The organism is Micromonospora sp. RTGN7 (assembly GCF_033804645.1).
Taxonomy (GTDB): domain Bacteria; phylum Actinomycetota; class Actinomycetes; order Mycobacteriales; family Micromonosporaceae; genus Micromonospora.
On sequence record NZ_JAPZLF010000024.1, the window covers coordinates 1 to 57671 of the forward strand.

51 protein-coding genes and 1 pseudogene (1 of these 52 running past the window's edge) are annotated in these 57671 nt (G+C 72.7%); 32 read left to right on the forward strand and 20 right to left on the reverse strand.

Features of this window, described 5'->3' with window-relative positions; genetic code table 11:
* Positions 1-418, reverse strand: a 418-nt coding sequence (locus SNR22_RS25645; RefSeq protein ID WP_320069227.1) for a helix-turn-helix transcriptional regulator, incomplete at its 3' end; no start/stop codon positions are given.
* Positions 419-481: 63 nt separating this feature from the next.
* Here SNR22_RS25645 and SNR22_RS25650 point away from each other — a divergent pair.
* From SNR22_RS25650 to SNR22_RS25680, 7 genes and pseudogenes are all read left to right on the forward strand, one after another.
* Positions 482-1069 carry a DinB family protein gene (locus SNR22_RS25650; protein ID WP_320069228.1) on the forward strand — a complete coding sequence of 196 codons (588 nt, stop codon included), beginning with the start codon at positions 482-484 and terminating at the stop codon, positions 1067-1069.
* Entirely contained in the window at positions 1066-1527 is a 462-nt protein-coding gene (locus SNR22_RS25655) for a VOC family protein (protein WP_320069229.1), read from the forward strand. The genes SNR22_RS25650 and SNR22_RS25655 overlap by 4 nt, the downstream gene beginning before the upstream one ends.
* A 298-nt stretch (positions 1528-1825) precedes the next feature.
* Positions 1826-1888, forward strand: a pseudogene (locus SNR22_RS29495) (colicin E3/pyocin S6 family cytotoxin); the annotation flags it as partial.
* 447 nt (positions 1889-2335) lie between these two features.
* Positions 2336-2545 (forward strand): helix-turn-helix domain-containing protein, encoded by a 210-nt coding sequence (locus tag SNR22_RS25665; protein WP_145773774.1) that lies wholly within the window; start codon positions 2336-2338, stop codon positions 2543-2545.
* 223 nt (positions 2546-2768) lie between these two features.
* Positions 2769-2870 (forward strand): 30S ribosomal protein bS22, encoded by a 102-nt coding sequence (locus tag SNR22_RS25670; protein WP_007465623.1) that lies wholly within the window; start codon positions 2769-2771, stop codon positions 2868-2870.
* 119 nt (positions 2871-2989) lie between these two features.
* The gene (locus SNR22_RS25675) at positions 2990-4063 is read left to right on the forward strand and encodes an NAD-dependent epimerase/dehydratase family protein (protein WP_320069230.1); all 1074 of its coding nucleotides are present in this window, start codon (positions 2990-2992) and stop codon (positions 4061-4063) included.
* Between the two features lie 152 nt (positions 4064-4215).
* Positions 4216-5076: a lysophospholipid acyltransferase family protein gene (locus SNR22_RS25680; RefSeq protein WP_320069287.1), complete on the forward strand. Its 861-nt coding sequence runs from the start codon at positions 4216-4218 to the stop codon at positions 5074-5076.
* Positions 5077-5106: 30 nt separating this feature from the next.
* Here the strand turns inward: SNR22_RS25680 and SNR22_RS25685 are convergent, their stop codons facing one another.
* The 3 genes from SNR22_RS25685 to SNR22_RS25695 form a co-directional block, all read right to left on the reverse strand.
* Positions 5107-5958: an HAD-IB family hydrolase gene (locus SNR22_RS25685; protein WP_320069288.1), complete on the reverse strand. Its 852-nt coding sequence runs from the start codon at positions 5956-5958 to the stop codon at positions 5107-5109.
* A 208-nt stretch (positions 5959-6166) separates the two neighbouring features.
* Positions 6167-7060: a DUF5667 domain-containing protein gene (locus tag SNR22_RS25690; RefSeq protein ID WP_320069231.1), complete on the reverse strand. Its 894-nt coding sequence runs from the start codon at positions 7058-7060 to the stop codon at positions 6167-6169.
* 320 nt (positions 7061-7380) lie between these two features.
* The gene (locus tag SNR22_RS25695) at positions 7381-8334 is read right to left on the reverse strand and encodes an ECF subfamily RNA polymerase sigma factor, BldN family (RefSeq protein WP_320069232.1); all 954 of its coding nucleotides are present in this window, start codon (positions 8332-8334) and stop codon (positions 7381-7383) included.
* Between the two features lie 890 nt (positions 8335-9224).
* Between SNR22_RS25695 and SNR22_RS25700 the strand changes: the two genes are divergently transcribed.
* The 9 genes from SNR22_RS25700 (at position 9225) to SNR22_RS25740 (ending at position 17868) form a co-directional block, all read left to right on the forward strand.
* Complete coding sequence (locus SNR22_RS25700) at positions 9225-9500, forward strand: AMP-binding enzyme (RefSeq protein WP_320069233.1); 276 nt, start codon at positions 9225-9227, stop codon at positions 9498-9500.
* The gene (locus SNR22_RS25705; protein ID WP_320069234.1) at positions 9490-9744 is read left to right on the forward strand and encodes a glutaredoxin family protein; all 255 of its coding nucleotides are present in this window, start codon (positions 9490-9492) and stop codon (positions 9742-9744) included. The genes SNR22_RS25700 and SNR22_RS25705 overlap by 11 nt, the downstream gene beginning before the upstream one ends.
* 52 nt (positions 9745-9796) lie before the next feature.
* On the forward strand, positions 9797-10444 hold the full coding sequence (locus SNR22_RS25710; RefSeq protein WP_320069235.1) for an HAD family hydrolase: 648 nt from the start codon (positions 9797-9799) through the stop codon (positions 10442-10444).
* A 476-nt stretch (positions 10445-10920) separates the two neighbouring features.
* A complete protein-coding gene (locus tag SNR22_RS25715; protein WP_320069236.1) occupies positions 10921-11661 on the forward strand; it encodes a redox-sensing transcriptional repressor Rex in 741 nt (246 codons plus the stop codon).
* Complete coding sequence (locus SNR22_RS25720) at positions 11658-13001, forward strand: glutamyl-tRNA reductase (protein WP_320069237.1); 1344 nt, start codon at positions 11658-11660, stop codon at positions 12999-13001. Before SNR22_RS25715 ends, SNR22_RS25720 begins: the two co-directional genes overlap by 4 nt.
* A complete protein-coding gene (gene hemC, locus SNR22_RS25725; protein WP_320069238.1) occupies positions 12998-13966 on the forward strand; it encodes a hydroxymethylbilane synthase in 969 nt (322 codons plus the stop codon). Before SNR22_RS25720 ends, hemC begins: the two co-directional genes overlap by 4 nt.
* On the forward strand, positions 13963-15543 hold the full coding sequence (locus SNR22_RS25730) for a uroporphyrinogen-III synthase (protein ID WP_320069239.1): 1581 nt from the start codon (positions 13963-13965) through the stop codon (positions 15541-15543). Before hemC ends, SNR22_RS25730 begins: the two co-directional genes overlap by 4 nt.
* A gap of 17 nt (positions 15544-15560) precedes the next feature.
* Entirely contained in the window at positions 15561-16544 is a 984-nt protein-coding gene (gene hemB / locus SNR22_RS25735) for a porphobilinogen synthase (protein WP_320069240.1), read from the forward strand.
* An 823-nt stretch (positions 16545-17367) separates the two neighbouring features.
* A complete protein-coding gene (locus SNR22_RS25740) occupies positions 17368-17868 on the forward strand; it encodes a helix-turn-helix transcriptional regulator (RefSeq protein ID WP_320069241.1) in 501 nt (166 codons plus the stop codon).
* 88 nt (positions 17869-17956) lie between these two features.
* On the opposite strand, the gene SNR22_RS25745 is transcribed toward SNR22_RS25740, so the two are convergent.
* The 3 genes from SNR22_RS25745 to SNR22_RS25755 form a co-directional block, all read right to left on the reverse strand.
* Positions 17957-21232, reverse strand: coding sequence for a lamin tail domain-containing protein (locus tag SNR22_RS25745; RefSeq protein ID WP_320069242.1), 3276 nt, complete (start codon positions 21230-21232; stop codon positions 17957-17959).
* Between the two features lie 120 nt (positions 21233-21352).
* Positions 21353-22369: a GNAT family N-acetyltransferase gene (locus SNR22_RS25750; protein ID WP_320069289.1), complete on the reverse strand. Its 1017-nt coding sequence runs from the start codon at positions 22367-22369 to the stop codon at positions 21353-21355.
* A 74-nt stretch (positions 22370-22443) separates the two neighbouring features.
* A complete protein-coding gene (locus SNR22_RS25755; protein WP_413775706.1) occupies positions 22444-23880 on the reverse strand; it encodes a lytic murein transglycosylase in 1437 nt (478 codons plus the stop codon).
* A gap of 38 nt (positions 23881-23918) precedes the next feature.
* Between SNR22_RS25755 and SNR22_RS25760 the strand changes: the two genes are divergently transcribed.
* Both SNR22_RS25760 and SNR22_RS25765 read left to right on the forward strand, forming a co-directional pair.
* Complete coding sequence (locus SNR22_RS25760) at positions 23919-24134, forward strand: zinc ribbon domain-containing protein (protein WP_320069243.1); 216 nt, start codon at positions 23919-23921, stop codon at positions 24132-24134.
* Positions 24135-24317: 183 nt separating this feature from the next.
* Positions 24318-27158: an adenylate/guanylate cyclase domain-containing protein gene (locus SNR22_RS25765; RefSeq protein WP_320069244.1), complete on the forward strand. Its 2841-nt coding sequence runs from the start codon at positions 24318-24320 to the stop codon at positions 27156-27158.
* A gap of 142 nt (positions 27159-27300) precedes the next feature.
* Here SNR22_RS25765 and SNR22_RS25770 read toward each other — a convergent pair whose 3' ends face one another.
* The 5 genes from SNR22_RS25770 to SNR22_RS25790 form a co-directional block, all read right to left on the reverse strand.
* On the reverse strand, positions 27301-28968 hold the full coding sequence (locus SNR22_RS25770) for a glycoside hydrolase family 10 protein (RefSeq protein WP_320069245.1): 1668 nt from the start codon (positions 28966-28968) through the stop codon (positions 27301-27303).
* Between the two features lie 330 nt (positions 28969-29298).
* Positions 29299-30123 carry a carbohydrate ABC transporter permease gene (locus SNR22_RS25775; protein WP_320069246.1) on the reverse strand — a complete coding sequence of 275 codons (825 nt, stop codon included), beginning with the start codon at positions 30121-30123 and terminating at the stop codon, positions 29299-29301.
* A gap of 10 nt (positions 30124-30133) precedes the next feature.
* Positions 30134-31096 carry a sugar ABC transporter permease gene (locus SNR22_RS25780; protein WP_320069247.1) on the reverse strand — a complete coding sequence of 321 codons (963 nt, stop codon included), beginning with the start codon at positions 31094-31096 and terminating at the stop codon, positions 30134-30136.
* 6 nt (positions 31097-31102) lie between these two features.
* Complete coding sequence (locus SNR22_RS25785) at positions 31103-32434, reverse strand: ABC transporter substrate-binding protein (protein WP_320069248.1); 1332 nt, start codon at positions 32432-32434, stop codon at positions 31103-31105.
* A gap of 101 nt (positions 32435-32535) precedes the next feature.
* Positions 32536-34050 carry an alpha-N-arabinofuranosidase gene (locus SNR22_RS25790; RefSeq protein ID WP_320069249.1) on the reverse strand — a complete coding sequence of 505 codons (1515 nt, stop codon included), beginning with the start codon at positions 34048-34050 and terminating at the stop codon, positions 32536-32538.
* 201 nt (positions 34051-34251) lie between these two features.
* Between SNR22_RS25790 and SNR22_RS25795 the strand changes: the two genes are divergently transcribed.
* Entirely contained in the window at positions 34252-35271 is a 1020-nt protein-coding gene (locus SNR22_RS25795) for a LacI family DNA-binding transcriptional regulator (RefSeq protein ID WP_320069250.1), read from the forward strand.
* A 138-nt stretch (positions 35272-35409) separates the two neighbouring features.
* Here the strand turns inward: SNR22_RS25795 and SNR22_RS25800 are convergent, their stop codons facing one another.
* The 3 genes from SNR22_RS25800 to SNR22_RS25810 all read right to left on the reverse strand — a co-directional run bounded on the left by SNR22_RS25800 (position 35410) and on the right by SNR22_RS25810 (position 38286).
* Positions 35410-36138: a methyltransferase domain-containing protein gene (locus tag SNR22_RS25800; RefSeq protein ID WP_320069251.1), complete on the reverse strand. Its 729-nt coding sequence runs from the start codon at positions 36136-36138 to the stop codon at positions 35410-35412.
* Positions 36139-36294: 156 nt separating this feature from the next.
* Positions 36295-36609: a hypothetical protein gene (locus tag SNR22_RS25805; protein ID WP_320069252.1), complete on the reverse strand. Its 315-nt coding sequence runs from the start codon at positions 36607-36609 to the stop codon at positions 36295-36297.
* Positions 36610-36648: 39 nt separating this feature from the next.
* A complete protein-coding gene (locus SNR22_RS25810; protein WP_320069253.1) occupies positions 36649-38286 on the reverse strand; it encodes an ABC-F family ATP-binding cassette domain-containing protein in 1638 nt (545 codons plus the stop codon).
* A gap of 107 nt (positions 38287-38393) precedes the next feature.
* Between SNR22_RS25810 and SNR22_RS25815 the strand changes: the two genes are divergently transcribed.
* The 4 genes from SNR22_RS25815 (at position 38394) to SNR22_RS25830 (ending at position 40581) form a co-directional block, all read left to right on the forward strand.
* Positions 38394-39140: an ROK family protein gene (locus SNR22_RS25815; RefSeq protein ID WP_320069254.1), complete on the forward strand. Its 747-nt coding sequence runs from the start codon at positions 38394-38396 to the stop codon at positions 39138-39140.
* A gap of 100 nt (positions 39141-39240) precedes the next feature.
* A complete protein-coding gene (locus SNR22_RS25820) occupies positions 39241-39609 on the forward strand; it encodes a tetratricopeptide repeat protein (protein WP_320069255.1) in 369 nt (122 codons plus the stop codon).
* Positions 39610-40052: 443 nt separating this feature from the next.
* Positions 40053-40247: a DNA-binding protein gene (locus SNR22_RS25825; protein ID WP_320069256.1), complete on the forward strand. Its 195-nt coding sequence runs from the start codon at positions 40053-40055 to the stop codon at positions 40245-40247.
* 79 nt (positions 40248-40326) lie between these two features.
* Complete coding sequence (locus SNR22_RS25830) at positions 40327-40581, forward strand: Smr/MutS family protein (RefSeq protein WP_320069257.1); 255 nt, start codon at positions 40327-40329, stop codon at positions 40579-40581.
* 44 nt (positions 40582-40625) lie between these two features.
* Here SNR22_RS25830 and SNR22_RS25835 read toward each other — a convergent pair whose 3' ends face one another.
* From SNR22_RS25835 to SNR22_RS25845, 3 genes are all read right to left on the reverse strand, one after another.
* Positions 40626-41075 (reverse strand): hypothetical protein, encoded by a 450-nt coding sequence (locus SNR22_RS25835; RefSeq protein WP_320069258.1) that lies wholly within the window; start codon positions 41073-41075, stop codon positions 40626-40628.
* Between the two features lie 46 nt (positions 41076-41121).
* Positions 41122-41232 carry a DUF418 domain-containing protein gene (locus SNR22_RS25840; RefSeq protein ID WP_320069259.1) on the reverse strand — a complete coding sequence of 37 codons (111 nt, stop codon included), beginning with the start codon at positions 41230-41232 and terminating at the stop codon, positions 41122-41124.
* Between the two features lie 150 nt (positions 41233-41382).
* The gene (locus SNR22_RS25845) at positions 41383-43779 is read right to left on the reverse strand and encodes a M28 family peptidase (protein WP_320069260.1); all 2397 of its coding nucleotides are present in this window, start codon (positions 43777-43779) and stop codon (positions 41383-41385) included.
* 276 nt (positions 43780-44055) lie between these two features.
* Between SNR22_RS25845 and SNR22_RS25850 the strand changes: the two genes are divergently transcribed.
* The 7 genes from SNR22_RS25850 (at position 44056) to SNR22_RS25880 (ending at position 52866) form a co-directional block, all read left to right on the forward strand.
* Complete coding sequence (locus tag SNR22_RS25850) at positions 44056-45255, forward strand: fused response regulator/phosphatase (protein WP_320069261.1); 1200 nt, start codon at positions 44056-44058, stop codon at positions 45253-45255.
* Positions 45252-47009 (forward strand): sensor histidine kinase, encoded by a 1758-nt coding sequence (locus SNR22_RS25855; RefSeq protein ID WP_320069262.1) that lies wholly within the window; start codon positions 45252-45254, stop codon positions 47007-47009. The genes SNR22_RS25850 and SNR22_RS25855 overlap by 4 nt, the downstream gene beginning before the upstream one ends.
* Positions 47006-47458, forward strand: a complete 453-nt coding sequence (locus tag SNR22_RS25860; RefSeq protein ID WP_320069263.1) for a response regulator — start codon at positions 47006-47008, stop codon at positions 47456-47458. Before SNR22_RS25855 ends, SNR22_RS25860 begins: the two co-directional genes overlap by 4 nt.
* Positions 47451-48260, forward strand: a complete 810-nt coding sequence (locus SNR22_RS25865) for an inositol monophosphatase (RefSeq protein WP_320069264.1) — start codon at positions 47451-47453, stop codon at positions 48258-48260. Before SNR22_RS25860 ends, SNR22_RS25865 begins: the two co-directional genes overlap by 8 nt.
* Before the next feature lie 231 nt (positions 48261-48491).
* Complete coding sequence (locus SNR22_RS25870) at positions 48492-49505, forward strand: hypothetical protein (protein WP_320069291.1); 1014 nt, start codon at positions 48492-48494, stop codon at positions 49503-49505.
* A 36-nt stretch (positions 49506-49541) separates the two neighbouring features.
* Positions 49542-51095, forward strand: a complete 1554-nt coding sequence (locus SNR22_RS25875) for a fused MFS/spermidine synthase (protein WP_320069265.1) — start codon at positions 49542-49544, stop codon at positions 51093-51095.
* Between the two features lie 70 nt (positions 51096-51165).
* Positions 51166-52866 carry a serine/threonine-protein kinase gene (locus tag SNR22_RS25880; RefSeq protein WP_320069266.1) on the forward strand — a complete coding sequence of 567 codons (1701 nt, stop codon included), beginning with the start codon at positions 51166-51168 and terminating at the stop codon, positions 52864-52866.
* Between the two features lie 4 nt (positions 52867-52870).
* On the opposite strand, the gene SNR22_RS25885 is transcribed toward SNR22_RS25880, so the two are convergent.
* Both SNR22_RS25885 and SNR22_RS25890 read right to left on the reverse strand, forming a co-directional pair.
* Complete coding sequence (locus tag SNR22_RS25885) at positions 52871-53503, reverse strand: TrkA family potassium uptake protein (RefSeq protein ID WP_320069292.1); 633 nt, start codon at positions 53501-53503, stop codon at positions 52871-52873.
* A 25-nt stretch (positions 53504-53528) separates the two neighbouring features.
* Complete coding sequence (locus tag SNR22_RS25890; protein WP_320069267.1) at positions 53529-54863, reverse strand: TrkH family potassium uptake protein; 1335 nt, start codon at positions 54861-54863, stop codon at positions 53529-53531.
* 315 nt (positions 54864-55178) lie between these two features.
* Between SNR22_RS25890 and SNR22_RS25895 the strand changes: the two genes are divergently transcribed.
* Entirely contained in the window at positions 55179-55505 is a 327-nt protein-coding gene (locus SNR22_RS25895) for a hypothetical protein (RefSeq protein ID WP_320069268.1), read from the forward strand.
* 266 nt (positions 55506-55771) lie between these two features.
* On the forward strand, positions 55772-57671 hold the 5' portion of the coding sequence (locus SNR22_RS25900) for a RecQ family ATP-dependent DNA helicase (protein WP_320069269.1). It continues 338 nt past the right edge of the window; only the first 1900 of its 2238 coding nucleotides appear in the window; it begins with the start codon at positions 55772-55774; its stop codon lies beyond the right edge, outside the window.

Below are 57671 nucleotides of genomic sequence, written 5' to 3' on the forward strand. Positions count from 1 at the left end.
GCGCGCCCCCGCCCCCGCGCGTTGTGGCGCGCCCCCGGCCGCGGGGCCGCGGGGGGCGGGCCCCCCGGCGGGGTGGGTGGCCGGGCGGCGGGGGGGGGGGGGCCCCGCCCCCCCCCCCCCCGCCACCCGCGCCGGCGAGCAGCGAGACCGCGGTGGCGATCGCCTCCTCGTCGTCGAGGAGCAGCGGCGGCAGGTCCTGTCCCGAGCCGAGCTGGTAGCCGCCGCCGACACCCTGGCTGGCATGCACCGGATAGCCGAGCGTCCGCAGCCGCTCGACATCACGCCGTACCGTCCGGGCGGTGACCCTGAGCCGGTCGGCGAGCTCGGGGCCGGTCCAGACTCGGCGCTGCTGCAGGAGCCCGAGCAGGGTGAGCACCCGCTCCGTCGTACCCCGTTCGTCACCGCGCGCCACGCCCATGTTGCCCACCCTGCCAGGGAAAGCGGACCGATCCTGTCCGCCTTGGGTGTCAGGGTGGGCAACATGGACACAGACGCACTCGACTGGAACCACACGCTGCGCGAGCAGTGGGAGTTCCACTGGAACCATCAGCTCCGAGCCCGGCTCGACGGCCTCACCGACGACGAGTACTTCTGGTCCCCGGTGCCGGACGCCTGGAGCGTGCGACCGCGCGGCAGCTCGACGGCGCCCGTGCAGGTCGGTGCCGGGGACTTCACGATGGACTACGCCTTCCCCGAGCCGGTCCCCGCGGCCTTCACCACGATCGCCTGGCGGCTCGGCCACGTCATCGTCGGTGTGCTCGCCGCGCGCAACGCCGCGCACTTCGGCGCGCCTGCGGCGTCGTACCAGACCTGGGAGTACGCCGGCAGCGCGGCCACCGCGCTCGACCAGCTCGAGACCCAGCTCGGAGTCTGGCTGGCCGGGGTGCGCGACCTCGGCGAGAGTGGGCTGCGGGTGCCGGTCGGCGCGAAGGAGCCCTTCCCCGAGGCGCCCATGGCCGATCTGGTGCTGCACATCCACCGCGAGCTGATCCACCACCTGTCCGAGGTCTGCCTGCTGCGCGACCTCTATCCGCAGGCGGACCCCGTCACGAGTGGATCAACCCGATGAGCCGCCAATTCCAGGTCACCTTCGACGCCCACGACCCGCGGGCGCTGTCGTTCTTCTGGCGTGAGGCACTGGGCTACGTCTATCCCGGCCCGCCCGGAATCGACCTGCCCGAGGGCGCCGACCCGCTGGCCGCGTGGGACGACTTCCTCGCGCGGATCGGCGTGCCGCAGGAGCAGCGCAACACGAGTTCGGCGATCGAGGATCCGGACGGGCCCGGCCCACGGTTGTTCTTCCAGCAGATGCCGGCGGACAAGGTGGCCAAGAACCGTGTCCACCTCGACGTCCGGGTGGCTCCCGACCTGCGCGGAGAGGAACGGATGGCGGCGCTGGAGGGCGAGTGCGACCGGCTCGTCGCGCGGGGAGCGACGCGGGTACGTCGCTACGAGCCCGATCCCCCGATGGTCGCCGGTTTCATCGTGATGACCGACCCCGAGGGAAACGAGTTCTGCCTGGACTGACTGCGAGCATGGCGGGATCGGGGGAGCTTCGGCCGGTCCCTCGGCCGAGGGACCGGCCGGCGGTGCCGAGGCGCTCCAGCCCTCATGATCGACCGCTGTCGGGGCTGCCGGGTGGGCCTGAGACACTAGGCGCGCTCCCAGCGCGGAGCCCTGGTCCGCGTCCGGAAGCGGGCCAGGGCACCCGTCCGGTGGCCCCGGTGGCGCCGCCGGGGCCACCGGACGCCTTCCGCGCCTCCTGTCCTGGTGGGCCCTGGGTTCCCCAATCCGAAGCGTGTAAAGCGCCGAGCCCCGGTTCAGGGGTGGTGGTGGAATGCGCCCACGTTGGGAAGATAAGAGGCTCGTCTACGAATGGGATTCGTAGCATGAGGGTGGGGCCAAGGGGCCCTATGCATAGGCGGACTTGCCGCCTATGAGTTGGGTGGTTCTTGCACTTGAGAAATTTGGAAACGCCATTGTGTCGGAAGCTCGGCTCCCGGATCTGACGAAGATGTGATCAAGGGGAGCTTGTCGGCGACTATCCGAACTTGAGAGGAAATTCTTTCCGGTGCGACGGCGTGGCTCGCCCGTGGGGAGGGGAGGCTCGGTGGGCGTCGGCAGCGCCAATCGATCATGCACGGTGCGGGCTCAGTCGCGCGGGAAGCCGCAGGCCGTGCCCGAGGAAACACCCCTCCGAACATGATCAGTTGTGGGAAGGGATCGCGCCGGTCACAGCCGTCCCGCTACCGTACTGGTAACACGCGCGTAGCCCGTCCTGGCGGAGCCTCCCGTCCGGCGGCACGCGCCGGGCATGGGAATGGGTCGGTGAGCCATGGCCGGGTCGCAGTCCGACGGTCGGCTGTCGGAGGTCAAGTTCCTCACCGTCGCCGAGGTGGCGGCGGTCATGCGGGTGTCCAAGATGACGGTCTATCGGCTCGTGCACAGCGGTGAGTTGACCGCCGTGCGGGTCGGCCGGTCGTTCCGGGTGCCCGAGCACGCGGTGCACGAGTACCTCCGGGGAGCGTTTCAGGAGACCGCCTGATCCGCCCCCGCCTCAGCCCGCCGAGTGCGACGTAACGGGCATCGACGGGGGCGCGTTGGTCCTGCTGAGGCTCTCCGGCTACCCTGGACCGGACCGTGATCCGACGCCGGTGCGCCCCGCCGCCCGCCAGCTGGTCCGGTCCGTTGTCCGCAAGCGGTCGACGACACCAGCGCGTGGTGTCGACTCGTCCGCCCCGAACGTTGCATCGAAAGGCTGTCGTCGTATGGGCTCGGTGGTCAAGAAGCGCCGCAAGCGCATGGCTAAGAAGAAGCACCGCAAGCTGCTGCGCAAGACCCGCGTCCAGCGTCGCCGTCTCGGCAAGTGACCGGTGCCGGGCCTCGGCCCGGCATCCCCGTCGCTTGCCAACTGTCGATCTCCGGAGGCTCAGGTGATCAGGCCGCGGTTATCCCGGCTCGATCCCACCTGCCGGGGTAGGTGCACGACATGACCCCCGGTGGCACCCCAGGTGCCCCGGGGGTGGTTGTCGTCACCGGCGCCGGTCGCTACCTCGGGGCCAACGTCGCGGCCCGCCTCGCCGCCGACCCGCGGATCGAGCGGGTGATCGCCGTCGACCCGGCCGCCCCCAACCCCGAGCTCGCTGGCCTGCTCGACGGGGTCGAGCGGATCCGGATCGACCTCGACTCGCTCGGCGGTCTCCTCGCCGACCTCGACGTCGACGCCGTCGTGCATCTCGCCCTCGCCACCGCCGCCGATCCCCAGCAGGGCGGGCGGTCGGGGATGAAGGAACAGAACGTCATTGGCACCATGCAGCTCCTCGCCGCCTGCCAGCGGGCCCCCCGGCTGCGCAAGCTCGTCGTCCGCTCGTCGACCGCCGCCTACGGGGCGTCGTTCCGTGACCCGGCCGTCTTCACCGAGGAGACCGAGCCACGCGAGGTGCCGCGCGGTGGTTTCGGCCGCGACATCCTCGACATCGAGGGGTACGTCCGCGGCTTCCGCCGCCGCCGTCCCGACGTCACCGCCACGGTGCTGCGCTTCGCGCCGTTCATCGGCTCCACCGCCGACACCACGCTCACCCGGTACTTCTCCCAGCCCTTCGTGCCCACCGTGTTCGGGCGCGACCCCCGGTTGCAGTTCGTGCACTTCGACGACGCGCTGGAGGTGCTGCACCGGTCCGTCGCAGAGGAACACCCGGGGACGTACAACGTGGCCGGGCCGGGCGTGCTCGCCCTGTCCCAGGCGATCCGTCGCGCCGGCCGGGTGGGCGTCCCGGTGCTCGAACCGAGCCTGTCCGGGGCCGCCGCGCTGGCGCGCAGCCTCGGCTTCGGCCGGTACGGCCTGGACCAGGTGGACCTCTTCGTGCACGGGCGGGTGGTCGACACCTCCGCCCTGGAGCGGGAGTACGCCTTCACTCCCCGCTCCACCGTCGCCGCCTTCGACGACTTCATCCGCGCCCACCAGGGTGGGGTGGTGGTCACCCGGGAGCACCTCGCCGCCGCCGAGCGGGCCGTCCTCGACGGCATCCGGCAGGTGCGTGCGGCCGTACGGGAGCAGTCGTGACGCGGCCGGAGGAGGAGCACGAGCGCGCCGGGGCCGACGGCCCGTACGGCGTACCGCTGGTGGTGGCCGGCCCGGACGCGGAGCCGGCGCGGCGCAACGGCCAGCACCCCCCCGCGGAGGCCGCGGCGGCTGGGCCGGCCGGGCACGGGCCGGTGGCCCCGAACGGGCTCGACGACGTGTGGGACCGCAGAGTCGCGTCGGGGCTGGCGTTCCTGCGCCGCCGGTTCTCCGGCGACTACCGGGTGGACGAGTTCGGCTTCGACCCGGAGTTGACCGATTCCGTCTTCCACCCGCTGCTGCGGCTGCTCTACCGCGACTGGTTCCGCACCGAGGTCACCGGCCTGGAGCACGTGCCGGCGGACGGGGCCGGCCTGGTCGTCGGCAACCACTCCGGCACCGTGGCCCTCGACGCGTTGATCCTCTCCGCAGCCCTGCACGACGAGCACCCGGCCCGCCGCTACCTGCGGCTGCTCGGCGCGGACCTGGTGTTCCGGATGCCGGTGGTCTCCGAGATCGCCCGCAAGACCGGGGGCACCGTCGCCTGCAACCCGGACGCCGAGCGGCTGCTCGGCAACGGTGAGCTGGTCGGCGTCTTCCCCGAGGGGTTCAAGGGCGTCGGCAAGCTCTACGCCGACCGGTACAAGCTGCAACGGTTCGGCCGGGGCGGCTTCGTCTCGGCGGCGCTGCGCACCGGCACCCCGATCGTGCCGGTGGCCATCGTGGGCGGCGAGGAGATCTATCCGATGCTCGCCGACATCAAGCCCCTGGCGAGACTGCTCAAGCTGCCGTACTTCCCGGTCACGCCGACCTTCCCGTGGCTCGGCCCGCTGGGGATGGTGCCGCTGCCGAGCAAGTGGCTGATCGAGTTCTGCCCGCCGATCCCGACCGCGCATCTCACCGACTCGGCCGACGACCCGATGGTGGTGTTCAACCTCGCCGACCAGGTGCGGGAAACCATCCAGCACACCCTGCACGGCCTGCTGGAACGTCGTCCCGACCCGTTCGGCCCTTGATCCGCCGAGCCCAGCTCAGCCTTTACGTCGTCAGCTGGCGCGGCGGCGCCGGTGCAGCGCCAGCCCGGCGCTGACCGCTCCGGCCAGCAGCCCGGCCGCCGCCGTCGACGGCACGGCGATCCTGGCCGCCCGCCGGCCGGTGCGGAAGTCCCGCACCTCCCAGCCCCGCTGCCGGGCCTGCCGCAGCAGCGCGCCGTCCGGATTGATCGCCACCGCCCGTCCGACGGTGGAGAGCATCGGCAGGTCGTTGGCGGAGTCGCTGTAGGCGGAGCAGCGGGACAGCTCCAGGCCCTCGACGACGGCGAGCTGGGCCACCGCATCGGCCTTGGCGGGCCCGTGCATCAGGTCACCGACCAACCGGCCGGTGTACGCCCCGTCGACCACCTCAGCCACCGTGCCGATCGCCCCGGTGAGACCCAGCCGGGCCGCGATGACCCGGCCGATCTCCACCGGCGCGGCGCTGACCAGCCAGACCCGCTCACCGGCGTCGAGGTGGCGCTGCGCGAGGCGGCGGGTACCGGCCCAGATCCGGGGGGCCATCAGCTCGTCGAAGATCTCCTCGGCGAGCCGTTCGACGTCGTCCACCCGCCAACCCTCGACGAAGGCCAGCGCGGCTTTCTTGGCCTGCGACATGTCCCCGGCGTGTTCGGTGGCGAGCACCCGGAAGCGCAGCTGCTGCCAGCCGAACCGGGCCAGGTCGCCCGTGGTGAAGTAGTTGCGGGCGGCGAGCCCGCGGGCGAACCAGTAGATCGACGCGCCCTGCATCATCGTGTTGTCCACGTCGAAGAAGGCTGCGGCGGCCGGGTCGGGGACGACCGGGGTGGTGGAGCCGGTCTCCGCCCAGCCGGCCGTGTGACCGTGGCGGTCGGTGCTGACCGTCATCCTGCGAGTGCGGGCCACGTGACCTCCCTCGCTCGACGACCCCGACGCGTGCCTTCCCCGCGAGAGTAGCCGCGCGGGACCGCCGCCTGTCAGGCAAAACGGGGAAGTGTGGCGCGCTGCTCGTCCCTTGGTGAACCGGCCTTTCCGCGCCGTGCCGGGCGTCGTACACGGCGTGGAACGCCGAGCGGGGCTCGGGACGCCGGGGGCCTCAGCGGGCGCCGGGGCAGGCCGTCGGGATCGGGCCGAGCGCATCACTACGGGCGGGGGCGGACTGCCCGCAGCCGACGGCCGTGCGCAGCGCATCGGAGCGTTTGCGGATCGCGTCGAGCAGGGCGATCGAGCGACGGATCCGGTCCCGCTCCGCCCGGCTGGCCCCGTCGAGCAGCTCGCTGACCGCCCTGCGCTGCCCGGCGACGAAGGTGTTCACCGCGTCCAGGCCGGCCGGGTCGGTGTGCTGCGCGGAGGTGGTGGTCAGCAGACGCACCCCCTGGTGGGTGTCGGAGTCCATGTCGTCGAAGACGGCCTCGAAGCCGAGTCGGTCCCCGCGCAGCGTGCCGGCCTCGCCGAGCCGGGTGCGGGCGAAGTCGAGGAAGAGCTGGCCTCGGCTGAGATCCGAGCTGGCCAGGACGAGCTGGGCCCGTTCCGTGGAGCGCTTCATGCCGTACAGGGCGTCACCGGGCACCGCGTTCTCGCTGGCGGCGGAGATGCCGGAGACGGCGATGGCGCCGGCGGCCACCCCGACCAGGATGGCGCCCCGGGCACGGGCCCGTCGGGCGGTCACGGCCGGCAGGAACGGGCCACGTTGGCCGGCGCCGGCGGGGCTGCGGTGGCCGATCGGTGCGGGTTCGGCCGACCCGGTGGCAGTCGCGCCGACACCCTCCCGCTCGGCCGTGGCGACGAGCATCGCCCGCAGCCCCGTGCGGAAGCCGGTGTCGATCTCGACGGGCGGGGGATCGGCGCTGAGCTTCCGACTGACCGCGACGAGCGCGGTGAGCTGGTTGTCGGCCCGGGACCGGACGTGGTGACGTCGGCCGCCGTTGGCTTCGTCGAGAAGCTGCGCGAAGCGCTTGGCGCGCCGGCGGGAGAAGGGGTCGCTGTCCACCGCTGGCACCTCCTCTCGCTGGTCACGGCCGGTCGGCCGCTGTCGTCACCAGCGACCGGTGGCAACACGCGTCGACACACGAGTCCGTCGTGGCCGGCGGTGCTGTCCGGACCGTGGGGCCCGGGGTATGCCGGGGCAACCACCGGTCGCACCCGGAGAAACGCTCCGCGCCGGGCACGGGTTACGGGGCCGGCGGGAGCGAAACTGCGAAGGGTGACGACTGTCATGCGTGGTGAGCGTCGATCACCACCGGCGGCGGGAAGGAAATCCTCCTCCACCGGGGGCATCGTGAGGGGTGGCTTCCCGCCGAGACGGCGGGATCAGGGCTGGAAGCCGTCCGGCAGCAGGCGGGCCAGCGCCCGGACCGCCCGGTACTGCAACGCCTTGATCGCGCCCTCGTTCTTGCCCATCGTGCGGGCCGTCTCCGCGACCGAGAACCCCTGGAGGAACCGCAGCACGATGCACTCCTGCTGCTCGGGGTTGAGCTGTTTCACGGCGGTGAGCAGGGCGACGTTGGTGATGTGCTCGACGACGGCGGCCTCCGGGCTGCCCTCCGGCCCGCGGTCCTCCCGGTCGGCGTCCAGGACGTCTCCGGTGGTGACCTCCAGCCGGTAGCGGCCGGATTTGAAGTGGTCGGCGACCAGGTTCCGGGCGATAGTGACCAGCCAGGCGCCGAGGTCGCGGCCCTGCCAGGTGAAGCTGCCGATCCGCTTGAGGGCGCGCAGGAACGTGTCGGAGGTGAGGTCCTCGGCGAGCTGCCGGTTGCCGACCCGGAAGTAGACGAAGCGGAAGACGGTGTCCACGTACCGGTCGTAGATCAGCCCGAACGCCGCAGACTCGCCGGCCTGGGCGCGCTCGATCAACGCCCAGACCTCGGTGGCCGGGTCGGACGGGTCGGGCCGGCTCGGAAAGCCGGTCGAGGTGCCACCGTTCGGCCCGACCGGCGGGGGCGCGGACACCGCCGGCAGCACCGCCGTCTCGGACGTCGACGGATCGGCCGCCGGTGGCGTGTCGCCGCTGCGCCGGCCCTGAGCCGGCATCGTCGGCCGGGCCGGTGAGACCAACCGGCCACCATTGCCCCCGGGCACGGACGGGCGGGGCGGCGCCTCGTTGTGGTGCGAGCGGTTGTGCAGGCGTCTGGACGCCCCGTCGGTACGCGCGGGGAGGTCCCACAGTCCGGCGGCCGAACCCTGGGCGGCGCTCAGTCGTTCGTTGAGGGCGGCGTGGGCGGCCGCCAGCCCGCCCGGTCGCTCCGCGTAGCCAAAACTGGTCACCGTACCTCCCCGGTCCGGTCCCACACCGGCTGCCGGGACGCCGCCGCGCGGACGGGGTCCCATGGTGGGGGCAGAGCTCTTCTGGGACCTGCCGACGGGCGGCAGATCCCCTTGAGGTGCTGGTCCAATGCGCTCACAGGCACGGGGGCCTCCTCGGGCTGAGGGGTGTCGACTCACGGAAAATGGGGTGAGTCGACCCGAGTGATGATAGGGCCAACGTCACCCGCGCGTGGCAAGTCCGTTACACAGAGCAGGAGTATTCCGGGCCCGCCGAACCGATGGCGGACCGGTTGTCCGTCGTGTGCGGTTGACTTTCGACCGGAGGGCTGTTCCCCAATGGAAGGCCAGGCCACGGGGCCTGAGCCGGCCGTCCGGCAGGTCGTCCGGCGCGGTGCCGGCGCGGGCCGTCCGGTCGGTGGCCGCCGCTGCGTCGCCGGGGGCCGGACGCGGCGACGGCGCGGCTCGGGCATGGCCGACGATCGGGGGACTGCGCCAGGCTCCGCCACCGTCCAGGAAGCAGCCGAGAACTCCGTGCCGAACCTCGCCGACCGGCTCCGCCGGGCCGTGATCGACCACGGCGACCGCCCCGCGTTGCACCGGCGGGACACTACTCTCGACTGGTCCGAACTGGACGCCTCGGTGACCGGGGTGGCGCATGCGTTGTCCGCCGCCGCGCCCGCTCCCCGGTCACCCTCCGTGTTGCGCCGACCCGCGCCGAGCGGGCGCGGGATCTGGGCGCCGGTGGCTCAACTGAGGGCGGGGCGCCGTCGTCCACCATGGCGCGACCGGGGTGCCGGTCGACGACGTCGCCTCGACCGGCGAGCTCACCGAGCTCGCCCGGCACCGGGTGAGCGGGCTCGTCGGCATACCGTCGATGTTCGCATCCACAGGTGGCGGAGTCCGCGGTACCGGGTGTGCCGCACCCGCGGACCGGGGAGACTGTCCGGGCGTACGTGGTGCCGGCGGCGGGTCGTCCGGTGACCGGGGAGGAGCTGCTCGCCCACTGCGCCCGTAACCTGGCCCGGTTGAACTGGCCGACCACCGTCGAGTTCGTCGGCGCGCTGCCGCACTCGGCGATCGGCAAGGTACGCAAGACCCAGCTCAGGTCGACGCCGTCCCCGGCGGTGCCGGCCGACACCCGCACGGAGGTGCCCGATGTCCAGTGACGCCCGGCTCGCCCTGATCACCCGCTCCGGCTGTCATCTCTGCGAGGACGCCAAGGCGGCGCTCGACCGGGTGGTGGCGGTCACCGGGGACCGGTGGATCGAGAAGGACGTGACCGGCGACGTGGAGCTGGAGCGCGAGTACGGCGACCGGCTGCCGGTGGTGCTGCTCGACGGCAAGGAGCACGGCTACTGGCGGGTGGAGGAGGAGCGGCTGCTGCGGGACCTGACCACCCCGCAACTCTGAGCGTGCCCGCCCGTACCTCCCGCCGGCCGGCGGTGGGCCTTATCGTGCTGGGATGACGCCTACGCGCCCCCATCTGGTGTGGGACTGGAACGGCACCCTGCTCAACGACCTCGACCTGGTGGTGGCGGCCACCAACGCCGTCTTCACCAGCCTCGGCGGGCCGACGGTCAGCGCGGACGAGCATCGGGTGCGGTTCCGCCGCCCGATCGCCGACTACTACGCGGAGGTGCTCGGCCGGGCCGTCGACGACGAGGCGTTCGGCGAGCTGGACCGGATCTTCCACGACGCGTACCGCAGCGGGTTGACCACCTGCGCGCTGGCCGACGACGCGGCGGCCGCGATGGCGGCGTGGCCGGGCAGTCAGTCGTTGCTGTCGATGTGGTTCCACGACGAGCTGGTGCCCGCCGTGCACACCTACGGGCTGGCCGGCCGGTTCGCCCGGGTGGACGGGCTGCGCGCCACGGTCGGCGGGGACCGCAAGGCGGAGTCGCTGGTCAAGCACCTGGCCGAGCTGGGGGTGGACGGCCGAGAGGTGGTGCTGATCGGTGACTCGATCGACGACGCGGACGCCGCCGGGTCGGTCGGCGGCCGGGCCGTGCTCTATACGGGCGGGTTCACCGACTCGGCCCGGCTGCGCGCGTCCGGCCACCCGGTGGCGCACACGCTCGCCGAGGCGGTCACCCTCGCGGCCACCCTCTGACGAGGGGGCCGGTCAGGCGCGCGGTCAGGTCAGGCAGCCGGGATTCGGCCGACGCCGGGCGGTGCCGGCCGGCGGGCCGAGGATCGCGCCGGCAGGTCGGGTGGCCGTCGTCATGGTGACCCTGGCCACCGCCGGCTTGCGGATTCAGTGGCCGAATCGAGCCAGGGACGGGTGTCCTGGCCCGTGGGCGGGTCCCGGCGAAGACGGCCGGCCGGCGCGCGATTGGTGAGGGAAGTCGGGATTGCGTAATAATCAGGGTGGCAGCGCGGAGGCGTCGGATCGATCTTGGCGGACGGGAGGGGCAGGTGGGGACGGGTCGCGTGCCTTCAAGATCGCGATTTGTGCGTGTCTTCACAAGCGCCTACTCTGTAGTTCCGACGCGTCCTGCTAGCACAGCCGGCAATCTCGGTCGTCGGCGGGAGTCCCGATGCGGCCGGACCCTGGAGCTGGCCGAGGATCGCACCGCACGGAGTCTCATGAGTCAGCAGCACCGTCACCCTGGCGCGTCCGGCCGCCCCGGTGCCGTACCGGCGCTTCCGGACCTGCCCGAGGCAACCGTCGCGCGGCTCCCCGAGTACCTTCGCGCCCTGCATGATCTCGCCGAAACCGGCTACGAGACTGTCTCCAGCGAGGGCCTTGCCACGGTCGCCGGGGTCAACTCCGCCAAGCTCCGCAAGGACCTGTCCCACCTCGGTTCGTACGGCACCCGGGGTGTCGGCTACGACGTCGCGCTGCTGGTCGAACAGATCGAGTTCGTGCTCGGGCTCACCCAGCGGCGGGCCGTCGCCCTGGTCGGGGTGGGTAATCTCGGTCACGCCCTGGCCGGCTATGCCGGCTTCGCCAGCCGCGGCTTCCGGATCGCCGCGCTGCTCGACGCGGACCCGTCCCGGGTCGGCGAGGAGATCAACGGCCTGGTTGTGCGCCACGTCGACGAGCTGCCCCGGATCGCCGACGAGGAGCCCATTGCGATCGGCGTGATCGCCACCCCGGCCGCCGCCGCCCAGGCGGTCGCCGACCAGCTCGTCTCCGTCGGCGTGACGAGCATCCTCAACTTCGCGCCGTGCGTACTCTCGGTTCCGGAGGGGGTCGACGTGCGCAAGGTCGACCTCGCCATCGAGCTCCAGATCCTGTCCTTCCACGAACACCGCAAGGCGTCCCTGACCGCGCTGCCCAGCGGGCGCGCGGCCACCGACCCCCAGGAGGCGATCGGCACGTGAAACTGCTCGTCGTAGGCGCGTCCTACCGCGCCGCTCCCGTTGCCACCCTGGAGCGGTTGGCGGTCGCTCCCGCCGACCTCACCCGCATCCTGGACCGCCTGCTCGCCCAGCCGTACGTGAGCGAGGCGGTGCTGGTCTCCACCTGTAACCGGGTGGAGGTCTACGCCGCCGTGTCCGGCTTCCACGGCGGGCTCGGCGACATCTGCGCCGTCCTCGCCGAGCAGGCCGACGCCCCGCCCGCAGGCCTGGCCAACCACCTGTACGTCCACTACGACACCGCCGCCGTCGAACACGTCTTCAAGGTCGCCGCCGGGCTGGACTCGATGGTGGTCGGCGAGGCCCAGATTCTCGGCCAGCTCCGTGACGCGTACCACTGGGCCAGCGGAGCCGATTCGGCCGGCCAGCTGCTGCACGAGCTGATGCAGCAGGCACTGCGGGTCGGGAAGCGGGCACACGCCGAGACCGGGATCGACCGGGCCGGCCAGAGCGTGGTCACCGCTGCGCTCAGCCTGGCCGCCGCGCAGCTCGACGGCGACCTCGCGGGCCGCCCGGCCCTGGTGGTCGGTGCCGGCGCAATGGGAGCGCTGGGCGTGGCAACCCTCTCCCGGCTCGGCGCCGGGCCGCTCACCGTGACCAACCGGGGGGCCGACCGGGCCGCCCGGCTGGCCGAGTCGTACGGGGCCGGCGCGGTGCCCATGGCCGAGCTGACCGACGTGCTTTCCACAGTGGACATCGTAGTGGCCGCCACGGCGGCGACCGAACCGGTCCTCACCCGCGAGGTGGTCACCCGGGCGCTCGCCGACCGCGACCCCGGCCGGGGGCCGCTCGTGCTGCTCGACCTCGCCGTCCCCCGGGACGTCGAGACCGGCGTGGCGGGGCTGCCCGGCGTCGAGGTGATCGACATCGACCGGATGGCGACGATCCTGGCAGGCGGTCCCGCCGCCGTTGACGTGGCGGCCGTCGAGCGGATCGTGGCGGACGAGGTCGAGTCCTTCATCACCTGGCTACGCGGCAACGACGTGGCCCCGACCGTGGCCGCGCTGCGCGGCCGGGCCGAGGCCGTGGTCACTGCCGAGCTGCGCCGGCTGGCCCAGCGCCGCTCCGACCTCAGCGACGAGCAGCGCGCCGAGGTGGCCCGGACGGTGCACCGGGTGGTGCAGCGGCTGCTGCACCAGCCCACCGTGCGGGTCCGCCAGCTCGCCGCCGAGCCCGGCGGCGACCAGTACGCCGCGCTGCTGCGCGAGCTGTTCGACCTGCAGGTCCCGCAGACCTCCCCGGTCGACACCGTCCCCGACGTGGTCGACACCGACACCACCCCGTACACCGGAGGCGAGAGATGACCGCCCCCCTGCGCCTCGGCACCCGGGGCAGCGCGCTGGCGATGGCCCAATCCGGCCAGGTCGCGGCGGCGCTCACCGCTGCGACCGGACGCGAGGTCGAACTCGTCGAGGTGGTCACCGCCGGCGACCGCTCGGCTGCCCCCGTGCACCGGCTCGGCGTCGGCGTGTTCGTCTCCGCGCTGCGCGACGCCCTGGTCGCCCGGACCATCGACGTCGCGGTGCACTCTTACAAGGACCTGCCCACCGCGGCGGCCCCAGGGCTGTTTGTCGCGGCGGTGCCGGCCCGGCAGGACCCGCGCGACGCATTGGTCGCCACCGGTGGGCGCACCCTCGCCGAGCTGCCGCCCGGAGCCACGATCGGCACCGGCGCGCTGCGTCGTATCGCCCAGTTACACGCGCTCGGCCTGCAGCTGGAGGTCGTCCCGATCCGCGGCAACGTGGACACCCGCCTGGCGCGGGTGCTCGGCCCGGACGCCGACCTCGACGCGGTCGTCCTGGCCCGGGCGGGGCTGGCCCGGCTCGACCGGGCCGACGTGATCACCGAGACGCTCGACCCGATGCTCATGCTGCCCGCGCCCGCCCAGGGCGCGCTGGCTGTGGAGTGCCGGGTCGATGCCCCCGACCTGGTCGAGTTGCTCGCGGTGCTCGACCACGCACCGTCCCGGGCCGCGGTCATCGCGGAACGGGCGTTTCTGGCCACCCTGGAGGCCGGGTGCAGCGCACCCGTGGCCGCCTATGCGGAACTCGCCGAAGGTGACGCCGGCGATGAGATCTACCTGCGCGGGGCGGTGACCAGCCCGGACGGTTCCCGAGACCTCCGGCTGTCCCGCACCGGAACGCCCGCCGACGCGGCGGAGATCGGCAAGGCACTCGCCGCCGAACTCCTCGACCTCGGCGCCCACTCGATCCTCGGCCGAAACGGACACGCCGGCCCGGGGACCCAGGAATTTGGGAGCACAGAATGACCCGCACCCGTAAGCCCGTAGGCCGCATCGCGTTCGTCGGGGCCGGCCCCGGCGACCCGGGCCTGCTGACCCGCCGGGCGCACGACGCCCTGGTCGACGCCGACCAGGTGGTGTACGACCGGGGAGTCCCCGAGTCGCTGCTCGACGCCGTCCGCGCCCAGGCCAGGCCCGATGCCCAGTTCACTCCGGCGGAGGGCGTGCCGGGGGACGTGGCGAAGGTGCTGATCTCGGCCGCGAGGTCTGGCCAGAACGCGGTGCACCTGGTCGCTGGTGACCCGTTCGGTCACGACTCGGTGGTCAAGGAGGTGCAGGCGGTCGCCCGGACCGCGGCGCACTTCGAGGTGGTCCCGGGTGTCGGCCAGGCCGAGGGCGTCGCCACGTACGCGGGCGTGCCGTTGCCGGGCGTCCGCACTGCCGCTGACGTCGAGGATGTCACCACGCTGGACTTCGACGCGCTGGCCGCCGCCGTCGGTCGGGGCTCGCTCGCGCTCGCCGTGGACGCCGGGGACCTGGCCGCGATCCGCGACGGACTGCTCGCCGCCGGGGTGGACGGCACCACCGGCGTCGGAGTGACCGGCGACGGCACGGGGGAGACCCAGTACACGACCACGTCGACCGTGGACTCGTTCGTCGCGGCGGCGCTCGGCTTCACCGGCCGAGTGGTGCTGACCGTCGGCGAGGGCGTCGGCCAGCGGGACAAGCTGAGCTGGTGGGAGAACCGGCCGCTGTACGGCTGGAAGGTGCTCGTTCCCCGCACCAAGGAGCAGGCCGGCGCGATGAGCGCCCGGTTGCGCGCGTACGGGGCGATCCCGTGCGAGGTGCCGACCATCGCGGTCGAGCCGCCGCGCACCCCCGCCCAGATGGAGCGGGCGGTCAAGGGCCTGGTCGACGGCCGGTACGCCTGGGTGATCTTCACCTCGGTCAACGCCGTCCGCGCGGTCTGGGAGAAGTTCGCCGAGCACGGCCTGGACGCCCGGCACTTTGGCGGCGTCAAGATCGCCTGTATCGGTGAGGCCACCGCGCAGGCGGTCCGGGCGTTCGGTATCCAGCCGGAGCTGATCCCGGCGGAGGAGCAGTCCTCCGAGGGGCTGCTGGCCGAGTTCTCGCCGCACGACGAGATCCTCGACCCGGTGGGCCGGGTGCTGCTGCCGCGCGCCGACATCGCCACCGAGACCCTCGCTGCCGGGCTCACCGAGCGCGGCTGGGAGGTCGACGACGTGACCGCGTACCGGACGGTCCGGGCTGCCCCGCCGCCCGCCGAGATCCGCGACGCGATCAAGTCGGGCGGGTTCGACGCGGTGCTCTTCACCTCGTCCTCCACCGTCCGGAACCTGGTGGGCATCGCCGGGAAGCCGCACGCGCGCACCGTTGTCGCGGTCATCGGGCCCAAGACGGCGGAGACCGCGACGGAGTTCGGCCTGCGGGTCGACGTGCAGCCTCAGCACGCCTCGGTGCCCGATCTGGTGGAGGCGCTGGCCGCCTATGCCGTCGAACTTCGAGAGAAGCTCGCAGCCATGCCGGCGAAGCAGCGCCGGGGTTCGAAGGTGCAGGGGCCGACCGCCCTGAGGTTCCGCTAGTCGCTGGGAGGTCCCTCATGTCGTACCCCGAGATCCGGCCCCGCCGGCTGCGCCGTAACGCGGCCGTGCGGCGGCTGGTCTCCGAGACCCACGTCGACCCGGCCGATCTGGTCGTGCCGATGTTCGTCAAGGAGGGGCTGACCGAGCCGAGGCGGATCGCGTCACTGCCGGGGGTGCTCCAGCATTCCCGGAACTCGCTGCGCAAGGCGGCGGCCGAGGCGGTCCAGGCCGGGGTCGGCGGGATCATGTTGTTCGGGGTGCCGGCGTCGCGCGACGAGCGAGGCTCCGGTGGGATCGACCCGAACGGCATCCTCAACGTCGCCATCCGGGACGTGGTGGCCGAGGTCGGCGACGCGACCGTGGTGATGAGCGACCTGTGCCTGGACGAGTTCACCTCGCACGGACACTGCGGGCTACTCAACTCGGACGGTGGCGTGGACAACGACGCCACCCTGGAGGCGTACGCCGAGATGGCGGTGGCCCAGGCCGCCGCCGGCGTCGGCATGGTCGGGCCGTCCGGGATGATGGACGGCCAGGTGGGCGTGGTCCGCCGGGCCCTGGACGCCGCCGGCCACACCGATGTCGCTGTGCTCGCGTACGCGGCGAAGTACGCCTCCGCGTTCTACGGCCCGTTCCGCGACGCGGTGGAGTCGGCCCTGGAGGGGGACCGGCGCACCTATCAGCAGGACCCGGCGAACCTGCGGGAGTCCCTGCGCGAGGTCGCGCTGGACGTCGCCGAGGGCGCCGACCTGGTGATGGTGAAGCCGGCCCTGCCCTACCTCGACGTGGTGGCGGCGGTTCGGGCCGCCGTGGACGTCCCGGTCGCCGCCTACCAGGTCTCCGGCGAGTACGCGATGGTCGAGGCCGCCGCCGCGAACGGTTGGATCGACCGGGAGCGGGTGATGCTGGAGACGCTCACCTCGATCCGCCGGGCCGGCGCACAGATCATCCTCACCTACTGGGCGGTCGAGGCCGCCAACCTGCTCCGCTCGCGCTACTGAGCCGCGCCGCCGACCGCCCTCCCACCGCAGCCACAGCGTCCCCGTGACGGCGCCGCCAACCCGTGGCCGCCGACGGGCAGCCGCCGACCGGGCAGCGGTCAACGGGCAGCCGCCGCCGGGCAGCGACCGACCGGCGAGGACAGCGCGGCGGCGGCCACAGGTTGGCGGCATGGCGGTGTGGTGTGTTCCGGTGAGCACAGCGATCATCTGCGGGTTGGCGGTTGGCGGCGCCGGCCCAGCGGCGCGGCGAGTCGGTCCGGGTGCTGGAGTCGGGCAGAGGATGACGCGCCCCGACCGACGGGTGCTCGAACATGATGAGCGCGGCGTGTCGCAGATGTCGGTGGCGCGCGGTTGCGCGGCCCTCGCCTGATCGCCACCGCGGACGCCAAGCGAGCCCTAATTCCCCAATCCGCCACTCAGCGTTACCTAACTCATCTCCACCCCCACCCTCTCCTCGCTTCCTTTGCTCTGCTGCAGCGCAGGCAACAGTCACTAAGCGTCCGTGCTCACACATCGAGACCCTCGCGGCAGATTCTGCATCGATCCTGCTCTCTCCTGGTGTTGCCTGGGGAGCAGCAGAGCAAAGCGGGCGTGGGAGGTGTTGGAGGATGGGGCTGCTGTAGCGCGGAGTAATTTCGTGATTTGGCTGACCTTCGTTACCCAGCGTGCTGGTAGTTGGCTTCGGCGACGTGGAGGTCGCGTGGAGGTCGCGTGGAGGTCGCGTGGAGGTGGCGCGTCAGATGTGGGCAAGTTGTCCATGGGTTGTCCACAGGGTTTTCCACAGGTCTTGTCGACCACCCACCATGGTCGGCAGGCTCCCGGTATGGCTTCCGCACTTGATCCACCACCGACCGGTCCGACGGTCGGGCCGTTCCCCATTGCCGGGCTGGTGCGCAAGGCCCGGCGCATCGCCGGCCTGGGACAGCGCCAGATGGCGCGTGTCGCGAAGGTGGCACCGTCGACCGTGGGCCGGGTGGAGACCGGTGCCATGACGCCCAGCCTCGCGGTGCTGGAACGACTCTTCGGCGCGGCCGGCCTCTACCTCGCCGTCGTCGACCAGGACGGCCGGGTGATCCAGCCGATGGCGGACTGGGACGACACTCGCGACGGCGCGGGACGACGCTACCCGTCCCACCTGGACACCATTCTCGACCCCGAGCCGGGCGACTGGTGGGCCGACATCTATGGCCTGGCCCGACCGCCAGAGACGTTCCACCGCTGTCCGGTGGACCGCGAGGCGCGTCGACGGCGCAGCCAGTGGGAGGTGCGGGCGGCGCAGTACCGCAACGTGCCGCCGCCGAAGGACATGCGGGATCGGTACTGAGACGGCCCCCCGCCCGGGCGGCAGGACCGAGACGGCCCCCCGCCCGGGCGGACCCTCGGGCGGGGGGCCGTCGTCGGCCGGAGCAGGGTCAGTCGTCGTTGACGATGGTGCCCACTGCGAGCGGGTCGGCCAGGAGTAGCCCGGGCACCCCGGCCACCAACAGTTTCACCTTCTCGTCGGCCTCCCGCTTGCGGTCACCGCGCACGGTCACCGCGAAGGTCAGTGAGGTCTGTCCTGCCGCGAGTGTCCTACAGCCGACGTACGGGTCGTAGTCCGATCCGGCCTGCGCGGTGGAGCCGTAGGTGACGGCGCAGATCAGGACGGGCTGGGACAACGGCCGGGACACGCTGACGGTGAAGGTCAGCGGGCGGGTGCCCTGATTGCCCTCGACCACCGTCGCATCGCCGACGGTCAGCGACGCCCGGGAGCGGAACCGGGCCACCTGCGGGTCGTGGTCGCTGGAGCCGCGCGACCCGTCCCCGTTGAACTCTGCCGGCCAGTCGGCGTTGATGTGCGCCGTCCGCACCTGCACCAGGTCGTCGCGGAGCGCGTCGTTGACGAACAGGTGGTCCAGCGTTTGCGCCTGCCCCTCGAAGCTGTACGAGTACGCGGACGACGGCACGTCGGCGACCAGGTCGTCCCAGAGGCTGTGCAGGCCCGCGTCGTACAGCGAGGCGAGCTGGTCCGACGGGGTCGGGTCCGCCCCGGTGGCGATCGGGTCGTCCGGGCGGGGGAAGACGTTCAGGTCGCCGCCGTAGACCACCCGGGAGTTCCGGTCCGAATTGTGGATCGCGGTGACCAACGCCGCACCGTACGCGGCCTGCTCGGCGCGCTGCCCGACCCGGCTGTCCGGCCCGGACGAGAAGTGGTTGCTCAGCGCCCACAGCACGTACGACTCGGACGAGCCCGGCGCCGCCTTGACCAGGAACTTGCCGAGCTGCGGGGCCCGGGTGTAGACGTTGTTGCCGTCCTTGCCGGTCGAGGTGTCGGTGTCGGCCGGCAGCACCGCGTTGAGCGCCTTCGGGTTCTGCACGTCCGCGTTGGACGGCAGACCCGCCGACCGGTACGGCACCATCGGCGCGGAGCCGAGCAGCGGGTCTGCGGCGGTCGCCGCCGCCAGCGACAACCGGTCGGTGCGGTACAGGAAGCCGGCGGTGATGCCCCGGGCGTCCGCGCCGGTCCGGTCGTAGGCGGCGGCGTACGCCGGGCCGCCGGTAGCGGCGATGGTCAGCGCCAGGTCCTGGAGGGTGTCCGGGGCACCGTCGGCATTGTCGGTGTCCCCGCAGACCAACTCCGTACCGGAGACGGAACAGATGTCCTGGTCCTCGGCCTCCTGCACCAGGATCAGGTCCGGCGCGTGCAGGTCGGTGCGGATCTGGTCGGCGAGCGAGGCCAGGTGCTCCCGGTAGTCGGCCTCGCTGGCCGGCACGTAGTCGAACGGCGGGCGGACCCCGGTGCAGCCGGGGTTCCCGGTGAAGTCGCAGCCGTCGAACGGGTCGTCCCGGTGGTCGTACAGGTTCTCCACGTTGTACGTCGCGATCGCGATCTCCTGCGACCGGTCGGCCGGCTGCGGCGGGTTGTTCTTCGACGGGTCGGCCCCGGCGGCGAAGACGGCCTTCTCGACCTGGACGCCGTACTTTTCGAACGAGTAGTAGATCGCGCCGTACGCGTCCTCGCCGAGGGTGTCGAAGGTCCTCGACGGCGGCAGGATCGCGGTGCTGTCCCCGGCGGCGCCCTTGACGCCCATGCTGCCCAGCATGATCCGCTGGCCGTTGCCGTCGTCGAAGCGCCGGGTCGGGTCGTTGTCCAGCGGGTGCGCGTCCCGGAACACCCGGCGGGCGTACTGGTCGGCGCGGTCCAGCAGCGGGTCGTCCCGGTCGACCACCCAGGTCTCGGCGTCGGCCGTGGACGGGAAGACGCCCCGCCCGCTCACCGCGCCGCTGCCGGCGCGGACCCGCAGCCGGGCACCCTCGTGCCGCTCAAAGAACCGCTGCGCGGCGGCCAGGTCGGCCGGGGGCACCGCGTTGTCGACCGTGACGACGGCGTTCACGTCCAGCCCCGAGGCGACCCTGCGGACCAGGGAGGCGCCGGAGAGCTGGGTGGAGTTGAAGTACTCCGACACCCGGGCCCGGAGCACGACCTCGTCGCCGACGGTCGGCACGTAGCCGCCGGGCAGCGAGGTGAACGAGCCCATGAAGACGAAGATTCCGTCCGAGGACGTCGGGTCGGCGTCGGTGGCGTCGGCACGGCTCTGCAGGAAGAAGCCGCGCTGCTCGGCGCCGGCGGAGGTGCGGGCCAGGGTGAGCTGGGTGATCACGCCCTGGACGTCGTACAGGCTGCTGCTGGTGCCGTTGCCGGAGGCCGGCGCGAGCGGCGACCGGTCGGCCGGGCCGGCCTCGGCGTCGGTGGTCGGGCCCTGCACCTCGCCGACGGTCAGCTCCCGGGTCACCGTCACGGCCAGCTCGCAGGTGGCGGTGCCGCCGTCGGCGTCGGTGGCGGTCAGGGTCACCGTGTACGCCCCGGCGGCCAGGTCGGTGCTGGTGGCGACGGTGGCGCGGGCGGTGCCGCCGACGGCGTCAGCCGGGGTGAACCCGGTCCGGGTGATCGAGCCGGTGGCCGGGGCCGGGCTGACCGAGGTGACCGCCAGGTCGACGATCCTGTCGTCGGGGTCGGTGGCGGTGACCTCGCGACTGGCGGTGGTGCCGGCCGCTGTGGTCAGCGCGCCGCCGCAGGTGACGGTGGCGGGCTGGTCGACGGGGCCGCCCCCGTCGACGGTGTGCGAGCCGAGACCGTCGAAGGTGTCGGTGGCGAAGCCGGCCCACTGGGTGGCCGGGGCGAACGCGTCCGACGGGTCGGTGTCGCCGGAGGTCACCGTGGGCAGCCGGCGCAGCGTGTTGTCGGCGGTGCTGGTGAGGCCGCTGCCCCACTCGGTGCCCGGGTCGACGCCCACCTGGCCGATCGAGTCGACCACGGTGTTGCCCCTGCGCAGCACGATCGCGTCGTCGCCGTTGAACAGGCTCGCGGCGGTGGTCTGGTCGGCCTGGGCGAGGATCGCCGGGGCGGCGGAGGCGGCGGCGAACACGAACGTGTCGCCCGGGGCCACGGTGCCGGTCAGCGCCAGGGTGGTCGCCGTGGTGCTGCCGTTGAAGTGGAGCTGGAGCTGGTAGCCGCCGGCGGCGAGGTCGACGGGGGCGCCGGTGCCGTTGTACAGCTCGATCGCCTTGTTGTTCGACGAGCCTTCGACGTACTCGGAGATGAACAGGTCGGTGGGCGCGGCGCTGGCCGCGGGGGGTGCGATGCCGATGACCGGAATGGTGACGGCAGCGACGGTCGCGAGCGCGACGTATCTGCGGCGCGGGCGCATAAGGCCTCCACAATGGGTGGACGGGAACAAACGCACGTTAAGGCGCGGTGCTGTCCGCCGTCCATCCCCCGCAGGGCGCTTTGGTGAATCCGGCCGCGCCGGTGTACCGGTGTGGCCAAGTCACCGGGGCGCGTCGAGCTGGTGCACCAGCTCGGCCACGTCCACGCTGTACTCGCACCATTCCCGGTCCGGGCGGTAACCCAGCTCGGCGTTGACCTTGAGCATCGACTCGTTGGCCTGCGCGTTCCAGGTCTGCACCTCGGTCAGCTCCGGCTCGGCCGAGCGCAGCTCCAGCAGCATCCGCGCCTTGATCGCCCGGTCGATGCCGTGGCCCCGATGCTGCTGCGCCACGATCGTGTCGTACTGGTCGGCGCGGGTCGGGTGTTGCGCCGGCACCACCACCTCGGTCAGCCCGGCCACCTCGCCGGTGTCGTCGTGGATGGCGAGCACGATGTACGGCTTCATGCCCCGCCGGTGCAGGGTGTCCAGGCTGTCCCGCAGCCGCTGCGGGTCGTACGAGCTGGGGCGCAGCTCGCCGTCGTCCACGTCACGCACCGCGGCCTTGGCCCGCGCGTACGCGTCGATCAGGTCGTCGGGAGGGCCGCCGGGGCAGAACTCCACCCGGTACCCCGCGTCGACGCCGGTGGCCATCTCCGTCAGCGCTGCCCAGTCCACCGCGGACAGGTCCAGCACGCTGCGCGTCTCCACGTACTCCCGGGAGAAACCCAGCGCTTCGTAGAACTCCACGGCCGGGGTGTCGCCGACCACCTCGACCCCGATCGACCGGAAACCCTCCTGGTAGACCCGCCGGGCGGCCAGCCGGACCAGATCCCGACCCAGGCCGGTGCGGCGGGCCGTCGGGTGCACCAACACCTCCAGCACGCCGATGTCGCCGAGCAGCAGCACGTGGACGTGGCCGAGCATCACGCCGAGTTCACCCTCGGCGGGCGACCCGGCCTGAGCCGCCCAGGAGAGCCGCCGTTCGCCGGGCATCACCTCGGAGAGGTATTCCCGCAGGGAGTCCTCTCTCCAGGGCGGGTCCTGCGGAAGGTCGGCCGCCAGAACCGCGTTGAGCGTGTCCAGCAGCGACGCGATCTCGGCGGACGACGCGGTCCTGGAATCCCACTCGCGCACCATCACCCGTCTAGCTTGCCGCTAACAGCAGCGTGACGGAAGTGTCCAGTTCGTCAAAATGTACGCGGACGATCACTTCACGTGCGACTGGCCAACCCGTACTCGTTGGCCTTGTCGAAGACGTTCTGAGCGTACCGGCGAACGTCGTTGTACGACAGGATCGCGCCCCACCAGTCGCCGGGGACAGTCAGGTTCCGGCCGCCCTTGCACAGGTAGTTGCCGGCGGCCAGGGCGGCGTCGTCGAGGTCGTGCGGGTCCCGCCGGCCGTCGCTGTCCGCGTCCGCGCCGATCTCCTGCCAGGTGGTGGGGATGAACTGCATGGGCCCGATCGCCCGGTCGTAGACGGTGTCCCGGTCGTAGAGCCCCCGGTCGGTGTCCATGATCTTCGACCGGCCGCCGTTGCCGTCGAGCGGATCGCCGATGATCTCCGGGAGCGCCCGGCCGTCCGGGCCGAGGGTGGCGCCGTTGGCCTGGCCGTGCCCCGACTCGACGTGCCCGATGGCGGCGAGCGTGGTCCAGCTCAGCCGGCAGCCGGGCATGGTCTGCGAGAGCACCAGCTCGGCGTAGCCGTACGCCTGCATGGCCACCGGCGCGATGTGGGCCTTCACGCCGGTCTGCTGCGCCCAGGCGGCGAGCGCGTCGGCGGGCCGGCCGGCCATCACCGGGCCGCCCGGCACCGTCGTCGCTCCGGGCGGCACCGTCGCTCCGGGCGGCAGCGGGGTGCCGGGGACGCCGGGGATCATCCCGCCCTGCGTCGCTCCCGTGCTGTCCTGCGGTGTGGCGGCGGTGGCGTCGACCGCGGTGGGGCGGGATTTCTGCGCGGTCGCCGGCACCAGCAGCGCGCCGGCGGCGGCGGTCGCCCCGACCAGGCCGAGCAGGAGCAGCCCGGGCAGGGTGAGCCGGCCGCTCGGGCGGCGGGACCAGGCCCGGGTGGCCCGGGCGACGGCAACCGCCGCCTGTCGCGGCGGAGGCATGCGTACGGCGTGGGCGAACGGCACCCGCCGTCGCCGGGTGGCTCCCGCCCGCCCGATTCCGCCAGCGACCACGCCGTCGGCCTTCTCGGCACTGTCGGCCGGCGCCGCCGCGTCAATCTTCTCGACCGCGTCGCTCTTCTCGGCCGTCCCGGCGGTGGCGACCTTTTCGATCGTGTCGGTCAGGTCGGCCTTTTCGACCGGGGCGGTTTCGATCGGGGCGGTTTCGACCGGGGCGGTGGAGTCGGTCCTTACCGCTGTGCTGTCGGCCGCCGCTGTCGGCCCGTGCGTGGGCCCGTTCGTCGGGCCGACGTCGGCCCGCGCGCTGGTTGACGGCCCGTCGACATCGGCGGGGACGTCGGAGGCGTCGGCGGGCCGGGCGGGAGTGTCGGCGGGCTTCGTCGATCGCAGCCAGGGCCGGCGGGGGCGGGGCAGCCCGGCGCGCGCAGGGAGGCCGCCGGGGTCCTCGGGCGGCGTGGCCGGTCGTAGGGGCCGCACCGTCGATGTGTCCTCGCCGTCCACCACCCGTCGAGTATCACCCATGTCGCGCGTCCCGTCAGGACCGGTCGTACCCTTGTGCCATGCCCAGGTACGAGTTCCGCTGCCGCGCCTGCGGCGACACCTTCGAGGTCAACCGTCCGATGGCGCAGGCCGGCGAGCCCGCGTCCTGCCCGCAGGGGCACGCCGACACCGTCAAACTGCTGTCCACGGTGGCCGTGACCGGCCGGGGCGGTGCCGGCCCGGCCGTGCAGGCCCCGTCCGGCGGTGGCTGCTGCGGTGGGGGTTGTGGCTGCTGAACCGGTTCCCCGCCGGCCGGCTCGCCTGCTCCCCGCCGGCCGCTCGGGACGTACCGACCCGAACTGCCGATTGCGGCCCTCGACGGCACCTTGGGTCTGATTCCGCCCGACCGTTCTCACGATGTGTGACCGCACGGACATGGGGCAGCATGAACCCGTCGTGACGGGGCGGAGGTTCGACGTATGTCGCCAGAGATCCACCTCCCGAGCGGATTGGTGACCTTCGTGTTCACCGACATCGAGGGTTCGACGCGACTGGCCCAACTACTCGGTCCCGGGTACCGCCCGGTGCTGCGGGAACACCGCCGTCTGCTGCGTCGCACCCTGGCCGCCACCGACGGCGCGGAGCTGTTGACCGAGGGGGACTCGTTCTTCATCGCGTTCCCGGACGCCGGAGCTGCGCTCACCGCCTGCCTCACCGCGCAGCGCGCGCTGACCTGCCACGACTGGCCGGCCCCCGAGGCCGCCCCCCGGGTCCGGATGGGCCTGCACACGGGCTGGGCGGAGCCCCGCGACGGCGAGTACGCCAGCACTGAGGTACACCGGGCGGCCCGGGTGTCCGCCGCCGCCCACGGCGGGCAGGTGCTCTGCTCGGGGTCCACCGCTCGGCACGCCGACCCGCTGCCGGCCGGCGCGTCCCTGCTCGACCTCGGCCTGCACCGGCTGCGCGGCTTCGACGACCGGGAACGGTTGTTCCAGCTCGTGGCGCCCGGCCTGGAGCGGCAGTTTCCGCGGCCACGCACCGCCGACGCGGTGGCGCACAACCTGCCGACCCAGGCCACCTCGTTCGTGGGCCGGGAAACCGAGCGGGCCGAGCTGCGCCGGCTGGTCGAGGGGCACCGGCTGGTCACGGTGCTCGGTGCGGGCGGGGCCGGCAAGACCCGGCTCGCCGTCGAGCTGACCGCCGCGATGGTGGAGGAGCACCCGGACGGAGTCTGGTTCGTCGACATCGCCACGGTGACCGACCCGGGGCTGGTGGCGTTCGCGGTCGCCGCCGTGCTGGGGCTGCGTCCGGAGCCCGGTCGTCCGATGGTGGACACCCTCGTCGAGTACGCGTCGGCCCGCCGGATGCTGGTCCTGCTCGACACCTGCGACGCCCAGCCGTCCGCCTCCGCGGAGCTGATCTCCCGGCTGCTCGCCGGCGGGGGTGGGATCCGGGTACTCGCCACCAGCCGCGAGTCGTTCGGCCTGCCCGGCGAGGTGGTGTGGCGGATTCCGTCGCTGTCGGTGGAGCCCGGGCAGGACGGTGCGGAGAGCGATGCGGTGGCGTTGCTGCTGGACCGCACGGCGGCGGCCAGGGGTGGGCGGCAGCCGGCCCCGGCCGAGTCGGCGGACCTGCGGCGGGTGGTACGGCGGTTGGACGGCCTGCCGCTGGCCATCGAGCTGGCCGCAGCCCGGCTGCGGGTGCTCTCCGTCGGCCAGCTCGCCGAGCGCCTCGACGATGTGCTGGGCACCCTGGACGCCGGCCGGGATGACCCTGGCCTGCCCCGGGCCGGGCTCGGCTGGACGGGCCGCCAGCAGGACACCGTCGAGCTGGTGGCGGCCCCCCGCGGCATGGTCTCGGCCACCCCGGCGACCCGGGCGGTGCAGCGCTCGGCCAACGAGCGGCACCTCACCATGCAGGCCACCGTCACCTGGTCGTACCGGACGCTCGGCCCCCGGGCCGCGCGGCTGCTGCGCTGGCTCTCGGTCTTCGTCGGACCGGTCGACCTGCCCACCGTGGAGTGGGTGCTCGACGACGACCCGCTCGACCCGCTGTCGGTGCTGGTGGACAAGTCGATGATCCTGGCCGATCCGCACGCCGCGGGCAGCACGTACCGGATGCTCGACCCGATCCGGGCGTACGCGGCGCGGCGGCTGGTGCAGGCCGGCGAGGAACGGGCCGCCCGGGACCGGCACCTCGCCTGGTCGACGCACGCGTTGCGGCGGGCACACCTGGGCCCGGACGGCCGGCCGGTCACCCTCTCCCTGTACGCCCTCGATCCGCTCGCCGGTGAGCTGCGGGCCGCCCTGCGCTGGTGCGCCACCGGTGGCAGCGCCCGGGCGGGCCTGCGCCTGGCCGGTGGACTGGACCAGTGGTGGCGGGAGCGCGGATTGGTCCGCGAGGGTCGGCTCTGGCTGTTCCGGCTGTACGGCCGGATGGCCGAGACCGGGGAGTCCGTCCCGGAGGACGAGCTGGCGGCGGCGTACCACATGCACTCGCTGCACTCCGGCGCGGACGGCGAGTTCGGCGAGGAACTGCGCTACTCCCAGCGGGCCGAGGCGGTGGCCCGGAAGGCCGGCGACGCGGGCCTGCTGGCCCGGGTGCTGGCCGGGCGGGCGGGCCCGCTGGTCGACACGGGGCAGTTCGTCGAGGCCGAGCTGGTCTGCCGGAAGGCCATCGAGTGGGCACGCGAGTGGGACGTGGTTCCCGACGCGTTGCCCGCCGTGTTCAGCCTCGCCGAGTTGCTCTGGCGGCGGGGTGCGCTGGTGGAGGCGGCGGAATTGCTCGGCGAGGCGCGCCCGGTCGAGGCGGCCCGCCCGGCGGATCGGGGGCGACGGTCGGTCGACATGCTGCTCGGCATGGTGGCGTTGGGCCGCCGGGACCTGGTGGCGGCGCACGAGCACCTGCTGGCGGCGCTGCGGTCCCGAATGAGCCACGGCTTCCACCGCAGGGCCTGCGACACCCTTAACGCGATCGCGGTGCGCTGCGCCGTCGGGGAGGACCCGCTGACCGCAGCCCGGCTCTTCGGCGCGGCCCAGGCGACCCGGGCGAGCATGCGCTCGACGCCCGGCATCTACGGCCCCTACTGGCTGGAGCAGCAGGCCGCGCTGCGCCGGGCGTTGGGCGACGAGGCGTTCGACGACGCGTACGGCGAGGGGAGCGAGCTGGGGCTGGAGGAGGCGGCTGCGGTGGCGTTGCGGGTCGAGCACCCGGACCTGGGCGAGGGCTCGGTCCGCTTCACGACCACCGGTGCGCTCGCCCCGCGTCAGCTCGGCCCGGAGCCGGACCGCCGCTCGGCGGGCCACCCGGAACGGGCCTGACGCCGGCCACCTACCCCCTCCCCGTCAGGCGGCGGCGCGGGCCTCGGCGTTGGCCGTGGTCATGAACGAACATCTGTCGACATGAGTTGGAACAGACGAATACCCCGGGGCGCTGGGGCGTCCCGGGGCGTTCGTCCTGTCGTCAGCGCACGAAGCGCGGTGGGCTGACGAGGCTCTCGTTGGACAGCCGGTCCAGCGCGGTCACATGGTAGGTGTACCGCTTGTCGGCCTCAGCGGTGGTGTCCACCCAGGACTGCACCGCGCCGGGGGTGGCCCGGACGGTGGCGACCAGGTGGGACGCGTCGGCGAAGCCGCACTTCCCGGCCAGGCCGAATGCGTCGAACCGGTAGATCGCGTACGAGGTGGTCCGGCCGAACGGGCCCACGCCGTCGGCCAGTTGCCGCCAGCTCAGCAGCACCCCGTCGTCCTGCCGTTGTGCGCCGGTGACCACCGGGGGCAGCAGCGGCTTCGCCGGCAGGTGGGGCATCGCCGGCACCAGGGCCGGGCGGGAGTAGTGCTCGGCGGCGTAGATGTCGGTGGCGCCGAGCCGGTTCGCCTTCACCTGCACGGCGGAGAAGTGCACGTTGCCGAGCACCTCCGGGTGCGCCCGGTTGAGCGTCAGGTGGTCCGACAGTTCGCGCGGGTTCTGCCAGAAAGGCCCGAACGCCGGGTCACCGCTCTTGTAGTCGGCCTGGCCGATGTAGAGCTGCACGCGGGTGCCGCGCACCGTCTCGGCCCACCACGGCACCAGCCGGGCGTAGTCGGCTGCCGGGTACTGGCCGATGTACCAGTAGAGCTGCGGCACGATGTAGTCGATCCACTCCTCCTTGACCCACTTGCGGGTGTCGGCGGAGATGATGTCGTACGACTGGCTGCCGGTGGTGTCCGAGCCGAGCGGGTCCACGGACTTGTTCCGCCAGATGCCGAACGGGCTGACGCCGAACTTCACCCACGGCTTCGCCGCCTTGATCTTGCCGTTCATCTCCTGGATCAGCAGGTTGATGTTGTCCCGCCGCCAGTCGGCCCGGTTGGTGAAGCCCCGGTTGTCCGCGGCGAACGCCGCGTCGTCCGGCACCTGGTGGGTGCCGCTCGGGTACGGGTAGAAGTAGTCGTCGAAGTGCACGCCGTCGACGTCGTACCGGGTGACAGCGTCCATCATGGCGGTCTGGACGAACTCGCGGACCTCGGGGATGCCGGGGTTGTAGTACAGCCGGCTGCCGGCGACCCCGGCCGGCGGGTACGCGAAGGTCCACTCCGGGTGCTGCCGGGCCGGGTGGTTCGGCGCGAGCTGCGTGATGTCCGCGCCCGCGCCGCCCGGGGCGGGCATGGAGATCCGGTACGGGTTGAACCAGGCGTGGAACTCCAGGTTCCGCTTGTGCGCCTCGTCGACGATGAACGCCAGCGGGTCCCAGCCCGGGTCCTGCCCGCGCACTCCGGTCAGGTACTCCGACCAGGGCTCGTGTGGCGACGGCCAGAGCGCGTCCGCGGTGGGCCGGATCTGCACCACCACCGCGTTGTGGTTCAGCTTCCGTGCCAGGTCGAGCCAGCCCAGGTACTCCGCCTTCTGGGCGGCGATCCGGTCCGGGGCGGTCTGGGACGCCTTGGTCGGCCAGTCGATGTTGACCACCGACGAGATCCACATGGCCCGGAACTGACGCTTCGGGGTGGCCGGGTCGGTGGTGCAGGAGGTGGTGGGGGTGGTGCCGGCCGCGTCGGGCTCGGCCGCGCTCGCGGCGGTGGGGGAAACGGCGACGAGGGCGCCGAGCAGTGCTACGGCCAGCCCGGCGGCTCTGAGCCGAGTTGCCTTCATCCGGTGCGTCCCTTCGTTGGGGCTCGGCGTGGCAGGGGCGGTGTGCGACGGACGTCGCTGCACCGGCCCGGGCCGGGAAACGCGGCACACACCCGACGGCAAGATTCGCCGAAGGCTATCTGTCGCTGGTAGGAAATTTTCACACCGGGCGGGGGTGGCGCAAGACCCCCGACCGGATCCGTGCCGCCCCGCCGCAGATCTGTCGTCCGCGACCAGCGCGCACGCCGTACCGTGACCTCATCGACACCGCAGGTGTGGTTCACCCCCCGGGCGGTCCGGGTAGCTGGCCGCTCACTGACCGCCACGGCAGTGGCCCAGCCGCTCCGCCGGTCATCCCTTCAGGCCACTGCGGGAGACACCCTGGATGATGTGCCGCTGAGCGAGGACGAAGAGGATCAGCACCGGCACGCTGGCCAGCACCGCGCCCGCCATGATCACCGGATAGTCGGTGGCGTACGTGCCCTGGAGCAGGCCCAGGCCCGCAGGCAGGGTGAGCCGATCCGGGCTGAACAGCACGTAGATCGGCCAGAGAAAGTCGTTCCAGTTGGTCAGGAACGACAGCACCGCGAGGGTGGCCAGGGCCGGCTTCGACAACGGCAGCAGCACCCTCGTGAAGATCTGCCAGTGGTTGGCCCCGTCGAGGACGGCCGCCTCCTCCAGCTCCGCCGGGATGGAGAGGAAGAACTGGCGGAGGAAGAAGACCCCGAAGGCGCTGGCTGCGCCCGGCACCACCAGCACGGGGAGGGTGTCCAGCCAACCAAGCCGGTCGGCGATCACGAAGTTCGGGATGATCAGCGAGGTGGGCGGGATGAACAGGGTGCCCACGATCAGCGCGAAGCCCACCCCTCGGCCGCGGAACCGCAGCCGGGCCAGCGCGTACCCGGCCATCGACGCCGTGACCAGCACCAGCAGCGCGTGCAGGGTGGCGGCCAGCATGCTGTTGAGGAACCAGCGCAGCACCGGGTTGGCGGTGTTGCCGAGGACCTGCTCGTAGCCGTACGTGGAGAACGGGTCCGGCAGCCAGCCCGTCGGGATCCGCTGTGCGTCGCCGTTGGTCTTCACCGAGGTGAGGAACATCCAGATCAGCGGGGTGAGGAACACCAGGGCCAGGATCACCAGGACCGCGTAGCGGCCGGTGCGGCGCAGAGTCGTCATGGTCTTCCCCTCAGTCTTCCCGGTACCGGAAGAACCGGAAGTTGACGACGCTGACCACGGCGAGCGCCAGCGCGAAGACGATGCTCATCGCGGCTGCCCGGCCGGCGTCGTTGTCCCGCAGCCCCTCCTCCACGATCCGCCAGACCACCGTGCGGGTCTGCTCGCCCGGGGCACCCTGGGTGATCAGGAACGACTGGCCGAAGACGTTCGCCGAGGCGAGGACCGTGGTGGTGAGCACGAAGAGCATGACCGGGCGCAGCCCGGGGATCGTGACGTGGCGGAACCGGTCCCACCCGCCCGCGCCGTCCATCCGCGCCGCCTCGTACAGCTCGGCCGGGACATCCTGGAGGCCGGCCAGGTAGATCACCGCGTTGAAGCCGGAGGTCCACCACACCGTCACGCCCACCAGGGAGACCCAGGCCCAGGGCACGTCGGTGACCCAGGGAGTGTCCGACGGCAGGCCGAGGGCGCCCAGCAGCCGGTTGGCCAGGCCCAGGTTGGCGTCCAGCAGGAAGCGCCAGAGCAGGCCGATCACCGCCACCCCGAGCACGTACGGCGCGAAGTAGACCGCCCGGAAGAACGTCCGCCCCGGAAACGACCGGTTCAGCAGCAGCGCCAGCCCCAGCGGTACGACCACCAGCAGCGGCACCGAGAGGACGGTGAAGGTCGCGGTCGCCCGGACGCTTTCCCACCAGTCCCCGTAGATCGCCGACTCGCTGGAGAAGAGGTCCCGGTAGTTGTCCAGCCCGACGAAGGGCCGGTGGGGCAGTTGCAGGTCCCACTGGTGCACGCTCAGCCAGAGCCCGAGCAGGATCGGGGCCAGCCCGAAGAGCACGAAGAGGAGCAGGTACGGCGTGAGGAAGAGGTACGGGGTGCTGGCCCGGCCGCGGCGGACCGCCCCCCGGCGTGTCCTCCCGGCCGTCGGGGGCGGCGCGTCCACCCGCGCCGCCCCGACCTTCGTCACGTCCGCCACGGGCGATCAGCTCCCGTACTTCTTGCGGTTGTCCTCGAGTTGCTTGTTGGCCTTGGCCACCCCGTCGTCGAGCGCCTGCTTCGGGGGCTTCTTGCCCAGCGCAGCCTCGTTGAAGGAGCTGTAGAAGGTGGTCATCACCTCGCCGAGGCCCGGCGCGGCCGGGGGGAACGCCGCGTACTCCAGCTCGGGGGCCAGCGCGTTGACCTCGGCGAGCGCCGTGAACTCGGCGCTGTCGCGGACCGTCTTGCGGGCCGGCACCTGGCCGCCGGCCGCCCAGTCCGCTGAGTGCTGGCTGAGCCAGTTGATGAAGACCTTCGCGCCGGAGATCTTGTTGTTGTCGGCGCCGCGCTGCTTGACGATGGTGAAGTTGTGCGAATTCGCCCAGGCGGCCCGCTGGCTGCCGATCTGCGGCAGTGGCGAAACCCCCCACTGCACGTCGGTGTTTTTCTTCAGGTCGTTGATCTGCCAGATGCCGTTCCAGTGGAACGCGTTCTTCCCGCTCTTGAACGCCAGGTAGTCGGCGTCCTGACCGACGTTGGCGGGGGAGTGCCCCCGCTTGATCATGTCGACCAGCCAGGTGCAGGCCTCGACCGCCGGGTCGGAGTTGAAGGTGGCCTTGGTGACCTCGGCGTCGAAGAGGGTGCCGCCCCACTGGTGCAGCAGCGAGTAGAAGGTCATCCCGCCGGTGAACTGGAACGGACTGACCCAGAAGCCCTGCACGCCGGACTTCTTCAGCTCGGTCAGCGCGGCGGTGTACTCGTCGCGCGTCGTCGGCGGCTTGTTCGGGTCAAGGCCCGCCTTCTGCATGACCGACCTGTTGTAGTAGAAGCCCAGCGGGTGCATGTCCAGCGGGATGCCGTACCGCTTGTTCTTGTAGAGGCCGCCCTTCCAGACGGTGGGGGCGAAATCGCCCTCGCTGAACGCCAGCGCCTTGGCCACGTCGTCCAGTTCGGCGATCACGCCCCGGGCGGCGAAGGTGGCGAGCTGATCCATGTGCATGACTGCGATGTCCGGGCCGTTGCCGCTGGAGACCGCGCCGGGCAGCTTGACGTAGTAGTCCTCCCACCGGTAGGTGGTGACCCCCACGGCGATGTTCTGGTGCTCGCTGTTGAACTGCTCGACCAGCTTCTTGAAGATGTCGCCGTCGCCGCCGGTGAAGCCGTTCCACAGCTTCAGATCGACCTTGGGGCCGGTGTAGTCCTTGCCGCCGTTGCCGGCGGTCGCGCCCCGGTCGCTGCTGCTGCCGCCGCCACAGCCGGCGAGGGTCAACGTCGCCGCGGTGCCGAGCCCGATGCCGAGGCCGAGCAGGCGACGCCGACTCATTTCGCTGTGCATCATCTGGGTGTCTCTCCTTTGGGGACGGACGGGATGAGTGTGCCGGTGCGAGAGCTGGTCCGCCGCCCGTGCGCCGGCGTGGGTGCGCCGCCCGGTGACCGCCGCTACCCGCCGACGGGGCCGAAGCGCAGCATGTTCCAGGAGGCCGCCGGCAGGAGCACCGCGCACCGACCGCCGTCGGGGGCGGGGGTGGACAGTTTCCGGGGCGTCACCCGGTCGGGCTCGGCCTCGGTGTTCGTCGCCGCCGGATCGTCTCCGGCGGCGAGGGTGAGGTGGGAGACCCCGGACAGACCCGGCAGGCCGCGCAGGTCCAGGTCGAGGGGGAGGTCGTCGGAGCCCCGGTTGACCGCGAAGACGGTCAGCCCGCCGGTCTCGTCGTCGCGCACCGCCACGGTGTCCAGCACGGGGACGTCGCCGTAACGCTTCGTGACGTACGTCGGGCAGGCCGGCTCGGTGCGCAGCACCGTGCCCCGGGCGTGCCGGGCGGTGAGGGCGAACGGGTGGAAGATGCTCTGCCGCCAGGCCGGCCCGCCGGTGCGGGTGCGGATCGGGGCGATCACGTTGGCGAGCTGCGCCTGGCAGGCGACCCCGACCCGGTCGGCGTGCCGGAGCAGGGTGATCAGCAGGTCGCCGACCACCACCGCGTCAACGGCGGTGAAGTCGTCCTCGATCAGGGCGGGCGCTTCGACCCAGCCGCGCCGGTCCAGGTCGGCCTGGAGGCGGGACTGGTACCAGACGTTCCACTCGTCGAAGGAGACCCGGAGCTTGCGCCGGTGCCGCTGCTTGGCCGCCACGTGGTCGGCGGTGGCCACCACTTCGGTGATGAAGTTGTCCATGTCCACCGCCGAGGCGAGGATGCTGGCCCGGTCGCCGTCGGACGGGTCGTAGTAGGTGTGCGCGGAGATGTAGTCGACGTGCTCGTAGGTGTGCTCCAGCACGGTCGCCTCCCAGGAGGCGAAGGTGGGCATCCCCCGGTTGGAGCTGCCGCAGGCGACCAGGCTGACCGAGGGGTCGATCATCTTCATCGCGCGGGCGGTCTCGGCGGCGAGCCGGCCGTACTCGTCGGCGGTCTTGTGGCCGACCTGCCACGGGCCGTCCAGCTCGTTGCCGAGGCACCAGAGCCGCACCCCGTACGGCTCCTTCGCGCCGTGTTCGCGGCGCAGGTCGGACAGCCGGGTGCCGCCGGGGTGGTTGGCGTACTCCAGCAGGTCGCAGGCCTCCTGGACCCCCCGGGTGCCGAGGTTGACCGCCATCATCGGCTCGACGCCGGCCGCGGAGGCCCAGGTCATGAACTCGTCAAGGCCGAACGCGTTGGTCTCGATGCTCTTCCAGGCCAGGTCGAGGCGGCGGGGCCGGTCGCCCGCCGGGCCGACGCCGTCCTCCCAGCGGTAGCCGGAGACGAAGTTGCCGCCGGGGTAGCGGACCACCGAGACGCCCAGCTCGCGGGTCAGCTCCAGCACGTCCCCGCGCAGGCCGATGGGGTCGGCGGTGGGGTGGCCCGGCTCGTGGACCCCGCCGTACACGCAGCGTCCCATGTGCTCGACGAAGGAGCCGAACAGCCGGCGGTCGACCCGTCCGATCACGAAGGCCGGATCGATGGTGAGCTGCGCGGTCCGCAAGGAGGCCACCTTTCGTCGTCGCGTCGGTGTCGTACCGCCGCCGGAATCCACGCCGACGCGACGGCGACGATGCCGATCGGGTGATCTGGGTCACCCGCCTTCCTGGTTTCTACAACGTTGTAGGCAACGTTGTAAAGGGTCTGTAATGCGGTCGTGGCACGGTAGGGTGCCGTGCCGGCAGTGCCAACGGGGAGGCGTCAGGTGCGACACAGGCTGAAGGACGTGGCGGAACGCGCCGGGGTGTCGGTGAAGACCGTCTCCAACGTCGTCAACGGTTACCAGCACGTCCGGCCGACGACCCGGACCCGGGTCGAGCAGGCCATCGCCGAGCTGAACTACCGGCCCAACCTCTCCGCCCGCAACCTGCGCAAGGGGCGTACCGGGGTGATTGCCCTGGCCGTGCCGGAGCTGGACATCCCATACTTCGCCGAACTGGCCCGCCACGTGGTCACCACCGCCGCCGAGCTGGGCTGGACGGTGCTGATCGATCAGACCGGAGGCGGCCCGGAACGGGAGCGGGCGGCCGCCGCCGGCATCGGCGACCACCTCATCGACGGGCTGATCTTCAGTCCGCTGGCCCTCACAGCGGAGGACCTGACCGGCCTGGACGGCACCCCGATGGTGCTGCTCGGCGAGCGCGTCGACCACGGCCCGGCCGACCACGTGGGGATCGACAACGTGACCGCCGCCCGCGAGGTCACCGCCCACCTGATCGGTCTCGGCCACCGCCGGATCGCCGCGATCGGCGCGCAGGGCACCGCCGAGGGGGCCAGCGCCCGGCTCCGGCTGGCCGGCTACGCCGCCGCTCTCGCAGACGCCGGCATCACGTACGACGAACGGCTCGTCGCGCCCGCGCCGGCCTGGCATCGCGCGGACGGCGCGGCCGCCATGCGCCACCTGCTCGACACCGGGGTACGCCCCGACGCCGTCTTCTGCTTCAACGACACGCTCGCACTGGGCGCCCTACGGGCGCTGCACGAGGCGGGCCTGCGGGTCCCCGCGGACGTGGCGGTGGCCGGTTTCGACGACATCGAGGACGGCCGCTTCTCGATCCCCACCCTCACCACCATCGCCCCGGACAAGGCGCGCATCGCCAAGCTGGCGGTCGAACTCCTGGCCAACCGCATAGCCGGCGACCGCCAGGCCCCTCCCAAAGAACTAACCGCCCCGCACTACCTAACCCCCCGCGAAAGCACCACCCCACCCCCAACACCCACCTGACCCACCCCCACCCCCCACCCTCTCCGCGTTGATCATGGAGTTATTGCCCGCTGCACGGCGCGTCGTTGGCAATAACTCCATGATCAACGCGGTGGGTGGGTGTGGGTGTGGGTGGGTGGGGGTGGGGGTGGGGGTGGGTCAGGTGAAGAAGCGGGCGAGGTGGGAGTTGGGGATTGGGGTGGGGTTGGGGGGTTGGGGGGTTAGATCGGCGAAGATGCTGGCGCCGTCGCAGCCGGCGTGCAGGGGGTACCAGTGCGGGGTGCCCGGCGGGCGCTGGAGGCAGATGCCCTTGAACGTCTGCACGTCCAGCAGCCGGACATGGGTCGGGTCGGCCACCGCGTTCACGTGACCCCACCAGGGGCTCATCACGTGTAGCACGCCGCCCGGCCGGAGCACCCGGTGGCACTCGTCCACCAGCGGCAGAAAGTCGATCAGGTGCTCCAGGATGTGCACCGCGAAGATCACGTCCACCGAGTCGTCGGCCAGCGGCAGCGAGCCGGAGAGGTCGGCCACCGCGTCCACGCCCGGGGCAGGGCAGATGTCCAGCCCCAGGTTGTCCGGGTACTGCTTGGTGCCGCCGCACCCCAGGTCGACCACCACCGGATCCCGGCCGGCGACCCGGACCCGGCCCCAGACCCCGAACACCCCGGCGAACCGGCCGACCAGGTCCCGGACCAGGCGCAACTGCGCCGCGTCGTCGACCTCGCCGGTCAGGTGGGCCACCCCCCGGTCGAAGCGCACCCGCACCGCCAGGTCGCGCAGCCGCTCGTCGTGGGACGACTGATCCGCCCACGCCTCGGCGAGGAAGTCGTCAACCGCCCGCAGCCGCTCGGCCGAGGGCGGTGTCGTCTGGGTCAGCGCGACCATGGGCCACCTCCGGTGCGCCGATACCCGGATCGGCGGCCGGTATGCCCCGCACGGTGGGCGGATCAGCCGGAGACGCGGCGGCCGGTATGCCGCCAGCCCGGTGGGCGGATCAGCCGGAGACGCGGCGGCCGGTATGCCGCCAGCCCGGCGGGCGGATCAGCCGGAGACGCGGCGGGCGGGGCGGCCCGCGCCCCGGATGCGCTGCCGGGGCGCGGTGTCCGGCTTGGGCCGCTTGAGGTGGTACCGGTGCAGCTCGCTGTTGCCCGGCAGGGACGGGTCCTCGCTCATCACGACCAGCTCCCAGCCCTGGTCGCCGGCCCGGTTCAGGTGGGCCAGCGCGGTGTCGCCGTACGGGGTGACGTCGACCATCGAGCCGTCCGGGCCGTACCAGACGAACACGATCTCCCAGCCGACGTCGGTGCTGGCCGCCTGGCGACGCCGGACCAACAGCGCGTACTCCCACTTGAGCATGGAGTCATTGTCACCCCGCCGGCCCGGGTCGGCACGCTGTCAGTCCTCGGCGATCCGTCCCGCGTCCACCCGCACCCGGCGGTTGACGGCCACCGCGTCGAGCATTCGCCGGTCGTGGGTGACCAGCAGCAGCGTCCCGGGGTAGGTGGCCAACGCCGACTCGAGCTGCTCGATGGCCGCCAGGTCGAGGTGGTTGGTCGGTTCGTCGAGCACCAGCAGGTTCACCCCGCGCCCCTGGAGCAGCGCCAACGCCGCCCGGGTCCGCTCGCCGGGCGACAGCGACGCCGCCGGCCGCAGCACGTGCTCCGACCGTAGGCCGAACTTGGCCAGCAGCGTCCGCGCGTCCGCCGGCGCCAGCTCCGGTACGGCCAGCCGGAACGCGTCCAGCAGGGGCTGGCCGCCGAGGAACAGCCCCCGGGCCTGGTCGACCTCGCCGACCACCACCCCGGGGCCGAGCGCGGCGTGCCCGGCGTCCAGCGGCAACCGGCCCAGCAGCGCACCGAGCAGGGTGGTCTTGCCGGAGCCGTTCGCCCCGGTGATCGCCATCCGGTCGGCCCAGTCGACCTGGAGGGTCACCGGGCCGAGGGTGAAGCCGCCCCGGCGTACCACGGCGTCGCGGAGCGAGGCCACGACGGCGCCGGCGCGGGGCGCGGCGGCGATCTCCATCCGCAGCTCCCACTCCTTGCGCGGCTCCTCGACCACGTCGAGCCGCTCGATCAGCCGCGCGGTCTGCTTGGCCTTCGCCGCCTGTTTCTCGCTCGCCTCGGAGCGGAACTTGCGGCCGATCTTGTCGTTGTCGGTGGCCTTGCGCCGGGCGTTCTTCACGCCCTTGTCCATCCAGGAGCGCTGGGTGCGGGCCCGGGCCTCCAGGCCGGCCCGGGTGTCGGCGTACTCGTCGTATTCGTCGCGGGCGTGCCGGCGGGCCACCTCGCGCTCCTCCAGGTACGCCGCGTAGCCGCCGCCGTAGTGCCGGACCTGCTGCTGGTGCAGATCCAGCTCCAGCACCCGGGTCACCGTGCGGGTGAGGAACTCCCGGTCGTGGCTGACCAGCACCGTGCCGGCGCGCAGCCCGGTGACGAAGCGCTCCAGCCGGTCCAGCCCGGCCAGGTCGAGGTCGTTGGTGGGCTCGTCGAGCAGGAAGATGTCGTACCGGCTGAGCAGTAGCGAGGCCAGCCCGGCCCGGGCCGCCTGGCCGCCGGAGAGGCCGGTCATCGGGTGGTCCAGGTCGACGATGAGCCCCAGCTCGGCGGCGACCTGCTCGGCCCGCTCGTCGAGGTCCGCGCCGCCGAGGTCCAGCCAGCGCTCCAGCGCCTCGGCGTAGGCGTCGTCGGCCCCGTCCGCCTCCGTGGCCAGCGCCTCGGCCGCCGCGTCCAGCGCCGCCTGCGCGGCCGTCACCCCGGTTCGCCGGGCCAGGAAGCCCCGGACCGTCTCCCCGGGTCGGCGCTCCGGCTCCTGCGGCAGGTGCCCGACGGTCGCGGTGGGCGGGCTCAGGGTGACGCTGCCGGCCTCGACGGGCAGCAACCCGGCGAGGGTACGCAGCAGCGTCGACTTGCCCGCCCCGTTCGCCCCGACCAGGCCGATGACGTCGCCCGGGGCGACCACCAGGTCCAGGTCGGCGAAGAGCAGCCGCTCCCCGTGCCCGGCGGCGAGCTCCTTGATCACCATCGTCGCGCTCATGAGGAGGCGAGCCTATCGGCCCCGTCCACCGGACTCGCTCGCCGGTCCGGCGGTGGGTTCCGCCACCCGCCCCGCGTGAACGTCGGACGAGGGGCAGACTCACCGGCGTGGTGACGACTCTGGCGATCGACTGTGGCGGCGGTGGGATCAAGGCGTCGGTGCTCGACGGGGCCGGGACGATGCGCGCCCGGCCGCTGCGGGAGCCCACCCCGTACCCCCTGCCGCCCGCGCTGTTCGTGAAGACCCTGCTGGATCTCGGCGGCCGGCTGCCCACGGCGGACCGGGTGACCGTCGGGATGCCCGGCATGCTCCGGCACGGCGTGGTGGTGGCCACCCCGCACTATGTGACCCGCTCCGGGCCTCGCAGCCGGGTCGATCCCGACCTGCTGGCCGAGTGGTCCGGTTTCGACGCGCGTACGGCGGTCGCCGACGCCTTCGGGGTGCCCGCCCTGGTGCTCAACGACGCGGAGGTGCACGGCGCCGGGGTGGTGGCCGGCACCGGCCTGGAGCTGGTGCTGACTCTGGGCACCGGGCTGGGCAGCGCCGTCTTCGACGGCGGCGTGCTCGCCCCGCACCTGGAGCTGTCCCACGCCCCGGTGCGCTGGGGCACCACCTACGACACGTACGTGGGGGAGCCGGAGCGCCGCCGCCTCGGCGACGCGTTCTGGTCCCGCCGGATCCGGCAGGTGGTGGACGGGCTGCGCCCGGTGTTCCACTGGGACCGGCTTTACCTGGGCGGGGGCAACTCCCGGCTGATCCGGCCCGAGCAGCTTGCCCGGATGGGCGACGACGTGGTGGTGGTGCCGAACACCGCCGGCATCGTCGGCGGCGTCCGCGCCTGGACCATGGTGTGAGGCACGGCGGCAGGGGTGGCGACCGAGGAACACTCGCGTTCGGCGCGGTGTTGTGTCAGCGTCGGACCAGTGGGCGGCGCGAGACGAGGCGGTGGGGTCCATGGATCTTCTGGAGGAGTACCGGCGGGCGACCATGTTCTTCGAGATGGGTGACGCCTCGGGAGCGGTCCGGCTGCTGGAGCCGATCGTCGAGGCCGAGCCCGGCAACTCCTCGGTGCGGCAGCTGCTGGCCCGGGCGTACTTCCAGACCGCCCAGCTCAGCCGCGCCGAGGAGCAGTTGCGCGAGCTGGTGGACCGGGACCCGAGCGACCACTACGCGCACCACGTGCTCGGCCGGACGCTGGAGCGGATGAACCGCCCGGCGGAGGCGCTGCGGTACCTACGCATCGCTGCCGCGATGCACGCGACCAACACCGACTACACGACCGCGCTACGCCGGGTGGAGAGCCGGGTCAGCGGCGGCCACTGACCGCGCCGGCAAGGCAAGGGGAACGGGTGGGAACTCACCCTTCCCCTTGTGCGGCTCTCCGTCTCGTCCAGGCCAGAAACCTCTCGAACAGCTCTCCTGGGGGCGGGACAGAGTTCGGGTTGAGTTTGATCAAATCGCCGGTGGCATCGAACAGCATCCCGGCCATGTACACGGACAGCCCCACCCGATCCCGCCGGTAATCCATCGTCAGCAGTAGCCGGGCGGGTTGGCACGGCCAGGGGGCTGCGCACACTCGACACAGCCACAGGGGCCGCATCGGGACGTGTGGCCGGATGGCTTTGCCATGGTGGTCATGTACGGGGGAGGCATTCGGAGAGCTCACGGTGCCAGGGTCGTCGCTACGCTACCCACTAGTCAAGGCCCTAGTAGGGTGTTGCCCAACTAGGGCCTGCCCTAGTGGGGACGTGTCTAGCCTCCCGTGCATGGGCCGGAGTCTCATGGGCGCGTACGAAATTCGGATGAGGCTGGGCGTCAGCAGGCAGCGCGTCGAGCAGTTGATGAAGCGTGCCGACTGGCCGGAGCCCTACGAGACGCTTGCCACGGGCCGGATCTGGCGTACCGAGGACATTGATGCCTGGATCCGCGAGCACCGGCCGAACCTGGACGACGAAGCCTGAGGAGTCCACGGCGGGGCCTTCATGTTGACCCCGCCGTAGCATGGGCTGCCATGGGAGCTGCGCAGGTGGTGGAGGCGGGATGAAGCTCAAGCTGGACCTGCACGAGATCTTCAACAAGGGTCAGGACATCGATCGCGCGCTGCGCGGGATCATGGACGAGGCGGTGGCGAAGAAGGCCACCCTCGTCGAGATCATCCCCGGCAAGGGCTCCGGCCAGCTCAAGAAGCGGGTGCTGCGCTTCCTCGACCAGAAGGACGTCAAGCAGCTCTACCACCGGGTGGAGAAGGACTCGAAGAACTTTGGCCGGCTCTTCATCCACTTCCGCTGGAAGTAGCGACAGCATGGCTTCTGACCTGCGCTTTCTCAGGCCACTGGTCTTCAGTCCCAAAAGTTGAACAGCAGCTCGCCGACGGTGGTCGGCTTCCAGTAGCCGATCTGGTCGTGTTCGTGGGAGTCCAGAGCGCTCAGGTCGACCTGTGACAGAGGGGCTCGTAGCTGCACGCCGGTGAGGACTGGGGCATCCGTCAGGTTGGTGATGGCGGCGGCGAGGGCGGGGTGGTCGACGAACGTGATGGTGACGTCGCCGCCGGCCCGGGGGCGGGCGAAGGCGATGAGCGGCAGCGCGATGTGCCGCAGCACCGCGATGGGGTGCTGGGCGTGGGTGATGTCGATCGTGTGAAAGTTGGGTGTGACGCCGGCAGGAGTGACGCTGGTAACGGTTGCCTCGATGGCGCGGGCGGCGTGGTGGCAGACGGCGGTGAACGCACCCAGGTCCACCGGGTCGCCGAAAGGCGGGTTGAAGCCGGTGGCTCCGGGCGGCAGCTTCACGGTCCGGCTCCCTGCTCGGTGCGGTCGGTGCAGGCTATTCCGGCGACTACGCCCGAGGCCCGTACGTCAGGCGACGCAGGACGACCTCGGCGGGACCGGCCTGCTTGCGCTTGTCGAGCAGGCCGGTCGTCAGAACGGTCGCCAGCCAGACGACCACCGCCAGGCAACCGAGTGGAACTGGTATCCCGACAGGGAGCGCTGGCGCAGGGCCGAGAGGGCGATGACGACGGGGCTGGGCCGGGTGCCTCGCGTGCCCCCGGCCCTGCCAGGGAAGGCACCCCGCGCCAAATTTGGGTGACTCCCGGGTCTATAGGGGGTACGTGCGGGCCACCGCGAGCATCTCCGAGCTGTGTGAGCCGACTACGCCGACGTCTGGGGGGCGGGGGCGGAAGCCGGGGACGGCGTCGAGGCCGTCGCTGGCGTCCATGGCCCGTAGGGTGGTCGGCCGGGAGCCGGGCGCGAGCACCAGCGTGATCTCGATGCCCTCGGGCGGCGGGGCGTGGAAGACGATCCCGAAGCCCCACTGCGCGCCGTCGGCGGGCCGGCCGCCGTCGACCCGTCGCCCGTTCACGGTCGCCGACTCCACCACGGTCGCGCCGTCGACGTGCAGCGTGGCGAGCCGGACCGGCCGCTGCGGGGTGAGCCGTACCCGCACGGTCCGCCGATCAGAGGAGCCAGAGCCGGTACCGGTGTCGGCGAGGATCTCCAGCTTCGGCGCAGGCACGTTCGCCGGCTGGGCCGGGCCGCCCCGCAGGTCGGGTTCACCCAGTCCGGGGAAGTCCCCGACCTCGGCCACCCCGTCGACGTACCCGTCGGTCCAGGGTTGGGGGTCGGTCTCTCGGCTGAGCCAGCGGGCCTGCCCGGTGCCGGCGTCCAGGGCGTACATCAGGTGGGTGGGCACCGGGTGGGCGGCGTCGAAGCGGTCGACGGCGAGCCCGACCCCGGCGAACACCGCCGCCGCGAGCCCGGCGGCGACGGCCGGCAGCGCACCCGCCCGGCGGGCCCGGGCCGCGACCATCCCGCGCTGCCCGCCGGCCTCCGGGTGCAGCAGATCCAGCACCGGCAGCACGGCCAGCCCGAGCAGCACCGCGAAGAGGGCCGCGACGCCGCCCTTCTCCATGCCGAGCGCCGGGAAGAGCAGCACCACGGTCGGCAGCAGGATCACCACGGCGACCGCGCCGGCCAGGGTCGCCGCGACCACCGGGGCGGGGCCGTCGATCCGGGTTGCCAGCGCGACCAGCCCGGCCAGCGCGCCGGCCAGGGCCGGCAGGGTCACCAGGTACGCCCCGCCGGGCACCAGCACCGCGAGCACCACCCCGAGCACCGCCAGCCAGCCCAGCCCGCCGATCGCCAGGGCGGCCGGGCCGACCCGGCGGCGGGTCAGCGCGTACCAGAGGAGCAGGATCGCGGCGGCGAGCGCCACCACCGCGAGCCGGTACCAGGTCGGCCGGTACGGGTCGAGCAGCTCGGCGTAGCCGGGGCGGACGGTGGTGATCCCCGCCCAGAGCAGCTGCGCGGCCAGCGGCGCGGCGACGGTCGGCACCAGCGCCAACCCGAACCCGGCGGCGAGTCCCCCGTATGTGCTCCGGCCGCGCCGGCGGGCCAGCCAGCCGAGGGCGATCACGGCGGCCAGCGCGGCCAGCGCCAGCGGCAGCACCAGCCAGCCGGGGTAGCGGGCCAGCCCGCCGGGAACCGGGAAGTAGGTGGCGTCGTGCCCGGAGCGCAGGTCGGTCAGGTCGGTGCGGCCGAACTCGCGGGCCAGTCCGAGCGCGTTGTCGCCGTGCTGCTGGAGGCTGCCCCGGTCCATCGAGGCCGGGGTGTCCAGCGGGGTGTGGTAGATCGCCCCGCCGTCGAGGTAGGCCGAGTTCAGCCCGACGAAGCCGGCCCGGGCGAGGAACGCGGTGAAGTCGGTGTCGTTGGGCAGCGCCCGGTAGATCTCCACCGCGAACGAGGTGCCGACCGGGTGCGGGGCGGCCCGGCCGAAGACGTCCACCAGCCTCGCGTTGTCCCGGGACGTCTCAAACATGATCACCGGGCCGGTGGAGCCGCGCGCCTCCAGGTTGAGCACCACTCCGCCGTCGGCGGCGAGCGGATGGTCGGACGCGAACACCGACGCCCCGCACAGGCACGCCTCCTCGGCGTCGGTGAGCACGAAGACGACGTCGTTGCGGGGCCGGGGGCCGGTGGCCAGCGCCCGGGCCACCTCCAGGGCGGTGGAGGTGCCGGCGGCGTCGTCGTTGCCGCCCGGGGCGGACTGCGCCGAGTCGTAGTGGGCGACCAGGAAGACCTTCCCGGTCGGGTCGGTGCCGGGGAGCCGGGCGACCACGTTGCGGACCCGGGCCAGGGTGGCACCGGCGGCGGCCCCGCTGAGCTGACCGGCCTCGGGGGCGACGGTGTCCTGCACCTCGGTCTCCAGGCCCAGGCCGCGCAGCACGCTCTCCACATGCGCGCGGACCTGCTCGTTGGCCGGGCTGCCCGCCGGGTGCGGCCGGGCCGCGATGGCCTGCACGTTCTGGTACGCCCGGCCGGCGCTGAACACGTCCGCCGGGGCGTCGGCCGGGGCCGGGGCGGGGGTTTCCAGGTCGTACGCGACGGTGCCGCCGACCGCGAGCAGGGCGGCGAGCGCGGCGAGGGCGGCGAGCGGTCGACGGCGGGGCCGGGACAGTGCCCGGTCGGCGGCGCGGGTGGGGGGCGGTACGCCCACGGGGACTCCTCGGGGGTGGGGCCACAGGGTGGGCACCCATCCTGCACCGTCGGAGCGGGAAGCGGGACCTCCCGCGGGCCCCTTGTTCCGCCGCGACGCGCCCGATGGTGACCGGGGGCATCCCGCCCGTGCCGAGCCAGTCGTGTTGTGTGCGACCGTTGTCTAATACAGGATCAGCAGGGCGCTTGGAAGGAGCCCGACATCACCAGCGATCTTCCGCGACTCGCGGCGGTGACCCGGCCGTACCGGGGGACCGGCCCTGCCGGTTCCTCAGTCGTGCCGTACCCGCACGGCGGCCTCGGGCGTCATCCCAACCTGCCGCCTGGCGAGCGGCTGCGGGTGCTGCTGGTCGAGGACGACGAGGGCGACGCCTTTCTGGTCAGCGAACTGCTCGCCGAGACCAATTCCATGATCGATCTGCTGGTCGCCACCAGCCTGAGCGAGGCCCGCCAGCGGGTGATGGGCGTGGACTGCGTCCTGCTTGATCTCGGCCTGCCCGACGCGCAGGGGCTGGACGGGCTGCGGCAGGTGCTGGACATGTCCAGCGGCGCCGCGGTGTGCGTGCTGACCGGCCGCTCCGACGAGCACCTGGGCATCGTCGCGGTCGCCGAGGGCGCCCAGGACTACCTGGTCAAGGGCCAGGTCGACGGGGTGCTGCTGACCCGGGCCCTGCGGTACGCGGTGGAACGCAAGCGGGCCGACGAGAACGCCCGGCGGCTACGCGAGGTGGAGCTGCGCCAGGCCGAGTCGGCCCGGTTGGAGCGGGGCCTGCTGCCGCAGCCGCTGATGTCGACCGACGAGGTCGAGGTGCACACGTTCTACCGGCCAGGTCGGCACGCGGCGCTGATCGGCGGCGACTTCTACGACGTGGTGCAGACCCGGCCGGACCGGGTGGATCTGATCGTCGGCGACGTGTGCGGTCACGGCGTGGACGAGGCGGCGCTCGGGGTGGAGCTGCGGGTCGCCTGGCGGGCGCTGGTGCTGGCGGGGGTGCCCGACGACGAGGTGCTGCCCGCGCTGGAGCAGGTGTTGATGAGTGAGCGTCGACTCCAGGAGATCTTCGCCACGGTGGCCACCGCCCGGCTCGACCTGACTCGCAACGCCGTGACGGTACGACTCGCGGGACATCCGCCGCCCCTGCTGTTGTCCGGGGGTAAGGTCTCGCCGGTGCCCGCGCCGGGTGGCCTGCTGCTCGGCGTCCGACCGCGCCGGCCCGTGGCCTTCGATCTGGAGTTCGACACCAATGACTGGTCTCTGCTGATGTACACCGACGGCCTGATCGAGGGGCGGGTGGGCGACAGCGACGAACGGCTCGACGTCTCCGGCCTGACTGCCCTGCTGGGCGAGCCGGAGAATCTCGCCGTGCCGCTGGCCGAGTTGCCGGCCTGGCTGGTGGGCCGGGCCGAGCAGATCAACGGCGGCCCGTTCGCCGACGACGTCGCCATGCTCCTGCTCACCCGGGGCGGTGGCCGGTGACCGCGAAGCCACCCAGCTGGACCCTGCGCCGCCGGGTCGGCGCGCTGCTCGCCGTGGTCAGCGTGCTGCTCGGCGCCTCGGTCATCGTGGAGATCGCGGTCGCGGCGAAGAACCGGGCGCAGATTCACGCGGTGCTCGACCGCACCGGCCCGCTGCGCGCCCAGTCCCAGGAACTGCTCAGCGTGCTGGTCGACCAGGAGACCGCAGTGCGTGGCTACGCGGTCACCGAGGACCGCCGTGACCTCGAACCGTACGTCGAGGGTAGCCGGCGGGAACAGCAGCTCTACCGGTCCATGGACGCGCTGATCGGCGGTTACCCGGCCCTGGCCCGGCAGCTCGACACGGTCAAGGTCGAGGCCGCCGACTGGCAGGCCGCGGTCGCCGAGCCGGTCATCAGCGCCACCGAGCGGGGCGGCCGGGCGGCCGGGCAGGCGTTGATCACCGACCAGACCCGGCAGCGGTTCGACGCGATCCGCGCCTCGGTCGCCGAACTCCAGCAGCGCATCCTCGACGAGCGGGAGAAGGGCGCGGACGACATCTACCGCACCAGCAGCATCCTGGTGGTGCTGCTGATCGCGGCGGCGCTGGTGGTGGTCGTGGCCGGCGGGGTGCTGCTGATGTCGCTGGACCGGATGGTGGTCCGGCCGCTGACCAGACTCGCCGAGCAGGTCCGCGAGGTGGCCGAGGGCGACTACCAGCACCACATCGCCGGGTCGGGCCCCCCGGAGTTCCAGCAGCTCGCCGGCGACGTGGACGCGATGCGCCAGAAGATCGCCAAGGACCTGGCCGAGGTGCGCGAGGCCCGGGCGAGCATCGAGTGGGTCAACAGCCAGCTCCAGAAGCAGGCCGAGGAGCTGGTCCGCTCCAACCGTGACCTGGAGCAGTTCGCGTACGTCGCCTCGCACGACCTGCAGGAGCCGCTGCGCAAGGTGGCCAGCTTCTGCCAGCTCCTCCAGCGCCGGTACGCGGGGCAACTCGACGATCGGGCCGACCAGTACATCGCCTTCGCCGTGGACGGCGCACAGCGGATGCAGCGCCTGATCAACGACCTGCTGGCGTTCTCCCGGATCGGCCGGCTCACCACCGGCTTCACCGAGGTCGACCTGAACAAGGTGATGGACGACGTGGCCGGGCAGACCGAGTCCGCCCGGCAGTACGCCGGCGCGGAGCTGACCTGGGGCGAGCTGCCGACGATCCGCGGCGAGGAGCCACTGCTGACCAACCTGCTGGCCAACCTGGTCAGCAACTCGATCAAATTCCGCCGCCCGGACTCGCCGCCGAAGGTGCACGTCTCCGCGCGGCTGGTCGACGACGAGTGGGAGATCAGCTGCCAGGACAACGGCATCGGGATCGAGCCGGAGTTCGCCGACAAGATCTTCGTGATCTTCCAGCGGCTGCACTCGAAGGACGCGTACCCGGGAACCGGCATCGGCCTGGCGATCGTCAAGAAGATCGTCGAGTACCACGGCGGTCGGGTCTGGGTGGACACGGACACCGCCGAGGGGACCGCGATCCGTTTCAGCCTCCCGGCCCTGCCGGAGGACGTGGAGGCGGCGCGGGCCGCCACGCAGCGGGCGGCCGAGGGCTCGGCCGACGAGGCGACGGACGCCGGGGAGTCGACCGGCGGGGCGGAACCGGCCGGGAACGGCGCGGCCGGTGCGGCGCTGCCCCGGCAGGCCGGGCCGCGAGCGGAAGGCGCCGACGGAGCCCAGGAAGGCGACAGCACGGGCGACGTTAAGGAGACGGTGAGATGACCGCACCAGCGGACGGCAGGAGTCCCATCGAGGTACTGCTGGTCGAGGACGACCCGGGTGACGTGCTGATGACCCAGGAGGCGTTCGAGGAGCACAAGCTCCGCAACCGACTGACCGTCGTCTCCGACGGCGACGAGGCGCTGGCCTACCTGCGCCGGGAGGGCCAGTACGCCGACGCCGTCTTACCGGACCTGATCCTGCTCGACCTCAACCTGCCCCGCCGCGACGGCCGGGAGGTGCTGGAGGAGATCAAGCAGGACGAGCAACTCTGCCGTATCCCGGTGGTGGTGCTGACCACGTCCCAGGCCGACGAGGACATCCTGCGCAGCTACCAGCTGCACGCGAACGCGTACGTCACCAAGCCGGTGGACTTCGACCGGTTCATCGCGGTGATCCGGCAGATCGACGAGTTCTTCGTCAGCGTGGTGAAGTTGCCGCCGCGTGGCTGACACCTTGCTGGACGACGTCGCGGAGCTGCTGCACGAGGCCGCGACGGACGTCGTGCTGCCCCTGTTCCAGAAGTTGGACGCCGCCGACGTTGCCGAGAAGGCACCCGGCGAGCTGGTCACCGTCGCCGACCAGCGGGCCGAGGAGCTGATCAGCGCCGGGCTGCGCCGGCTGCGCCCCGGCTCGGTGGTGGTCGGCGAGGAGGCCGTCGCCGAGGACCCTGCCCTGCTCGACCACCTGCGCGGCGGCGGGGACGTCTGGGTGGTCGACCCGGTCGACGGCACCTCCAACTTCGCCGCCGGGAAGCGGCCGTTCGCGCTGATGGTGGCGCTGCTGACCGACCGAAGTCCGGCCGCTGCCTGGGTGTTCGACCCGCTGGGGGAGACGCTGGCCATGACCCGCGCGGGCGAGGGGACCCTGGTCAACGGCCACCCGGTGTACGCCGCCGACGCGGCACCGCCGATCGGCGCGCTGCGCGGCACCGCGATGACCCGGTTCCTGCCGCCGGAGGCCCGACGGCGTGCCGAGGCCGGTGCGAAGCGGATCGGTGAGCTGCTCCCCGGCCAGCACTGCGCCGGCCGGGAATACCTGGACCTGCTCGTCGGTGAGCAGCAGTTCGTGGTCTTCTGTCGCACCCTGCCCTGGGACCACGCCCCGGGGACGCTGCTGGTGCGCGAGGCCGGCGGGGTGGCCCGGCGGTTCGACGGCAGCGACTACCACCCCGCCGACGAGGGCCACGGGTTGCTGGTCGCCACGAACGAGCGGGTCTGGGCCGAGGCCCGCGACGCCCTGAACCTCACCTGACCGACCCGCTGCGCGATCGACCGGCAACCCTGCGTCGACATCGACGGTCGGCGAGGTCGCGGGCCCGGTTACCGGCCTCCGGTCCGGTATCCTGACCGGCGGTCTCCGCCCAGCAGGCCGCCGTCCGGCGCCGGTGGGGGACGCCGCCGCGCCGAGGACGACCGGGGCCGGCGGTCGAGGGAAGGGACGCTGCCCGTGCCCAGTACCAGCCTCATCCGGCGTCGCCGCGCGGTGCCGCCGATCGTGCCGTCCAGCCGTCGCGGCGGGCAGGCGCTGACCGTGTTGCTGGTCGCTGTGGCGCTGCTGTTCGGCGTCGGGGCGGTGCCAGCCTCGGCCGAGCCCAACGAGGGCGGGACCAAGCAGCTGCGCGAGGCCCTGGAGGCCGCCGCCAAGGGACACATCGAGGCCAAGGCGAAGCTGGACAACTCCAAGCGCCGCCAGCAGGCGCTGACCGGCCAGCTCAAGGCGGTCGAGTCCCGGCTGGTGGAGCTGACTTCGCAGGTCAGCGAGGTGGCCGCGCAGTCGTACCGGATGGGGCGGGTGAGCGCCCCGGCGCTGCTGTTGCAGAGCGCGTCGCCGGAGTCGTTCCTGCGCCGCGCCGCCGAGCTGGACGTGATGGCCCAGCGGGACAGCCGCCGGCTGCGCGACCTGGCCCAGGCCCGGAACGAGGCGACCCGCGCCAAGATCGGCATCGACACCGAGGTCCGTGAGCAACGTAAGCAGCTCGCGGCGCTGGCGAAGAAGAAGCGGGAGGCCGAGACGGCGCTGGCGGCGGTCAGCTCCGGCAGCGGTGCCGGGTTCAGCGGCGGCTCCTCCTCGGCCAAGCCGGCCCCGCGCGACTCCGACGGGTCCTGGCCGTCGGAGTCCTGCTCGGTCAACGACCCGACCACCTCCGGCTGCATCACCCCGCGCACCCTGCACGCCATGCAGCAGGCCAAGGCCGCCGGCTACAAGCGGCACGTCTCCTGCTTCCGCAGCGGCGGCAGCGGCGAGCACCCCAAGGGGCGGGCCTGTGACTTCTCCGCCGCCACCAACGGCTTCAAGGACGAGACGGCCTCCGGCGGCGACAAGGCGTACGGCGACAGCCTGGCCAACTACTACAAGAACAACGCCAGCCGGCTCGGGGTGCTCTACGTGATCTGGTACCGGCAGATCTGGATGCCGAACACCGGGTGGCGTGCGTACAGCGGCAGCGGGAGCCCCGCCGCCGACCACACGAACCATGTTCATCTCTCGATGTACTGACCCGGACTGCCAGCTCCGCTGCGTACCATCGCGACGGTGAGCAGCTCATCGCCCGACATCGTGGTGGAGCCGGCGCGGCCCGCGCCGACCGCCGACCGCGCCCTGCCCAACGGCCTCGCCGCGTTCCTGGTCTTCTTCTCCAGTGGCGCGGTGCTGGTGCTGGAGACCGTCTCGCTGCGCCTGGTCGGCCCGTACGTGGGGATCACCCTCCAGGTCACCAGCTCGGTCATCGGCATCGCGCTGGCCGCGATCGCGTACGGCGCGTGGACCGGCGGCTGGCTGGCCGACCGGCGGGACCCACGCACCATGATCGCTCCGGCGCTGGTGCTCGCCGGCATCGCCACCGCGGTCACCCTCCCGGTCGTCCGGTACGCCGGTGAGCTGCTGCGCGGCGGGGCGGCCAGCGCCGTCCTGCTGCTCACCGCGCTCGCCGTGTTCGTGCCGGCGGCGCTGCTCTCGGCGGTCACCCCGCTGGTGGTCAAGCTCCAACTCGCCGACCTGCGGCGTACCGGTCAGGTGGTCGGCCGGCTCTCCGGCATCGGCACCCTGGGCGGCATCACCGCCACCCTGCTGACCGGGTTCGTGCTGGTCGCCGCGCTGCCCAGCACCGCCATCGTGCTCGCCCTGGCCGCGCTGCTCGGTGCCACCGGGCTGGGGTTCGGGGCGTACCTGCACCGGCGGGGGCGCGCGGGGCTGCCCGGTCCGGGCCGGACGAAGGTCGCCCTGGCCGTGCTCGGGCTGGTCGGGGCGGGGCTGACCACTGTCGCCCCGAACCCGTGCGACGTGGAGACGGCGTACCACTGCGCCTCGGTGGAGACCGATCCGGACCGCCCGTCCGGGCGGACGCTGCTGCTCAACTCCGCCCAGCACTCGTACGTCGACCTGGCCGACCCGACCCACCTGGAGTACGCGTACACCCAGTGGATCGGCGCGGCGGCCGATGTGGCCGCGCCGGCCGGGCGGCGGCTGGACGCCCTGCACCTGGGCGGCGGCGGCTTCACCGTGCCGCGCTACCTGACCGCCACCCGGCCCGGCACCGACAACCTGGTCTTCGAGATCGACGGTGGACTGGTCGAGCTGGACCGCGAGAAGCTGGGCGTACGCCCCGGCCCGGACCTGCGCACCGAGGTCGGCGACGCCCGGGTGCTGGTCGGCCGGGAGGGCACCGACAGCCGGGACCTGGTGGTGGGCGACGCCTTCGGGCACCTCGTGGTGCCCTGGCACCTGGCCACCCGGGAGATGGCCGTCGAGGTCAACCGGGTGCTCCGCCCCGGCGGGATCTACGTGCAGAACGTCATCGACTACCCGCCCGGCCGGTTCGTCCGCAGCGAGGTGGCCACCGTCGCCGCCGCCTTCCGGCACGTCGCCCTGATCGCCCCGCCCGACGCGGTGGCCGGCCGGGTGGGGGCCAACTTCCTCATCGTGGCCTCCGACGCGCCGCTGCCCCTGGCCGGCCTGGGGCCGCGGGTGGCCGGCCTGCCCGGGGCCGCGAGTCTGCTCGCCGGCGAGGCGCTGGACGCGTTCGTCGACGACGCGCTGGTGCTCACCGACGACTACGCCCCCGTGGACCAGCTCCTCGCGACCTCCTGATCGGGTGATTCGCCGATCGATTCCGACCGTCGGGGGTTAGGAGCACCCGGGTTGGGCAAAAACTCCAACCATGGGTGGAGCGGTCCGTAACGGCGCACAGGTGCTCGGTGAGCGCTACCGGCTTATCGAGCAGCTCGGCGCGGGCGGCATGTCCGTCGTGTGGCGGGGGTACGACGAGGTGCTGGGCCGGCAGGTGGCGGTGAAGGTGCTCGCTTCCCGGCTGGCCAGCGACCGGTCGTTCCGGCACCGGATCCGGACCGAGGCGCAGGCCGCCGCGCGGCTCTGCCACCCCAACATCACCCGGGTGTACGACTACGGCGAGTCCGAGCAGGTCGGGCTGACCATGCCGTACGTCGTCATGGAGTTGGTCGACGGCGGGTCGTTGAGCGCCCGGCTCGGCCGGGGCGGGACGCTGCCCTGGCGGGAGGCGGTGACCATCGGGGCGGAGGTCACCTCGGCGCTGGCCGCCGCGCACGCCCGGGGTGTGGTGCACCGGGACGTGACCCCCGGCAACGTCATGCTCACCTCGACCGGGGTGAAGGTGGTCGACTTCGGCATCTCGGCGCTGGCCGGGGAGAGCGAGAAAGGCGCGGACGGCACCCTGCTCGGCACCCCTGCCTACCTGGCGCCGGAGCGGCTGGACGGCGGTCAGGTCTCTCCGGCCACCGACGTGTACGCCGTCGGCCTGCTGCTGTACCGGATGCTCACCGGCCGGTTGCCCTGGGCGGCGAGCACCACCACCGAGATGCTCCGCGCGCACATGTACGCCGATCCGGAGCCGATGCCCGAGGTGCCCGGCCTGCCCGAGGAAATGGTCGAGGAGCTGGCCGAGCTGGTGCGCCGCTGCCTGGCCAAGTGCCCCGAGGACCGCCCGGTCACCGCCGAGGTGGCCCACGCCCTCGCCGGGGCGGCCGGGATGCTGGCCGTGGTGCCGGTGTCGCCGGCCCCGGGGCCGGGCGCCGCCCAGCTCGATCCGGCCGTGCTGGCCAACGCCGGCACCACGATCCTGCCCTGGTCGTCCGACACCGACGCGCTGCCGTTCTCCGGGCGTACCCGCAGCCGGAAGGCCACGACCCGGCGGCGCAGGGTCGAGGCGGGGGTGGCGGTGGCGGGCCTGGTCGCGGTGACCGCGACGATGTGGGGAATGACGTCCCGCAGCCCGGCCAGCGGGGGCGCCGAGCGGCCCACCGAGGCCCGGATGGGGCTGACCGGGCCGCCCCCCTGCGTCGTCGACTACACGCTGCGCAGGGACTCCGGCCGGGACTTCTCGGCCGAGCTGACCCTGACCAACACCGGCGACCGGGAGCTGCGGGACTGGACGATGAGCTTCGCGTTCCCCGGCCAGCAGACGGTGACGACGACCGATCCGGCCGTACGCCAGCAGGGCCGAACCGTCGAGGTCCGGCCGGCCGCGACGCAGGTGGCGTTGGCCCCCGGCGCGGCGCGCAAGGTGGCCCTCGTCGGCCGGTACACGGGGGCGAACCCGCTGCCGGTGGAGTTCCGCCTCGGCGACGAGGCCTGCCGGGCGCGAGTCTCCGGGGTGGCCGGGACGGCGCCGACGACCAGGCCGACCACCAAGGCCCCGGCGAAGCCCACCGTGAAGAAGGCGACGGTCGCGAGGGCCGGTTCCGGGTCCTCGGGTTCCGCGGCCGGCAGCGGCTCCGGTGGCGGATCCAAGGCGAAGGCGGCTCAGCCCGCGAAACCCGCGAAACCCGCGAAGCCCGCGAAGCCCGCGAAGCCCGCGAAACCGGGCAAGGCCAAGGGCAAGTGACCGGTCAGCTCAGCATGGCGAAGCGCTGCACCTGGGCGATGCTCCCCTCCACGACCAGCACGCTGCCGGCGGTGAGCACGGTGGCCGGGTCGGCGTACCGGAACCGCTCACCGGGCAGCTTCGCGCCCACCACCATCACCCCGTAGCGGTCCACCGGGGCCAGCTCGCGCAGCGGACGCCCGACCAGCGTGTCCGGCACCCGGACCTTGGCGATGGCGAAGTCGTCGCCGAACTCGATGAAGTCCAGCATCCTGCTGACGATCAGGTGCGCCACCCGTTCCCCCGTCTCCGCCTCCGGGAAGATCACGTGGTTGGCGCCGACCGAGCTGAGGATCTTCGCGTGTTTGTCCGAGGTCGCCCGAGCCCAGACCTGCGGCACGCCCAGCTCGGTCAGCGCGAGGACGGTCAGCACGCTGGCCTCCAGCGATGCGCCGATCGCCACCACCACCCGCGGGAACTCGGTCACCCCGAGTTGGCGCAGCGTGCCCTCCTCGGTGGTGTCCGCCTGCACCACCCGGTCCAGGTACTGGGACCACTTCTGCACCCGATCGGCGTTGCGGTCGATGGCGAGTACGTCGTGGCCGAGCTGGGTCAGCGACGTGGCCAGGTGGCAGCCGAACCGCCCGAGCCCGATCACCGCGATGCCGCTGTCGTCCGTGTTCCTAACCGACAATGGGATGCTCCTCCGGGTAGCGGTACAGGCGCCGTCGGGTGTTCAACGCGATCGCGGACCCGAGGGTGAGCGGGCCGATCCGGCCGATGTACATCAGCAGGGTCAACAGGAGCTGCCCCGGGTCGGCGAGGGCCGAGGCGACGCCCGTGGAGAGGCCGGTGGTGCTGAACGCCGACGTCACCTCCAGCAGCGCCTGGTGGTAGGGCAGCCCCTCGGTCAGCAGCAGCAGGACGACCGTGCCACCGACCACGAGCGCGACGCTGAGCAGCGCCACGGTCAGCGCCTGCCGCTGACTCGCCGTGGCGACCCTGCGGCGGCCCACGGTGACGTCCGGCTCGCCGCGCAGTTCGGCCCAGATGATGAAGCCGAGCAGGAAGAACGTGGAGACCTTGATCCCGCCGGCGGTGCTGGCGCTGCCGCCGCCGATGAACATCAGCGCGATCAGCAGCGGAATGCTCTCCTCGTCCAGCCCCGCCGGGTCGAAGGTGGTGAACCCGCCGGTGCGGATCACCGCGTTCTGGGTGAACACTGCCAGCACCTTGCCGGGGACGTCGTAGCTGCCGATGGTGCGCGGGTCGGACCACTCGGCGGCCAGCAGGCCGACGAAGCCGAAGACCAGCAGCACCGCGCTGCCCCAGACGGTGAGCTTGGTGGCGATCGCCCAGCGGCCCGGACGGCGCCACTGCCGGGTTGCCTCGAACAGTGCCGGGAAGCCCAGTCCGCCGACGATCGTGCCGAACGCGATCGGCAGACAGATCCACGGGTCCCGGGCGAAGCCGATCAGACTGTCGGAGAAGAGCGCGAAACCGCCGTTGTTGAACCCCTGCACGGCGTGGAAGAGGCCGTACCAGAGCGCCCGGCCGGGCGGGTAGCCGTAGCCGAGCCAGAACCGGCCGGCGAGGAGGGCGGTCAGCACCGCCTCGCAGACGCCGGCGGTGGCGGCGATACGTAGCAGCAGCCGGCGTACGTCGCCGATGCCGAACTCCGCCGTCTCGGCCTGCACTCTCAGCCGGTTGCGCAGGCCGAGTTGCCGGGCGACCACCAGGATCACCAGGGTTGCCCCGGTCAGGATGCCGAGCCCGCCGACCTGGGTGAGCACGGTGATCATCACCAGCCCGAATTCGTTCCAGTAGGTCGGGGTGTCGACCACGGACAGACCGGTGACGGAGACCGCCGAGGTGGCGGTGAAGAGCGCGGTGACGAACGGGGTGTACCGGTGCTCGCTGGTCGCCGCCGGCAGCATCAGCAGGAGGGTGCCGAGGAGGATCGCCGCCAGGAACCCGAGCGGCACCAGCCGGACGGGATGACGGAAAAACCGGCGCACCAGCCAATCTTCCTTTTCCTGCCGGTCGCCGGTGCCGAAACGCGCATCCCGTCGGCCGACCGGCCGGCCGGCTCACCGCTCGACGCGGGCGGTAGCGCCTCGGTGACGCGCTCCCCGGGGGTATGCCGCTCGGCCCTACGGAGCTGCCCCGTCCACGCGCCCATCCGTGCGCGGGCTTCCGACGACGGGGGCGACGCTCGCCGCCGCATACGGCCACACGCCCATCCGCGCGCGGGTTCCCGACGTCGGAGAGGTTGGAGAAGATCGCCCTCCGCCGCCGGCCGGGTTCGGCCCGGCCGGCGGCGGTGGCCGGCGGTGAGGCGGGAGCAGTTCGTGGTGCACCTGCCGGTACTCGCCACCGACCTCGACGCCGCCCGCGGATTCGCCCGCGTGATCACCCGGGCGCTCGCCTTCCTGGCCGACGTGGACCGGGGCGAGACAACGGTCTCCGAGGCCGACGCCCAGCACGTACGCCATCGGGTCTTCTGCGACCGCCTGCTCGACGACCGCCAGCGTTGCCCCCTGCGGGCCGACCACGACGGCGAATGCCCCCGTCCCCAGTCCCCGCCCCGAGTCGCCCGCCGCCCGCCGCCCGCCGCGTTGATCATGGAGTTAGCCGTCACGACACGCCGATGTAGGTGACGCTAACTCCATGATCAACGGGGCTGGGGTGGGGGGTGGTCCGCGATCTTGGAAGGAAGTGGCCCTTCCGGGGGCCGGTTCCTTCCAAGATCTACTGGCGTCCTAGTGGGCGGGACGGGTGTCCCGGAAAGTGGGGCAGTTGTTGCTGAGGGTGGGGCGGTTGGCTGGTGGCTGGGCGCGGTGTGTCCCCGGGCATGCCGCATCCCCGCGCATCTCCGTTGGCCCGCGCTGACCGGCTCCGGTCGGGGCGCTGGTAGAAATGCCGGATGAGTCAGGATCGGGCGGCGGTACGGGAACGGGCCGAGGCGGTGCTGCGCCGGCTGGCCGGGGAGCACGCCCGGCTGCGGGAGGACCAGTGGCGGGCCATCGAGGCGCTGGTGATCGACCGGCGGCGGGTGCTCTGCGTGCAGCGCACCGGGTGGGGCAAGTCGGCGGTCTACTTCGTGGCCACCGCCCTGCTGCGGGAGCGCCCCGTCAGCGCCGAGGCCCATCCCAGCGCCGACGCCCACGCCGGCACCCCCGCCCACGCCCAGGCCACCGCCGGGCCGACCGTGATCGTGTCCCCGCTGCTGGCGCTGATGCGCAACCAGGTCGAGGCGGCAGCCCGGGCCGGCATCCGGGCCCGCACCATCAACTCGGCGAACCTGGACGAGTGGGACGGGATCACCGCCGAGATCCACGCTGGCGCGGTCGACGTCCTGCTGATCAGCCCTGAGCGGCTCAACAATCCGGACTTCCGGGACACCGTGCTGCCCCGGCTGGCGGCGACCACCGGGCTGCTGGTGGTCGACGAGGCGCACTGCGTCTCCGACTGGGGGCACGACTTCCGGCCCGACTATCGGCGGCTGCGCACATTCCTCGGCAACCTGCCGGAACGTACGCCGGTGCTGGCCACCACGGCCACCGCGAACGCCCGGGTCACCGCCGACGTGGCCGAGCAGCTCGGCACCGAGCTGGCTGGCAGGGAGCAGCCCGGTGCCGCCCCGGCCGCCGAGCGCCCCGACGTGCTGGTGCTGCGCGGCACCCTGGACCGGGAGTCGCTGCGGCTGGGCGTGCTCGACCTGCCCAGCCCCGCGCACCGGCTCGGCTGGCTCGCCGACCACCTGGACCGCCTCCCCGGGTCGGGGATCATCTACACGCTGACGGTGGCGGCGGCCGGCGAGACGGCGGAGTTCCTGCGCTCCCGGGGCTACCCGGTGGCCTCGTACACCGGCCAGTCCGAGGATGCCGACCGGCGGGCAGCCGAACAGGACCTGCTCGACAACAAGATCAAGGCGCTGGTGGCGACGAGCGCGCTGGGCATGGGCTTCGACAAGCCAGACCTCGGCTTCGTGGTGCACCTGGGCGCCCCGCCCTCGCCCATCGCGTACTACCAGCAGGTCGGCCGCGCCGGCCGCGCCGTCGAGCACGCCGAGGTGCTGCTGCTGCCCGGCGTCGAGGACGCGGCCATCTGGCGGTACTTCGCCTCGCTCGCCTTCCCACCCGAGGACCAGGTTCGCGCCGTCCTGGCCGCCCTGCGCACCGACCGGCCGCTCTCCACCCAGGCGCTGGAGCCGATCGTCGACCTGCGTCGGGCCCGGCTGGAGCTGATGCTCAAGGTGCTCGACGTGGACGGCGCGGTGCGCCGGGTGCGCGGCGGCTGGCTCGCCACCGGCGAGCCCTGGACCTACGACGAGGCCCGGTTGCGCCGCGTCGCCGAGGCGCGCACCGCCGAGCAGCAGGCCATGCGGGAGTACGCGACGACACCCGGCTGCCGGATGCGGTACCTACGTGAGTGCCTGGACGACGTCGGGGCGGGCGACTGCGGCCGGTGCGACCGGTGCGCTGGGCCGCTTTTCACCGCCGACGATTCCGGGGCGGCGCTGACCGCTGCGCAGGCGTACCTCGGTCGGCCCGGGGTGGAGATCGCGCCGAAGAAGCTGTGGCCGACGGGGCTGGACGCGGTCGGCGTACCCCTGAAGGGGCGTATCCCCCCGGCGGAGCAGGCGCTGCCGGGGCGGGCCGTGGGACGGCTCTCCGACCTGGGCTGGGGCGGTCGGCTGCGTGAGCTGGTCGGGCCGGACGCGGCCGACCGGCCCGTCCCTGACGACGTGGTCGGCGCGGTGGTCGAGGTGCTGAAGGCGTGGTCGCACGGCGACGACCCGTGGCCGCGGCGCCCGGTCGGGG

Excerpts from the sequence above, each read along its gene's own strand:
- SNR22_RS25670 (WP_007465623.1), top strand. The coding sequence starts at position 2,769 with ATGGGCTCGGTGGTCAAGAAGCGCCGCAAGCGCATGGCTAAGAAGAAG.
- SNR22_RS25755 (WP_413775706.1), bottom strand. The coding sequence starts at position 23,880 with ATGGGTGATACTCGACGGGTGGTGGACGGCGAGGACACATCGACGGTG.
- SNR22_RS25820 (WP_320069255.1), top strand. The coding sequence starts at position 39,241 with ATGGATCTTCTGGAGGAGTACCGGCGGGCGACCATGTTCTTCGAGATG.
- SNR22_RS25825 (WP_320069256.1), top strand. The coding sequence starts at position 40,053 with ATGGGCCGGAGTCTCATGGGCGCGTACGAAATTCGGATGAGGCTGGGC.
- SNR22_RS25710 (WP_320069235.1), top strand. The coding sequence starts at position 9,797 with ATGACGCCTACGCGCCCCCATCTGGTGTGGGACTGGAACGGCACCCTG.
- SNR22_RS25730 (WP_320069239.1), top strand. The coding sequence starts at position 13,963 with ATGACCCGCACCCGTAAGCCCGTAGGCCGCATCGCGTTCGTCGGGGCC.
- SNR22_RS25650 (WP_320069228.1), top strand. The coding sequence starts at position 482 with ATGGACACAGACGCACTCGACTGGAACCACACGCTGCGCGAGCAGTGG.
- SNR22_RS25685 (WP_320069288.1), bottom strand. The coding sequence starts at position 5,958 with ATGACGGTCAGCACCGACCGCCACGGTCACACGGCCGGCTGGGCGGAG.
- SNR22_RS25745 (WP_320069242.1), bottom strand. The coding sequence starts at position 21,232 with ATGCGCCCGCGCCGCAGATACGTCGCGCTCGCGACCGTCGCTGCCGTC.
- SNR22_RS25810 (WP_320069253.1), bottom strand. The coding sequence starts at position 38,286 with ATGAGCGCGACGATGGTGATCAAGGAGCTCGCCGCCGGGCACGGGGAG.
- SNR22_RS25715 (WP_320069236.1), top strand. The coding sequence starts at position 10,921 with ATGAGTCAGCAGCACCGTCACCCTGGCGCGTCCGGCCGCCCCGGTGCC.
- SNR22_RS25765 (WP_320069244.1), top strand. The coding sequence starts at position 24,318 with ATGTCGCCAGAGATCCACCTCCCGAGCGGATTGGTGACCTTCGTGTTC.
- SNR22_RS25655 (WP_320069229.1), top strand. The coding sequence starts at position 1,066 with ATGAGCCGCCAATTCCAGGTCACCTTCGACGCCCACGACCCGCGGGCG.
- SNR22_RS25770 (WP_320069245.1), bottom strand. The coding sequence starts at position 28,968 with ATGAAGGCAACTCGGCTCAGAGCCGCCGGGCTGGCCGTAGCACTGCTC.
- hemC (WP_320069238.1), top strand. The coding sequence starts at position 12,998 with ATGACCGCCCCCCTGCGCCTCGGCACCCGGGGCAGCGCGCTGGCGATG.
- SNR22_RS25805 (WP_320069252.1), bottom strand. The coding sequence starts at position 36,609 with ATGCTCAAGTGGGAGTACGCGCTGTTGGTCCGGCGTCGCCAGGCGGCC.
- SNR22_RS25760 (WP_320069243.1), top strand. The coding sequence starts at position 23,919 with ATGCCCAGGTACGAGTTCCGCTGCCGCGCCTGCGGCGACACCTTCGAG.
- SNR22_RS25785 (WP_320069248.1), bottom strand. The coding sequence starts at position 32,434 with ATGATGCACAGCGAAATGAGTCGGCGTCGCCTGCTCGGCCTCGGCATC.
- SNR22_RS25750 (WP_320069289.1), bottom strand. The coding sequence starts at position 22,369 with ATGGTGCGCGAGTGGGATTCCAGGACCGCGTCGTCCGCCGAGATCGCG.
- SNR22_RS25705 (WP_320069234.1), top strand. The coding sequence starts at position 9,490 with ATGTCCAGTGACGCCCGGCTCGCCCTGATCACCCGCTCCGGCTGTCAT.
- SNR22_RS25775 (WP_320069246.1), bottom strand. The coding sequence starts at position 30,123 with ATGACGACTCTGCGCCGCACCGGCCGCTACGCGGTCCTGGTGATCCTG.
- hemB (WP_320069240.1), top strand. The coding sequence starts at position 15,561 with ATGTCGTACCCCGAGATCCGGCCCCGCCGGCTGCGCCGTAACGCGGCC.
- SNR22_RS25860 (WP_320069263.1), top strand. The coding sequence starts at position 47,006 with ATGACCGCACCAGCGGACGGCAGGAGTCCCATCGAGGTACTGCTGGTC.
- SNR22_RS25800 (WP_320069251.1), bottom strand. The coding sequence starts at position 36,138 with ATGGTCGCGCTGACCCAGACGACACCGCCCTCGGCCGAGCGGCTGCGG.
- SNR22_RS25880 (WP_320069266.1), top strand. The coding sequence starts at position 51,166 with ATGGGTGGAGCGGTCCGTAACGGCGCACAGGTGCTCGGTGAGCGCTAC.
- SNR22_RS25665 (WP_145773774.1), top strand. The coding sequence starts at position 2,336 with ATGGCCGGGTCGCAGTCCGACGGTCGGCTGTCGGAGGTCAAGTTCCTC.
- SNR22_RS25740 (WP_320069241.1), top strand. The coding sequence starts at position 17,368 with ATGGCTTCCGCACTTGATCCACCACCGACCGGTCCGACGGTCGGGCCG.
- SNR22_RS25675 (WP_320069230.1), top strand. The coding sequence starts at position 2,990 with ATGACCCCCGGTGGCACCCCAGGTGCCCCGGGGGTGGTTGTCGTCACC.
- SNR22_RS25830 (WP_320069257.1), top strand. The coding sequence starts at position 40,327 with ATGAAGCTCAAGCTGGACCTGCACGAGATCTTCAACAAGGGTCAGGAC.